We start from the raw sequence: 41,985 nt of genomic DNA, 5'->3' as shown, positions 1-41,985 counted from the left end.
CCCAATTAGTAAGACCCCTTGAAGACGACGAGGTAGATAGGTTGGGGGTGGAAGTGCAGTAATGCATGGAGCTGACCAATACTAATCGGTCGAGGGCTTATCCTAAAGATAAGGCGCAAGGAAGTTTCGGATCCAGTTTTCAGGGTGTAACACCTTGGAATTACGCTTGATATTCAAATTCACTTTGCTGATAATCTGAATATCTTGTAAAATTTCACTAAGCAAGTCCATTCATATGGAGAGATACCCAAGTGGCTATAAGGGGACCCTCTGCTAAGGGGTTAGACTGCGAAAGTGGTGCGAGGGTTCGAATCCCTCTCTCTCCGCCATTTAGGACAAGCTAGTGAATTATGTTATGGCGGTGTAGCTCAGCTGGCTAGAGCGTACGGTTCATACCCGTGAGGTCGGGGGTTCGATCCCCTCCGCCGCTACCATACATACCCAGGAGGCTTAGCTCAGCTGGGAGAGCATCTGCCTTACAAGCAGAGGGTCGGGGGTTCGATCCCCTCAGCCTCCACCATTGTGCCGGTGTAGCTCAACTGGTAGAGCAACTGACTTGTAATCAGTAGGTTGGGGGTTCAAGTCCTCTCGCCGGCACCATTTTTTTTGAAAAATATAGGGAACTGTGGTGTAGAGGCCTAACATGCCTGCCTGTCACGCAGGAGATCGCGGGTTCGAATCCCGTCAGTTCCGCCATTTTTCAGTTTAATATTTTCAGCGTACTAAAGTGGGAAGGGGTATCCCTCCGCACTTTATTTTTTTGCAATGGATATGGCTCGGTAGCTCAGTCGGTAGAGCAGAGGACTGAAAATCCTCGTGTCGGCGGTTCGATTCCGTCCCGAGCCACCTTTATATGGAGGATTAGCGAAGTGGCCAAACGCATCAGACTGTAAATCTGCTCCCTTACGGGTTCGGTGGTTCGAATCCATCATCCTCCACCAGTTTTATGAGCCATTAGCTCAGTTGGTAGAGCACCTGACTTTTAATCAGGGTGTCGAAGGTTCGAGTCCTTCATGGCTCATCAGAAGTCATCAACTATAAGTTGATGGCTTTTTTTGTATTGTTTTAAATTATGTTTTTATATAGCTTTTTGTTTTAAGGTATCGACAGGTTATAATAAGTTCATTATGTTCGCTTAGTGTTTATCTATATTCTAAAAAAAGTGAAGTGGTGATCGCGTGACTTTGAATACAGAGTGGATTCAGCAACAGCTTCAGAATATAATTCAAGCGCCTTTTACCATAGTGCCTTGGTGCCCAGAAATGATGGCAGAAGGAGAAACAACGGATTCAGTCATACCGGATAGATCATTTGTTAGTGAGAATAAATTATATTTTCCGTTTCGTGCATCGGCAGGTGAACTGGCTGCTTTTGCAGTAGAGGCCAGATACTTGTCGGATCGAGAACGGAAGTTGATAGAAGCGCTACTGGGGAACATGGAACAAGTTTGGCACAATGGTCCAAGCTTGTCGGTCAACCGGGCTTATAGCGAGGAAGAGCGGATGAGTCGTTTTGGACAATGGCTCATACAGCAGGCAGCCAACCTAAACAGTAAAGAAGAGGTTCCTGCTGAATTAGAACTTCGTGATCCGCTATCAGCGTGTATGGTGCCGTTTTTGCTAAATGGTGAGGGAACACAGGATGGAGCTATTACCTATACGCAGCTTCATCGATTGTTAGCGAGCTATTTTGGAGGGGATGTGCTGCTTACTCCATTAGACGAACAATCTTGGCTGATTCTCGCTAAAAAGGAGCTTTTATTAGGAGCCGACGATGAACGGGATAAAGATACTGAGACCAGAGAGGCAGATTTTGCGGAACCGCTGGAGGAGGTACTTACGGCTTTTAGCTTGGGGTTATATGAACTTATCGCGAATGAATGGGTCGGTGTATTCCATTTGGCGATTTCCAAGCCCTCGATCCCTTTGCAAAGTCTTCCCCACGAGCTGAATTTATTATGGGAGACGATCCATCTTGGCAAGCTTTTTCATGTAACAGAGCACATCCACCTTTCATGGGAGCTTCATTTGGAGAGACTGTTAAATCGCATTCCCAAGGAACAACGTGTGCTATTTTTGGAGCAAGTAATGAAGTCATCTGTCATACTGGAAGACTCAGAAACGATGGCTACATTAGATATCTTTTTTCAACTGGATTGTAATGTGAGTGAGACAGCCAAGCGTCTGTATGTTCACCGAAACACGTTGATTTACCGTTTGGACAAGATTAAACAGGAGACCGGATTGGACGTGAGGACGTTTAATGATGCGGTTTTGGTCAAACTATATCTACTATTGTACAAAGTGACAAAAAGGAAATAGCATTTTTGTGCAGTTTGCGAATAGTCATACTTTGGGTACTAGGGTAAGATACAAGTAGAAAATGTATTCGATTTCAAAACTTGACCTTGGGGAGGCAAAAGCTATGGCTGGCGTACGTTTAGAGCATATTTTTAAGAAATATCCAGGTGCAGAAAAAGCTACGGTTGTTGATGTCAATTTGGACATTCAAGATAAAGAATTTCTCGTATTGGTTGGTCCTTCCGGTTGTGGGAAGTCTACTACACTTCGTATGATTGCTGGTTTGGAGGAAATTTCAGACGGTAAATTGTACATTGGTGATCGTGTTGTGAACGATGTGGCTCCAAAAGACCGCGATATCGCGATGGTATTCCAATCCTATGCCTTGTATCCGCATATGAACGTATACCAAAATATGGCCTTTGGTCTGAAGCTCCGCAAGGTTAAAAAGGAAGAAATTGATAAACGTGTACGTGAAGCGGCTAAAATCCTTGATATTGAGCATCTGCTGGATCGCAAGCCGAAAGCGTTATCAGGCGGTCAGCGTCAGCGTGTTGCCTTGGGTCGTGCGATTGTACGTGATCCACAAGTCTTCTTGATGGATGAGCCACTGTCCAACTTGGATGCTAAGCTGCGTGGTCAGATGCGTGCGGAAATCACGAAGTTGGCTAAGCGTCTGGAAACGACCGTTATCTATGTAACACATGATCAGGTTGAAGCCATGACGATGGGTGATCGGATTGTAGTTATGAAGGATGGTATCATTCAACAAGCTGCATCCCCGGATGAACTGTACAACCGTCCAGTGAATTTGTTCGTTGCTGGTTTTATCGGCTCTCCTACGATGAACTTTATCTCGGGTAAGCTGGTTGAGAAAGAAGGTGCGTTGCATTTCGCAGCACCAGGTCTGGATCTGTTTGTACCTGAAGGTAAGGGACAGATTTTGAAAGCGAAAGGCTACATTGGCAAAGAAGTGATCTTGGGCATTCGTCCTGAGGATATTCATGAAGAGCCTGTATTCTTAGAGGCTTCTCCGAATACGATCTTTACATCCACTGTGGATGTAACGGAAAACCTCGGTCATGAAATGCTGTTGTACCTGAGCGGTGCCGGAAACGACACGATTATTGCCCGTGTAGACGGACGTTCCAATACTCGTGATGGTGTCAAGGCGAAGTTGGCTGTTGATATGAACAAAGTTCATATTTTTGATAAGGAATCGGAATTGAGCATTCTGGTTGGCGAATAAGATCAGCCTCTGGAAGAGAGTCGCAGTTTTCCCCAAGCGGAGAACTGCGACTCTTTTGTATATGATATCCGCTACTAGCTTTGGCATTGCATTCAATGGAAAATTCCGATACGATGGGTGTACAATGGTGCAGGTTTAGATTCAGACAAGGTTCGTTGGCATAAGTCCTAGATTGGGGCTTGGAGATCCAACTGTCGGGATAGGGATAGCCTGGAATCCTATTGTTAAATCAAGTGAAGTGTGGACTCATTCAGGATAGGCTGCGTGGGTTTGTATGGTTAATAGAATAATGCTACATAAATCAAATGGCGTATAGAATCCGGTTTTTGCAGATGAAGGAGAGAATACAATGGCTAAACAGGTAAAGGTATCCGAGCTTGTACAGCAGTTTCAAATGGAGGTTATTTCCGGTGAAAAAGGTCTGCGCAGACTGATCACCGTGGACGATTTGAATCGCCCAGGCCTGGAGATGGCCGGGTATTTTGAATATCATACACAGGAGCGGGTACAGCTTTTGGGAAGGTCTGAGCTGGCTTTTCTGGGTATGCTGCCTCCTGAGGAGCGACGGGATCGGATGGAGCGTTTGTGTACAGAGCTGACTCCATGTATTATCATCACACGTGGCCTGGAGGTACCGGCCGAGTTAGTGGAGGCAAGCGCAGAGCGAGATATTCCTGTACTGCGAACCAATATGGCGACGACGATTTTATCAAGCCGGATCACAGGTTTTCTGGAAAGAAAGCTGGCACCTACGGCGACTATTCATGGTGTACTGTGTGACGTGTATGGCGTGGGAATGCTTATCACTGGCAGTAGTGGAATTGGTAAGAGTGAAACAGCACTGGAACTTGTTAAACGTGGGCATCGCTTGGTAGCAGATGATGCGGTAGAAATCCGGCAAACGTCCGACTTTCAGTTGCATGGAACAGCACCTGAACTAATTCGTCACCTGCTTGAAATTCGTGGCGTGGGCATTATTAATGTGATGACACTGTTTGGTGCTGGTGCAGTTCGTAATAATAAGCGGATTACATTGGTTGTCCGTCTGGAGGCATGGCAACAGGACAAGCAGTATGACCGTCTCGGTCTCGATGAAGAAACCACACGCATTATTGATACAGATGTTCCACTCGTTACGATTCCAGTACGTCCGGGCCGAAATCTGGCTGTTATTATCGAGGTAGCGGCCATGAACTATCGGTTGAAACAAATGGGCGTTAATGCAGCTCTGCAATTTACAAACAAGCTGACTGCGACGATTTCTGAAGATATGGAAGAGATGGATTAAGGTTCGTTCGGTTGCAAGGAAGAACAAGGAGTGAGAGAAACATATGTCAACGGCAACATTACTGCTGAATCCGATTGCTTTTTCAATCGGGGCAATCAAGGTCCATTGGTATGGGCTTATTTTGGGGCTGGCGGCACTTGTGGGTTTATATCTCGCCATCCGTGAGGGAAAAAGATTCGGTATTCCGCAGGAATTCTTTATGGATATGCTGCTTCTGGGTGTTCCATCGGCCATTATTGGAGCGCGTATTTATTATGTAGCCTTCAAATGGGAAGACTACCGAGATAATCTATGGGATGTCTTTAAAATTTGGAACGGCGGTATCGCGATATATGGTGCCTTGATTGGTGCCATTATATGTGCGGTTATTTATTTCCGCTATAAAGGGTATAACTTCTGGCGTATCGCTGATATTTGTGCGCCGGGTCTATTAATCGGTCAAGCGATTGGACGCTGGGGTAATTTTGTCAATCAAGAGGCTTACGGTGGACCAACGGAAGAGACTTTTTTGCGCAATCAGCTACATCTACCGGACTTCATTGTGAATCAGATGAACGTTAACGGGGTGTTTCATCACCCTACGTTCCTGTACGAATCGCTGTGGAGTATTGTAGGCGTGATTTTGCTGCTTGTGATTCGCCGGATGAAATTTGTACGTGCGGGTGAAATGTTTGCATTTTACTTCATTTGGTACTCTATTGGTCGCTTTTTCATCGAGCGGGTGCGGACGGACAGCTTGGCCTTTCAGGGACCGGACTGGCTGGCTTCCTTTGTGAATGCTCTGTGGTCCCCTATGGTATGGCTAGGGTTTGAACCGGGGTACTTGGATCCGAATTACGGTAACGTACGGATCTCACAGTTGCTTGCTATTTTCATCATTGTAGCTGCTGTGATTTTCATCTTGGTTCGTCGTCGGAAGGGCTCAGCCGTTGCGAGATATAGCGACCCGATTGTCTCCAGCAAGACAGGGATTGATCAGGTACCTGATGTGACGCCAGAACAGGTGTCCCGTCCTGGACAGGATGCGGTTTCTCCAACTGCCACGGTGGATAAGCTATCTAAGGAAGACACGGATGAGGACAAGAAGGAGCATCTATGATAAATACGATTTTGTTTGATTTAGACGGTACCATTATGGATACGAATGAGTTGATTATCAGCACATTTTTACACATTTTGAACCATCCAGATGCTGATCCGCTAACGCGGGAGCATATTATTCCTCATATGGGGGGAACACTGGACGATCAACTCCGTACTTTTACGGGATTAACGGATGTATCTGGGCTAATTAAAGACTACCGTGCTTATAATCAAATTCATCATGATCAAATGGTGAAGCCATTTCCACATGTTATTGAGGTTATTCAGGAGCTGCGCGCACGAGGAATTAAGCTAGGGGTTGTGACAACCAAGATACGACCATCCACGATGCGTGTACTTAACCTGTTTGATCTGACTTCGTCTATGGATTACATTGTGACGGTTGACGATGTGGAACATCCGAAGCCTCACGCGGAGCCAGTGCTCAAGGCTTTGGCAGGTTTAAATGCTAAAGCGGAACATACGTTGATGGTTGGTGACAGTTCCTTTGATATTTTGTCAGCTCAGGCGGCAGGTGTGAAATCTGCTGGGGTGGCCTGGTCGCTCAAGGGTGAGGAAACTTTGCGCGGATATGGACCAGACTACATGCTATATGATATGAGGGATCTGCTGAAGCTGGAGCTTCAAGGTGTCAATGTATCGTGAGAAAGGTGAACCGCTATCCTGTAGAAGGTCCCAATGCGTTGTGGCAAATTTATCGGACGGTGAGCCCTTGGAAAGGCATTAAGAACTTCATTTTTATACAGATTGCCCGGTATTGTCCTGTGCTTTCTCTGAAAAATGCTATTTACCGCAGAATACTGGGGATGAAGGTGGGGGAACATGCTGCTTTTGGCCTGATGGTGATGGTGGATGTTTTTTTCCCAGAGCATATTACGATCGGGAACAATTCGGTCATTGGATATAACACGACCATACTGGCTCATGAATACCTTATACAGGAGTATCGCATCGGTAAAGTGGTGATCGGGGATCGTGTGCTGATCGGCGCGAATACAACCATATTGCCGGGTGTTACCATCGGTGACGGAGCTGTTGTAGCGGCCGGAGCGGTTGTGCATAAAGATGTACCGGCAGGTGCATTTGTAGGCGGTAATCCGTTGCGTGATTTAAGACGCTCTGGTGTGGATGAAAAGTAAATAGCACGATAAGAAAGGCCCCTTATGTGTTAAGGGGTCTTTCTTGTGCTGTTTTTCTGTATAATAAGTGGGGTAATGCATATTGGTTATGTTTAAAAATTGATAATAAATATTTTTGCAAGGCGATATGGGAGCGTGTTGATTTGGTCAAAAAAGAACGTATACCAGAGCTTGATATTTACCGGGGAATATTAATTGCGGCCGTCATTACCATTCATGCGACTTCAATGGCATTGATTGATGCGCGTCATTCTCTATTGTTTTATCCCTTTTTATTTTTAAATATGTTTAGCAGCTTTGCAGTGCCTGTATTTATTTTTGTGAGCGGTTTTGTTTTATTTTACAATTATGTCGATCGGCCACTTCGTGGAAAGAGTATGCTTTTGTTTTTTCGAAAAAGACTGATGTTTATTGTGTTACCCTACGTTTTATTTTCTCTTATGTACTATTTGACCTTGGTGACACGTGGGTTGATGCCGCTTAGTGATCTTCCGCTCGTGCTGCTAACGGGAAAGGCGTATACGCATTTGTATTATGTTATTATTATCATCCAATTTTATTTGGTCTTTCCGCTACTGTTGTGGGGAGTGCAGCGTTTACGTCATTGGATATCGAGTCCACGGAGAGCAGCTTTTGTCATTTTGGCAGTAGGGTTGGTCATTCAATGGGGGTTTGTACTGCTGAACAAATATGTTTGGCAAGAGGAGAGAGGAAGCCTTGCAATTACGTATATCAGTTACTTTGCCTTGGGTGCCGCTGTAGCGATTGGATATGAAGGGTTTAAAAAGTGGCTTTTTCCAGTCCCAGGTACGGTAATGGGTCGCGGCCAGTTGATCAGCTGGTGGGCCCTGTGGGCGGCTTGGTTATTACTCGGGATCGTTTATGTACAAATATGGTTTATAGCCTACCGCAAAGCCATTTATGCGGACTCGCTGGTCTATGAACTGCTACATAATGCATATGCTCTCGTATCTGCATTGGTGCTGTTTCAGTTATCGGTTTTATTATATCGTCATACTAGTGATAGACTGCGAATGTTCATCAGTTGGCTGGGAGCATGTTCTTTCGGTATATATTTACTTCATCCGGCGTTATTACGAGTGTATCGCAAACTGGATTTGCATGGTACACCGATAGAATATGTCTTCTCTGTTGCTGGCGGATGGGTGTTGGCGCTGTTTGGATCATGGCTGATTGTGACGTTGTTTTTTCGATATGTACCATTTTCATGGATCGGTTTGGGCACAGTTCCGAAGTTTCCATCCCAGAGTAAAGATGAACAGGCAAACTGCTAAATATTTTGACTTAGACTGTTGGCTTAAGGCTGACAGTCTTTTTTTAGGATTCATGCATTTTGTATTGGATAAAATATGGAGAGGGGCAGCGATTGTCTAAGCTGTAAAAATGGGCTGCTTCGTTTGGTTGACGTTCATAAGTAGGGCATGATAATATATCGAATATACTTTAGTTTGTTAGCACTTTACCATGATAAAGATATTGAAATCATGAGGTGATAGAGATGTCTAAGCCAAAAGGATTCGAGATTCCTATAGGGGTTCGGGATTACCTTCCACGTGCAGTGTCGAAGCTGCGGGCCATTGAACTGAATGTACTCGCTTGTATGGAACGTTGGGGTTACCGTCAGATTATGACGCCTACGATGGAATACTACGATACGGTAGGAGTAGCTAGCTCTACTTCTGATCGGAAGCTGTTTAAATTGCTCAACAACCGAGGGACTACGTTGGTACTTCGTTCTGATATGACTGCTCCAATTGCACGGGTGGTATCTTCGTTGCTAAAGGAAGAGGAAGTACCGCTTCGCCTTTCCTATCACGCCAATGTATTTCGAGCGATTGAGGAAGAGGCAGGAAGAGAGGCAGAGTTTTTCCAAACAGGCGTGGAACTGGTAGGGGATGACTCACCTGAGGCTGATGCAGAAGTTGTAGCATTGGCCATTGCATCATTGCAGGCAGCGGGTGTTACCTCTTTTAAAATCGCCATGGGACATGTGGGATTCCTGAACGGGTTGTTTGAGGAAATTATTCCAGGTCGACAGGCTGAACAGCAAGCACTAAAAGAACTGTTGCTCAATCGTGATGTAGTGGGCTACCGAACGGCGATTGAAGCTTTAGGTTTGGCGCCCGAGCATCGCGATAAGCTGGAGGCCATTCTTCGGCTGCGTGGCGGGAAGGAAATTTGCGAGCAGGCTACCCGCCTTAGTGTGGAGCAACAGACGATTCAATCCATTGCACATTTATGCGAGGTGTGGGAAGTGCTGGAGGCATACGGCGTATCTGAGCATGTGTTAATTGACCTTACCATGATCGGTGATTTTTCATATTATACAGGAATGACTTTTGAGGGCTATGCAGCGGAAATCGGGTTCCCGGTATGCAACGGAGGTCGTTATGACAATCTGCTTCAGCAGTTTGGGCGATCTGTACCAGCAACGGGATTCGCATTGAAGACGAACCGAATCGTCGATGGTGTGGATGGTATTGCAATTGAGACGAAGCGTCCTGTACTTATTCGTTATGACGAGCAGGAACGTCGAGAGGCGTTATCTGCAGCGGCACAGCTACGTGCAGAGGGGCTTACTGTGGTGACAGGACTCACGGGGGGACCGGAAGATCGACGTCGTGAGCAGCAGGATCTGTACGCAGAGGTATACAGCTACACAGCTGAAGGAAGACAGCCCGTACAAAGGAGGGAATTGCCATGACGGAAACATTGAAGGTAGCCATGCCGAAGGGACGGATTTATAAGCAGGCTTCCAAGTTGTTTCGCCAGGCAGGGGTTCCAATTCCACTGGATGTGGACGAAACCCGCAAGCTGGTCATTCCATTGCCTGAGCTGGGGATGGAATTTATTATGGCGAAGCCCGTGGATGTTCCTACGTATGTGGAGTACGGTGCAGCTGACATCGGCATTGTAGGTAAGGATGTTTTGCTGGAAGAAAACAAGGATGTATATGAGCTGCTGGATCTGGGGATTGCCCGTTGCCGGATGTCGGTGATTGCTTTACCCGATTGGCAACCAGGTATTCGTCAGCGGGTCGCAACCAAATATCCAAATGTGGCTTCCCAGTATTTTCGGGAGCAAGGTCAGCAGGTGGAGGTCATTAAGCTGAATGGCTCCATCGAGCTAGCGCCGTTAATTGGTCTGGCAGATCGCATTGTAGATATGGTGGAGACGGGGCAGACCTTGCGGGAGAACGGATTGGTTGAGCAGATTAACATACTAGATATTACCAGTCGTTTGATTGCCAACCGGGTCAGTTACCGGATGAAAAATGGTCCGATTCAGGCATTGTGTGATCGATTGCATCAGGTGATTCCAACTGAAGTAGTACCGAAGGATTAAAGGCATTAAAGGCATTAAGGGGATTAAGGAACGGAGCAACGGTTCAGGAGCATTCTGCAAGCAAGCAGCAGGTAGGGGGAATGAGCAAATGAAGATCGTAGCAGCCCGTGATTTCAGCCTCCAACGAGAGGTAGATTACGGAACACCTGAGCAAAACGAGGCTGTGCGTACGATTATTCAATCGGTACGCCAAGAGGGAGATGAGGCTGTCCTGCGGTATACAGAAATGTTTGACGGTGTATCGCTGACAGCGGAGCAGCTTCGTGTGACAGATGGAGAATTAAAGTTGGCCTATGATAAGGTAGAGCCTTCATTTATACAGGCGATTCGAGAAGCGGCCGCTCATATTCGCGCTTTTCATACCAAGCAAAAGCGTAACTCATGGATAGATTTACAATCAGATGGTAGCTTGCTCGGTCAAATCATCCGACCATTGAAACGTGTAGGCGTGTATGTTCCAGGTGGTAAAGCTGCCTATCCCTCCTCGGTATTGATGAATGTTATTCCAGCTCAAGTGGCTGGAGTACCGGAGATCGTCATGGTGACACCCCCGGCGACAGGCGGCAAGGCAGGGATCGACCCCTATACACTGGTAGCTGCGGCAGAGGCTGGTGTAACGGAAATATACAGGGTTGGCGGAGCGCAGGCTATTGCCTCGCTTGCATACGGGACACATAGTATTGAACCGGTTGATAAAATTTGCGGTCCCGGCAACATTTATGTAGCGCTGGCGAAGCGAGAGGTATACGGTGCAGTGGATATCGACAGTATTGCGGGACCAAGTGAAATTGTCGTATTGGCAGACGACACGGCGAATCCCTCTTATGTAGCGGCCGACCTACTTTCACAGGCGGAACATGACGAAATGGCCTCAGCCATTCTGGTTACGCCTTCGCAACGCTTGGCCGAAGAAGTATTAGCCGAGGTACAGCGCCAATTGGCGGAGTTGCCGCGCAGAGATATCGCTGCTGCATCGGTGGAGGCATACGGAGCCATCATTGTCGTTGACAATTTGGAAGAGGGCATCCGTATTGTCAACCGGCTTGCGCCCGAGCATTTGGAGATCATGACAGAGCAGCCGATGGAGCATATGGGGCTGATTGAAAATGCGGGAGCTATTTTTCTGGGAGCGTACAGCTCAGAGCCGGTAGGCGATTATTTTGCCGGACCAAATCACATCATTCCGACGAATGGAACAGCACGCTTTTCTTCGCCAGTGGATATTGATGATTTTATCAAGAAGTCGAGTATGATCTATTACAGCAAGGAAGCACTGCTGCGCAATGGAGAGACCATTATGCAGCTTGCCCGGCATGAAGGGCTGGAAGGCCACGCACGGGCGATACAAGTTCGATTGGACAATGAGAAGAAGGCGGTGGATGGCGATGGGGAACGAAAATAGCAAAGCAGAGCGTACAGGCAGTGTCAGCCGGAAAACGAACGAAACAGACATTCAGCTGTCATTTGCAGTAGACGGGACAGGGCAGGCCGAGATTGAAACGGATGTTCCTTTTCTGAATCACATGCTGGATTTGTTCACCAAGCACGGACAATTTGATCTAAATGTACAGGCCAGAGGGGATGTGGACATTGACGATCATCATACCGTCGAGGACATTGGGATCTGTCTGGGGCAAACCTTGCTGGAAGCATTGGGTGATAAAAAGGGTATCAAGCGCTATGCCAGCGTCTTTGTACCGATGGATGAGGCACTCGCGCAGGTTGTTATTGATCTGAGCAATCGACCTCATTTTGAGTATCGTGCAGAGTACCCGTCTCAGCAGGTAGGCAGCTTCTCGACAGAGCTGGTGCATGAATTTCTATGGAAATTTGCATTGGAGGCTCGCATGACGCTGCACGTCATTGTTCACTACGGGCAAAATACCCACCATATGATTGAGGCGGTGTTCAAAGCACTGGGGCGTGCTTTGGATGAGGCGACCTCCATTGATCCACGAGTGACAGGAGTGCCTTCAACGAAGGGAGTGCTGTAGTCCATGTCCATTGCCATTGTGGATTACGGCAGAGGGAATCTGCATAGTGTGAGCAGGGCGGTTGAGCGCCTTGGCTATGAGGCTGTAGTGACAGGAGATGCTCAAGTGATTCGTGCCTGTAGCGGTGTAATTTTGCCGGGTGTAGGGGCTTTCGGGGATGCGATGGAACATCTGCGTTCCAGCAGATTGGATCGGGTTATTCAGGAGGTTGCAAGTGCTGGACAACCGCTGCTCGGTGTTTGTTTGGGAATGCAGCTATTATTCACTCGTGGTGAAGAATACGGCAGTCACGAAGGACTTAATATATTACCAGGCGAGGTCGTTCGGTTTGCTCCTGATCTGGGCGTTAAAGTGCCACATATGGGCTGGAATCGTCTGCATATCACCCAGCCAGAGCACCCGTTATTGCAGGGCTTGGAGGAAGGGCATGTATATTTTGTGCATTCCTATCATGCAAAGCCGGAGATCGAAAGTGACCTGCTGGCAGTAACCGACTATGGTGGAGCTGTAACGGCTATTGTTGGCAGAGGCCATGTATACGGTATGCAGTTCCATCCGGAGAAAAGCGGAGAAATGGGGATGCGTCTGCTTCGTCAGTTTTTGGAATTGGCGGAAGCGGAAAAGCGAGCATAACTACTTGAGCGTTTGTGTTAGTAGGCTCAAATTTGGGCGTTGATGGGTGTGAAGGTATATAGCTGTTGATTAGTTCATAAGGGGGTCATACTTTGTTCACGATATACCCGGCGATTGATATTCGCGATGGCAAATGTGTACGACTGGTACAAGGTGATTATAACCAGGAGACAATATACAACGAAAATCCGGTGGAAGTAGCACGAGAATGGGAGCGCTTGGGCGGCTCCTACATTCATTTGGTTGATTTGGACGGTGCCAAAGCAGGTCAACCGGTGAATGATGCGCTCATTGGACGGATTGCTTCTGCGGTGCAAGTGCCTGTACAAGTGGGCGGCGGCTTACGTACGCGCGAGCATGTGGAGCGGCTGTTGTCGCTGGGCGTGAGCCGGGTGATTTTGGGCACGGCAGCTATTGAGGATCGTGCTTTTACGGAAGCGGTATTGGGTACCTACGGTGATCGGATCGCCATCGGTCTAGATGCGCGAAATGGCTATGTGGCTACGCGTGGATGGCTCGAAACCTCGGAGGTTCGAGCAGATGAATTGGCTGCTGAACTGGCCTCCAAGGGAGCTGAAACATTTATTTTCACAGACATTTCTCGTGACGGCATGATGCAGGGCCCGAATGTGGAGGCAATCGCAGCGCTTGCCAAAAGCAGTGGACGAACCGTGATTGCATCCGGCGGTGTCAGCAAGATGAATGATCTAATCACACTGAGCACCTATGCGAAAGAAGGCGTAGGTGGTGCAATTGTGGGTAAAGCATTGTATACAGGGAGCATTGATTTACAGGTTGCCGTACAAGCTGTAGCAAAGGCATAGGGGGAGTAGGCATGCTGGCTAAACGTATTATTCCCTGTCTGGATGTAAAGGATGGCAGGGTGGTTAAGGGCGTTAATTTTGTGAACTTGCGCGATGCAGGTGACCCAGTGGAGCTGGCTGCGCTTTATGACCGGGAAGGGGCGGACGAAATCGTATTTCTGGATATATCCGCTTCGGTTGAAGGTCGTGCCACGATGGAAGAAGTAGTTCGACAGACAGCCGGAGAAATTGCTATTCCTTTCACCGTAGGTGGCGGGATATCTCATGTCGATGATATGAAACGCATTTTGCGTGCCGGTGCTGATAAAATCGGCGTAAATACGGCGGCTGTCCGCAACCCTCAGCTGATCGCGGAAGGTGCGCGCAGCTTTGGTTCACAATGTATCGTTGTTGCCATCGATGCCAAGTACAATGAGGCGTGGGGCGAATGGGAAGTATACACGCACGGAGGCCGCACGCCATCGGGTATTCGCGCCTTGGCCTGGGCCAAGGAAGCAGAGCATCTGGGGGCCGGTGAGATTCTGCTGACCAGCATGAATGCAGACGGAACTAAGGATGGCTTTGACCTGCCGCTGACTTCCGCGGTTTCGGATACCGTAGGGATTCCAGTGATTGCTTCCGGCGGAGCAGGCAAACAGGAACATTTCTATGACGTGTTTACGTCAGGTAAAGCGGATGCTGGATTAGCAGCAACGATTTTTCACTATAAAGAAATCGGAATCCCTGAGCTGAAACGGGATTTGAAGCGCAGAGGAGTGGAGATACGATGAGCAACGAATTGAACCAACAGCTATCTCTGGAGCAGATACTGGATAATGTCCGCTGGAACGAGGCGGGGCTTGTCTCGGCGATTGTGCAGGATGATGCTACACTTCAGGTGTTGACGCTGGCCTATATGAACCGCGAGTCGCTGAAACGGTCTTTGGAGTCAGGAGAGACCTGGTTCTGGTCACGTTCCAGACAGGAGCTGTGGCACAAAGGAGCAACTTCTGGGAATACGCAAAAGATCTCCTCCATCCAGCTGGATTGTGACGGCGATGCTCTATTGGTGCGTGTCATTCCGAGCGGTCCGGCCTGTCATACAGGCACAACGAGTTGCTTTTCTCGTGATATTTCCGTGCCAGGAACAGCTGTAACACCTGTGGCAGGAAAAGCAGGAGCTCAAGTGTCGGTAACTCGTACCGATGCTATTCCCATTTCTTCAGAAGGCCGCTTTGAGGTGCTTGCCCAATTGGAAGCAATTATTAAGGAACGCGAGGAGACGCGTCCTGAAGGAGCCTACACGACCTATCTTTTTGATAAAGGTGTAGACAAAATCCTGAAAAAGGTTGGCGAAGAAGCATCCGAGACCATCATTGCAGCCAAAAATAAAGATAATGAGGAGTTGCGTCTGGAGGTCAGCGACCTGATTTATCACCTGCTGGTGCTGTTGCAGGAGCGCAAGCTACCACTCGATGACGTGCTGGCTGAGCTGAATCGCCGTCATGAACGTCCTCGTCGTGATTAGAACGGCTGTTGCAGGGTTTGAAAGGGGGAAGTCGCATGAAAATTGACTATCATACGCATCATTCCCGCTGCGGGCATGCGATAGGAAGTCTGGAGGAGTATGTGCAGCAGGGGATCCGGCTGGGGCTGGATCAGCTCGGCTTATCCGATCATATGCCGCTGCTTCATGTAGAACCGGCCAACTATTATCCAGAAATGGCGATGCCTATGGATGAGCTGCCCCGATACGTGGAAGAATGCTTGGATCTGAAGGAGCGTTATAAAGGGCAAATTGATATTCGTGTTGGTTTGGAAGGCGACTATATCGAGGGCTGGGAACGCGAAATCGAAGATATCGTCCATGCATACCCATGGGATTATGTGATTGGTTCCGTCCACTTTCTCGGTGAGTGGGATGTCACCGACTTCCGTCAGGTACACCATTGGGAAGGTAAAAATGTGCTAGAGGTGTACCGCACATATTATGATGCGGTTTCTAAGGCGGCCGCTACGGGGTTGTATGACATCATGGGTCATTTGGATGTCATTAAGCGCTTCGGCTATCATCCGAAACCAGAGGAAGAGGAGGAGCTGCGTGAATTGGAGCGCTCCGCACTCTCAGCCGTAGCCCGCAGCGGTCGGGCAATGGAGCTGAATGCATCAGGACTATCCAAACCCTGTGCCGAAATGTTTCCGAGCCGCCGCATGCTGGAGCAAGCTTTCACGCTAGGTATCCCGTTGACCATCGGCTCGGATGCCCATGATCCAGCGAAGCTGTCTGAGCACTTGGAGAAGGCGCGATCACTTTTATATGAAGTCGGCTATCGCGAGCTTGCCGTATTTCAGCATCGTGAACGTTCACGGGTTCCGTTAACGCTATAATACTTATTTATTGGGTCAAAATGTTATATTTAGTTGCTAGCCGAACGCACCTTTCATACAGGGAAAATGCGCTCGGCTATTTTGCGTATTTTTGCATATGTATCTATCGGGGTATGAGTACGGAACCGATTTTTGGAATGAGGTAGGATCGACTGTCAAGTCGTTTTGAAGTTGTGGTATACTGAAGGGTATGAACATGCCAGTTACTTTTAAAGGAGGTGCCTTGGTTATTTATGAAAGGGAAACATCTGCGAGTTTCGGAACCTAGCCCTAAGATTATTGCTTTGCGTTTCGACGCATCTTTCTTTTTTGAGAAAGCTGTGCGCTCGCTTGATCGCAATCATTATGACAAGGCATTGAAATATTTTCGCAAAGCCGTTGAATATGAACCGGATAATCCGGTGAATCATTGCAATATGGCGGGTATATTATCAGAGATGGGGGATTATGCAGGTTCGAATGAGATCCTGTCCTCTGTTCTGAGTGACGTAGACTCGTCGATGACAGAATGTTATTTCTATATGGCGAATAATTACGCTAATATGGAGCAGTTTGAAGAAGCGGAAAAAGCATTGGTCACGTACCTGGAGGAGGACGAAGAAGGCCAGTTTCTTGATGAAGCCGAGGAAATGATGGAGCTGCTCTATTATGAGCTGGACCGTCCGACGAAGCTGAACCGCATTAAGGCCCGGCAGGGAGTGGTTGAGCATGATCAGGCCCGTGTTCTGCTGGAGGAAGGGAAATTTGCTCAGGCAGCCCAACTGCTCAAGCAAATTTCTGAGGAGCAACCAGACATGTTCGCTGCGCGGAATAATCTGGCGCTAGCGTATTACTACATGGGATTGTTCCAAAATGCTAAGGCTACCATTATTCAAGTGTTGGAGGATGAGCCAGGTAATTTACACGCATTGTGCAACTTGGCGATTTTTTATCAGCACGAAGGCGGCGGTCCGGAATTGGATCGTCTGGTTCAAACCTTGGCGGTCACTATACCGTTTCAGGAGGAGCAGGTATTCAAGCTGGCGACCACTATGGGGATTCTCGGACGTCATGAGGAGGCCTACAGACATTTTCGTAGGTTGCTTCATGGCAATGGAGAGAACAATGCGGACGCTTCTTTGTACCATTACACAGCGGTAGCTGCCAGCAATACAGGAAGATATGCGGAAGCTCGGCGGTTATGGAGTCATTTGCAAAAGCAGGATGCTTCCTCGGAGGTTCCAAGATTTTTCCTGTCCAGATTGGAAGAGCTTCAGCAGGAAGGTACACCGCTGCAAGTGCTCAGCTATCACTATCATCTCCCGTTTGAAGAGCAATTCCGCATGTGGGAGAAGTTTGGTGCTGAGCAGGTGCCTGACAGTATGAAGAAGGACCCGCTAATCCGGTCATCTTTCTTTTGGGCCTTGCGCCACGGAGACCGGGCGACTCAGCTTCAGGTCATTCAGGCGTTAAGCCTGATCGGTGACGATGAGGTGCGTCAGGCGCTGGAGTCCTTCGTAGAAGACCCGGATCAGGAGAGTGAACTCAAACGCCGTGCTCTGCAAGTATTGCAAGAGCTGGCAGAGCAGGAAGTACAGAATACACACGCGGTTACGGAGCATCCTGAGCGGTTGGAGGCTGAGAAAGATCCGCATACAACCGAAGGTGATATCTCTGCTTCGCCAGTTGATCCACAATGGCAGGCCGTGCTGGACAAGGTACTGACCGTCATGAGCAAATCATCCGATCCGGCCATGCAGCATGATTTGAGATCACTTTGGCAGGAGTATCTGGATCGGCTTGCTCCAGAAGTCCCGATGGTTCAGCATACTGAGGGATGGGCAGCTGCGCTGGAATATTTGACAGCCAAAATGCATCATCATTCAGTCACCTATCAGGAAGTAGCCGACCGCTATGGTATTTCCGTATCGACCGTAAGCCGCTACGCACGTCAAATTGACAGCGTGTGTGGTATCAAACAGAAGCTGAAGCAGCCGCTCTCCACGTTTAAAAAGCAGGTCTGAGACCTGCTCCAAACATCACTTAAAGGAGGCAACAAACGTATGTATAAATCCATAATTATTGGTACAGGTCCTGCAGGCTACACAGCCGCTATCTATTTGGCACGCGCCAACATGAATCCGCTGATCATTGAAGGAATGCAGCCCGGTGGGCAGCTTACCACAACGACTGAAATTGAAAATTTCCCGGGTTTTGAGCAAGGTATCCTCGGACCTGAGCTGATGGATAACATGCGCAAGCAGGCCGAACGTTTTGGCGCTGAGTTTACTTCCGGTTGGGTAGAGGAAGTCGATTTCAGCAAGCGCCCTTTTAAAGTGAAGGTAGAGGGTAAAGGCATCATTGAGGCGGAGTCGGTTATTATTGCTACAGGTGCGTCCGCCAAATACCTCGGCATTCCAGGTGAGCAGGACAATGTAGGTCGCGGAGTTAGCACATGCGCAACTTGCGACGGCTTCTTTTTCCGTGGGAAAAAGATTATCGTGGTCGGCGGTGGCGATTCAGCCATGGAGGAAGCGAGCTTCTTGACCCGTTTTGCTTCCAGTGTAACCTTGGTCCATCGTCGTGACGAGTTGCGGGCATCTAAAATTATGCAAGACCGCGCACGCGAGAATGAAAAAGTACATTGGGCATTAAACCGGACTCCTCTGGAAGTTGTGACGGGAGAAACTGGCTTAAAGGGCTTGAAAGTACACAATAATGAGACCAACCAGGATGAGCTAATAGAGGCAGATGGCGTGTTCGTGGCGATTGGGCATACACCGAATACAGGCTTTCTGAACGGACAGATCCATACCGATGAGCACGGCTATATTGAAGTGAAGCCAGGCACGACGGAAACGAATATCCCGGGTGTTTTTGCCTGTGGGGACGTTCAGGATAACCGTTATCGACAAGCCATTACGGCTGCGGGAACGGGCTGTATGGCGGCTATGGATTGCGAGAAGTATCTTGAAGGCAGCGCCGTCCACGACTGGAGCGAAACACTGGATCAATAAAGGGTGTCTATAATACACAAAGTGGCTAATGTGAGGGGCTAAGGGCCCTCTGTTAAGCCCCGTTGTTTGTTCAGGAAGAGAAAGCCTGGTGCATTTGCACAGGCTTTCTCCTTTTTATGATTATAGAATTTATAAATGTTCAGCGGAGCTGAACAATTCTTTAATCGCAAGAAAAATTTCCGTTAAGCGTGGTCTGGCTTCCTTGAAAGTACGTCAACAGACGTTTTTCTTATGGAGGCATGAGGTTAAAAGTTCAGCTAATCGTACATTTTTCAACAGGCAAGTGTCCTTGACCGTAACGGGGGCTTCAATTATAGTTGGAACGTAGGATTACTATTATGAGGCAGGAATTTTAAGCTATATTTCATACCAGATTTTTAAGTAAACATAAAAGGTGGCTTGGAACATGTCTGAAAGTATCTATGTAGGTGTCGATTTGGGTGGTACCGCGATTAAAGTCGGCATTTGTAATGAAAACGGACAGCTTTTGCACACATATGAGGGACCAACCGAAACCGATAAAGGTGTAGACGTTGTCATTGGTAATATCGAAAAATATGTGCGGCACATTGTTGAGGAATCTCCTTATGAGTGGGATCAACTAAAGGGTGTCGGTGCAGGCGTTGCAGGTTTTACGAATGTTCGTGATGGTATTATTGTCCTCGCTCCTAATATTGGCTTTCGTGACGTACCGATCCGTGCGCTCCTAGAGAACCGGATTGGCAAGCCTGTGAAAATAGACAATGATGCGAATGTTGCTGCGCTGGGTGAGGCTTGGGCTGGTGCAGGCAAAGGCATTGAAAACTGCGTATGCTATACCCTGGGAACAGGCGTAGGTGGCGGTATTATTATAAACGGTAAAATATATCAAGGTTCTTCGGGCATGGCTGGGGAAATTGGCCATATCAGCGTTGTGCCTGATCTGGAGGCTATTCAGTGTGGATGCGGCAAAATGGGTTGCTTGGAAACTGTATCTTCCGCAACAGGCATCATTCGTATGGCCAAGGATGCTGTGGAACGTGGCGACCGGACCTCTCTGGCTCTGGAAGATCACATTGCTGCTAAGGAAGTATTCGATGCTGCTAAAGCCGGGGATGAAGTCGCGCTGCGTATCGTGAACCGGGCTGCCTTTTATTTGGGGAAATCGATGGCAGCTGTTGCTGCTGTGCTCAATCCAGAATTGTTTATTATAGGCGGCGGTGTTTCTAAAGCAGGCGACTTTTTGTTTGAAGAGATGCGTCGCGTATACGCCAAGCTGGCTCCTGAACCGCTTCAAAAAGGTGTATATATCGTACCAGCAGTGTTAGGCAATGACGCGGGTATCGTAGGGGCTGCAGGGTTGCTGCTACGCTCCTAATCCACAGGTTGATGATAGGGGTACTGGCATAGAGCGAAGAAGCAAAAGGAGAGGGAAGTCCATATGACAGACAATCTAAAAAATGCTGCACCGTGGGCAACGCTCATTATTATTACGGGGATGTCAGGCGCAGGGAAGACCATTGCGGTGCAGAGCCTTGAAGACTTGGGCTTCTTCTGCGTTGATAATCTGCCCCCTGTGCTGATTCCCAAATTTGCCGAGTTGATTGAGCAGTCTAACGGTAAAATAGGCAAAGTGGCTCTTGTCATTGATTTACGCGGACGAGAATTTTTCACCGCCTTGTCGGAATCGCTTAATTATATTAAAGATCATTTTACGATTCATTGTGAAATTTTATTCTTGAATGCGAATGACGGTGTTCTCGTACAGCGGTACAAAGAAAGCCGTCGACGGCATCCGCTTGCTCCAGATGGTATGCCTTTGGATGGGATTCGTTTGGAGCGTAAGATGTTGGAGGAACTCAAAAGCTCCGCTACACAGGTTATTGATACAAGTACGATGAAGCCCGCAACCTTAAAGGCGAGGATTATTTCGAGATTTTCTCATCTGGAGAGCAGTATGCTGTCCGTGAATATTACTTCTTTTGGCTTCAAATATGGTATTCCCATTGATGCCGATCTTGTATTCGATGTGCGCTTCCTGCCTAATCCCCACTATGTGGACCAGCTACGTCCACACACGGGACAGGATAGCGATGTATATGATTATGTCATGAAGTGGCCGGAGACTCAGGCGTTCCTGACCAAGTTGCTGGATATGTTGCACTTTTTGATTCCGCAGTATCGCAAAGAAGGTAAAAGCCAGGTCATTATCGGTATTGGCTGTACTGGAGGTAAGCATCGTTCAGTTGCAATATCGGAGTATTTAGGAAAAATGCTGGGTGCCAGCGAGACAGAATCCGTTTCTGTTTCGCATCGGGATGCTGATCGGGACCGGCATTAATGAGGTGAAATCATGAAAGAGACCGGATCACAACGGGAGCGCCCACGTATTGTTGTTATGGGCGGCGGAACCGGCTTGTCCGTCATGCTGCGAGGCTTGAAGCAAAAGCCGCTGGATATTACGGCTATTGTTACAGTCGCTGACGATGGCGGAAGCTCCGGGATATTGCGCAGTGAGCTGCAGATGCCCCCTCCAGGGGATATCCGCAATGTGCTGACTGCCTTGGCTGACGTGGAACCAGTAATGTCAGATATGCTAAAATACCGTTTCGGTGCTGGATCAGGATTGTCAGGCCATAGTCTGGGGAATTTGATCTTAGCAGCGATGACTGATATATCGGGGGATTTTGTAACGGCAGTGCGTGAGCTTAGCCGTGTATTTGCTGTCCGAGGGCGTGTACTACCGGCGGCTGAGGAAGGCGTTGTGCTCAGCGCCGAGATGGAGGATGGCACGGTGATCACCGGGGAGTCCAAAATCCCAGAAGCGGGCGGACGAATCAAACGTGTTTTTCTTGAACCGACTCACGTGGAGCCGTTGCCTGAGGCTGTGGAAGCCATTAATGAAGCCGATGCGATTCTAATTGGTCCCGGCAGTCTATATACCAGCATTTTACCGAATTTGCTTGTACCGAAACTTGCTGAGGCTGTGGTGAAATCAGATGCTATCAAAATATTTGTCTGTAACGTGATGACCCAGCCGGGGGAAACCGATGGCTATACAGTGGGAGATCACCTGCAAGCGATCTATGAGCATGTAGGGCATCATCTGTTCGACTATGTCATTGTAAATAACGGAGAAATTCCACCCCAAGTACAGGAAATGTATGCCGAGCAGGGAGCTAAGCCTGTTCAAGTAGACATGGGCGAGCTGGCTGATCGAGGATATAAAGTAGTGGCAGATACGTTAGTTCTGTTCCGCACGTATTTACGGCATGACGCCGACAAACTGAGCCAGCATATTTACCAATTGGTACAAAACTGGATGTTAAGAAGGAGGTGAGTCCCTTGTCCTTTGCGGCACAAACGAAAAAAGAGCTTACGATGATTGAAAGCCAGCCCTGCTGTGAAAAAGCGGAACTGTCTGCGCTCATACGTATGCTCGGATCCGTACAACTGTCGAATAAAAGGGTGATATTGGACGTGTCCACAGAAAATGCCGCGATTGCAAGGCGGATTTACTCCTTGATCAAAAAGCATTTTCAACTTCACATCGAACTGCTTGTACGGAAAAAAATGCGCTTGAAAAAAAATAATGTGTATATTGTCCGTATTCCTAATGGTGTACAAGAGCTGCTAAAGGAGCTTTATATTGTCTCAGAAGGCTTCTTGTTCACTGACGGGATTAATCGGGATATCATTCGGAAAAACTGTTGTAAGCGGGCTTATCTGCGAGGTGCCTTTATGGCAGGTGGCTCTGTGAATAATCCAGAGGGATCGTCTTACCACCTTGAAATTTCTTCGATGTATGAGGAGCATTGTCAGGCGCTAGTTGATCTCGCTAATGAGTTTCATCTCAATGCCCGCTGTATTGAGCGAAAAAAAGGCTTTATCCTTTACATCAAGGAAGGCGAGAAGATCATTGAGCTGCTCAGTATCATTGGGGCGCACCAAGCCTTGTTCAAATTTGAAGATGTACGTATCATGCGCGATATGCGCAATTCCGTAAACCGTATTGTTAATTGCGAAACAGCTAATTTGAACAAGACGATCGGAGCTGCTGTCCGGCAAATTGAGAATATTAAGTTGCTGGAGAGGGAAGTTGGTTTGGAGACCTTGCCAGATAAACTGCGTGAAGTGGCAGAAATTCGGCTCGCTCATCCCGATTTGAATTTAAAAGAAGTCGGGGAAATGCTCAAAGGGGTCGTGAGTAAATCGGGTGTAAATCATCGACTTCGCAAAATTGATGAGATGGCTGACAAAATCAGGGGGGAAAACGGCCTGATTCCGTAAAAGAGGGTCTGTGGGGCTTTTAGAACCGGTTTTTTTAGTTTTTTTTCTAGTGTCTGTCCCGGGTTAATGTTATAATGTGATAAATAAAATGGAGTAAATAGCGTCCAGATTTATTTGATGAGGGGGTAAGCTGACATGTCAAAACATCCAGTAGTTGTACGCTTGAAAACAGGACTGCACGCCAGACCTGCTGCGTTGTTCGTACAGGAAGCGAATAAATATTCATCTGAAATTTTTGTGGAAAAAGAAGACAAAAAGGTTAATGCCAAGAGCATCATGGGTATTATGAGCCTCGCCATCAGTACAGGTACTGAAATCAATATTAGTGCTGAAGGTGCGGATGCCGAACAGGCTGTAAACGCTTTAGTAAGTCTGGTTAGTAAGGTAGAGCTGGAAAATCAATAAACGAACATTTGCTTTGTGATATGATGTATGCTCTTAGTGAAAGCCCCCCTCGGGGGCTTTTTTTTGTATCCAGAAAAAAGCATTCAACCAGCCCCGCCATTAAGCTATTTATGTATAATTATTTGAATATAGCGACCGCGTTAAGTCCAAGCTACAAATAGTTAAAACCCCTGGGTAATGCTCTGTTTCGGAAATTTATACCGCTTGGCTGCAACCTTTTCCCGTTTTTTCCGTCTGGAAGGTACAAACATTTTCAAGAAAGAGGCTGACTACAATGAGAGTTTGGACAAAAACAGTAAGCACAGCAATTCTTGCAGGAGCATTATTAGCTGGGGGAATAGCAGGAGGGCTGTGGACGGGAGCTGATCGCGCTTATGCAGCAACGGCGACGACGGCGAATGGTGTAATTAACGTGAGTGGAAGTGGTGAAATAATGGCTAAGCCAGATATCGCTTATCTCTCTATTGGTGTGCAATCGGAAGGAAACACCGCTGCTGCTGCTCAAAAAGCCAATGCTGCGAAAATAAACAAGGTTACACAGCTGTTAAAAGAAAAATGGAGCATTAGTGCAGACGATATTCAGACAAGCCAGTTCTCTGTACAACCTAACTATACCTATAACGAGAAAGAAGGACAGAAGCTCAAAGGCTACATGGCCAACCATACACTTTCAGTGAAATACCGCAATTTGGACAAAATTGGTCAACTGTTGGATGAGGCTACAAACTCCGGTGCAAACAACGTAGATAATATACAGTTTTCCGTAGAGAATCCTTCCGCTTATGAGGAAGCAGCCATTGCAAAGGCGTTGGATAATGCTCAATCCAAAGCCAGTGCCGTAGCAAAATCAGCTAAACGCGGCTTAGGAGCTCTGGTGAATGTGACAGTAGATGGCGGGGAAGCTCAGGTTTTCACACAACGTGAGAATGCCATGTCCAAAGCGCTCATGGATATGAGTGGCGGAACAGAGATACAGTCGGGTCAAGTAACGGTGAAAGTCCAAGTGTCTGCCCAATATGAGATGAACTAGAATAGACCATTAAGCGGAGCCGCAAGCGCCTGCAACATTGCAGGATGACTTGTTGGCTTCTTTTGTCTATTGAAACCGTTTTGTAATGAGTCTGTCATAGCTAATGGCTGTTAGGTGTACAGATTGAAATCAGGGAGTGTACAGATTGTAAACTACATACAATAGGGTATAGATATAATAAGAAAAGTGATCAAAACACATAGATTATACAGATTTGCAATAGGAGGAATACTTACGATGAACAAACATACAAAAAAATGGGGCTCAGCATTGCTGGCAGCGGGAATTTTAGCAGGGGTTGTGGTTATTCCCGTTTCCTATATTGGGGCAGCATCGACCAAACAGCAGCAAGCGACAACACAGCAACCAGGGATCGCCATCCAATGGAATGGTAAAACGTTGGCGGCTAAAGGTATTCAAGTGAACGGGAACACCATGATTCCAGTGGCAGCACTGCGTGACAGCTTGGGAATTCCGGTGAGCTATGACACCAAAGAAGGGACATATACAGTGGGGAGTGGGTACAACAAACTCTATATCGTGGTCTCCTCCTCGGATGCCTATGTCAATGTGAACGGAATCAACACGCGCAGCATGGATGCCAAAATGATCGCCGGGAAGCTGTACATTCCTATAAGTCTGCTGAAAGACTATCTGGGTATCGATGCTCAGTGGAATGCAGTTCAGAAAACCGTAACATTAAGTAAAAGCCAGCTAAATCCAATCACAATTGCATCTCAGACGCTTCCAGCTTCGAGTAATGCAAAGGTGTCTTATAAGATTAAGTATCCACAAATCAGCGGCAGCCAGCTGAATCCTGAGGCTCAACAGGCCATTAATAATGTGCTAAAAAAGCATGCAGAGACAGTATTGGCAGCAGGCAAAAAGATGGTGGCAGAGGGAGAGGTTACAGCAGAAAGACCGTATGATTTCGAGAATGATTTTGCAATTGCCTATAACAAGGACGGTATTCTAAGTGTGATTATGCAGGACTACTCGTATACAGGTGGCGCACATGGTATGACGGCGCGTAAAGGATACACGTTCTCGCTCGCTGATGGCAAGCTGCTGCAATTGTCTGACGTATTGAAGGCAAATCCGAACTATAAAAAGTTTTTGAATGCTGATTTGAAGAAAAAAATTGATGCGCTCCAGGCTGGCGAAGGTTTTGAAAAATTTAAAGAGTTGGCCGCAGATCAGAATTTTTATGTGACCAATAGTGGAGTAACCATCGTGTTTGATTTGTATGATTATGCTCCATACGCGTATGGAATTCCGGAGTTTACTTACTCGTTCGCTCAACTGCTGCCTCAGGGCGGAAAGCCTTTTGCGGGACAAAATCAATAATTTGGATGACCTATATTTTTAAAAAATAGCAAATCAGAAAGGCTGCCTACTGGATACAAAAATCCGAGGCAGCCTTTCTATTTACCAGCTATTCAGAAGTAAACCACTTTTCTTATACACCTTCTGGAGAGGAGCTAGTTAACACTTTATCAATAATACCGTATTCTTTGGCATCATCAGCGGACATGAAATAGTCACGGTCTGTGTCTTTTTCGATGCGTTCCAGTGGTTGACCTGTGCGATCTGCGAGAATGCGGTTCAATTTGTCACGCATTTTCAGAATGCGACGGGCGCGAATTTCGATATCCGTTGCCTGTCCTTGTGCACCGCCCAGTGGCTGGTGAATCATAATTTCACTGTTTGGCAAGGCAAAACGTTTGCCTTTGGCACCTGCATTCAGCAAGAAAGCGCCCATAGAAGCAGCCATACCTACACAAATGGTAGATACGTCAGGTTTAATGTATTGCATCGTATCGAAAATGGCCATACCAGCTGTGATGGAACCGCCAGGACTGTTAATATACAAGTGAATGTCTTTTTCAGGATCTTCAGCAGCCAAAAACAGCATTTGTGCAATAATTGAGTTGGCTACAACGTCATTGACGTCCGAGCCTAACAAAATAATGCGATCCTTCAACAGTCTGGAATAAATGTCATAGGCGCGTTCGCCGCGGTTACTTTGTTCTACTACCATAGGAACATAGCTCACGTCAAAAAACCTCCCTTAAATATCGTTAGTGGATTTGGTGGATATGCCGATTACACATCCCTATTTATAAACTGTTACCGTATTAACCACATGATAAACAATTTCAAACAAAAAGTCAAAGAAAGTCAAACTATTGATTAAAAAAAGAGCGCTCAGCGCTCTTTTTGGTTAAAAACATTATATGGAACAATTAGCCAATCATATAAAACGACGCGCCCGCGAGGAATCGAACCTCGATCTCAGGCTCCGGAGGCCTACGTCATATCCGTTGGACCACGGGCGCACAGATGAACATTACAAGCAACTAACTAATTAATTGGAAACAAAGATGATTATATGATATACGGCATTGAATTGCAAGCTTTTATTACGTGCGCATATTCACATAAAAAGTTGAGAAATATAGGTTCAGATAGACTTGCATGTGAAGCAAATATTGGGTAAGATATACGTGGGACTTAAAAAGTTATCCCGGGACATTTTAAGACCAGTTAGAGATATAGCATAGAGACAGAACTTAGAAGTGTGCGGGAGTGGAAAGCATGCGAAAGATATTAGAAATACAGAAGCAGCTTCTGCCCGACCTCATGGATGTTTTGAAAAAAAGGTACACGATCCTGCATCAGATTATGTTGTCCGAAGTTATTGGACGCAGAACACTGGCAGCTTCACTGGATATGACCGAGCGCGTACTGCGCGCTGAGACTGATCTCCTTAAAGCGCAAGGGCTAATTGAGATTGAGAGTGTGGGCATGAAGGTGAGCAAAGCAGGACTGGATCTGCTGGAACAGCTGGAGCCGATTGCGAACAACTTGTTCGGCCTGTCCCAATTGGAGGATCAGATTCGTCAAGCCTACGGTTTGAGGAAGGTGGTTGTCGTTCCAGGGGATTCGGATGCTTCACCGTTAGCGAAGCAGGAACTGGGCCGTGCTGGCGCAAAGGCGCTGCTGAGTGTTATGGATGACGAGGACGTGGTCGCTGTAACAGGTGGCACGACGATTGCAGATGTGGCGGAACAACTGACATTACCTGCTAACGGCCCGCTTAAAGGCGGATGGTTTGTACCGGCACGCGGGGGTTTGGGAGAGAGCATGGAAATGCAGGCAAATACAATTGCTTCCACGATGGCTCGCAAGGTCGGCGCTCAATACCGTCTGCTCCATGTACCGGATTTGCTCAGCAATCATGCTTACAACTCCTTGCTTGAGGATACGAATATTCAGGATATATTGAGCCTGATTCGAGAGAGTCGTATTATCATTCACGGAATAGGCAACGCCATAGCAATGGCCCACAGACGCAAGCTTGACCCTGAAACCTTTGCCCAGATCAGCAATGAGGGCGCGGTTGCCGAATCGTTTGGCTATTATTTTAACGAAGACGGCGTCGTTGTTCACAGAATGCTGACGCTTGGACTCCGTTTGGAGGACATCAGGCGTACGGAGACGGTGCTGGGTGTGGCTGGAGGCAAGAGCAAGGCTGCTGCTATTCATGCAGTATTGCGTTTCGGACAGGAAGACATTCTTGTCACCGACGAAGGCGCTGCTGCCGAGATTGTAAGCCGTTATTTAAGAGATTGATAAGGTTTTTTAATTGTGTTGTCTTGACGGGCTTTCGGGTCTGTCTTGAATATATAAAACTAAACGAACTTTGGGAGGAACTCACTCATGACAGTTAAAGTTGGTATTAACGGTTTCGGACGTATTGGACGCCTTGCTTTCCGCCGTATTCAAGACGTAGAAGGTATTGAAGTAGTAGCAATTAACGACTTGACAGATTCCAAAATGCTGGCACATCTGTTGAAATATGATACAACACAAGGTACTTTCCAAGGGGAAGTAGAAGTACATGACGGTTTCTTCAAAGTAAACGGTAAAGAAGTTAAAGTTTTGGCTAACCGTAACCCTGAAGAATTGCCTTGGGGAGACCTGGGTGTAGACATCGTTCTGGAATGCACAGGTTTCTTCACAACTAAAGAAGCTGCTGAGAAACATTTGAAAGGCGGCGCTAAAAAAGTTGTTATCTCCGCTCCAGCTACTGGCGACATGAAAACTGTCGTTTACAACGTAAACCATGAAATTCTGGACGGATCTGAAACTGTAATTTCCGGTGCTTCTTGCACAACTAACTGCCTGGCTCCTATGGCTAAAACATTGCAAGACAAATTTGGTATCGTTGAAGGTTTGATGACTACAATTCACGCTTACACTGGCGACCAAAACACTTTGGATGCTCCACATGCTAAAGGTGACTTCCGTCGTGCTCGCGCAGCAGCTGAAAACATCATCCCTAACACTACTGGTGCTGCTAAAGCAATCGGTCTGGTTATCCCTGAGCTGAAAGGTAAATTGGATGGCGCAGCTCAACGTGTTCCAGTACCAACAGGTTCCCTGACTGAGCTGGTAACAGTTCTGGAGAAAAACGTAACTGCTGAAGAAATCAACGCAGCGATGAAAGAAGCTTCCGATCCTGAAACTTACGGATACACTGAAGATCAAATCGTTTCTTCTGACATCAAAGGTCTGACTTTCGGATCCCTGTTTGATGCAACTCAAACTAAAGTTCTGACTGTTGGCGACAAACAACTGGTTAAAACTGTAGCTTGGTACGACAACGAAATGTCCTACACTGCACAATTGATCCGTACTTTGGAATACTTCGCTAAATTGGCTAAATAAGAATTTCCTTATCGAGCAACATCATAGAGCGGAAACAGGTGTTATTGTTTCCGCTCTTTATATATCAAAATGTGCCTTAAATTCCTGTTTCGTAAAATTATAAGGGTGCGGAGGAATATGGAGATGAACAAAAAGAGCGTACGTGATATAGAACTGAATGGAAAACGGGTGTTTGTTCGTGTAGATTTTAACGTTCCGGTTGAAGATGGTAAAATTACAGATGACAAGCGTATTCGCGAAACCTTGCCAACCATTAACTACCTGATTGAAAAAGGTGCAAAAGTTATTTTGGCGAGTCACTTTGGACGTCCAAAGGGTCAAGTCGTTGAATCCATGCGTCTGACTGCTGCTGGTGTACGTTTGTCCGAACTGCTGAAAAAGCCAGTTGTTAAAGTGGACGAAGCAGTTGGTGAAGCTGTTAAAGCGAAAGTGGCTGAACTGCAAAACGGCGATGTGCTATTGCTTGAAAATGTACGCTTCTACCCAGGAGAAGAGAAAAATGATCCTGAACTGGCTAAGCAATTTGCTGAACTGGCTGACATTTTCGTGAATGATGCTTTTGGTGCAGCACACCGTGCTCATGCTTCTACAGAAGGTATCGCGCATTTCCTTCCGGCTGTTTCCGGCTTGCTGATGGAAAAAGAGTTGTCTGTTATTGGTAAAGCTTTGTCGAATCCAGATCGTCCTTTTACAGCCATTATTGGTGGTTCCAAAGTAAAAGACAAAATCGACGTAATCGACAACCTGCTGAACATTGCAGATAACGTAATTATTGGCGGCGGTTTGACTTATACATTCTTCAAAGCTCAAGGTCATGAAGTGGGTCAATCTTTGCTGGATGAATCCAAACTGGACGTAGCTCTTGGATTTATTGAAAAAGCGAAGAAGCTTGGCAAAAACTTCTACCTTCCTGTGGATATCGTTATTTCTGACGATTTCAGCGCTACAGCGAACACGAACATTGTGGACATCGACGGCATTCCTGCAGATTGGGAAGGCGTGGATATCGGACCGAAAACTCGTAAAATCTATGCAGATGTTATCAAAAACTCCAAATTGGTTGTTTGGAATGGACCAATGGGTGTATTTGAAATCGAGCCTTTCGCTGGCGGTACTCGTGAAGTAGCGGAAGCTTGTGCTACAACAGAAGCATACACCATCATTGGTGGCGGTGATTCTGCGGCTGCGGCTGAAAAATTCCACTTGGCTGACAAAATGGATCACATCTCCACTGGCGGCGGCGCATCCCTGGAATTCATGGAAGGCAAAGCACTTCCGGGTGTTGTTGCACTTAACGATAAATAATCAAACGCATTACGCGTAATAAAGGCTTTAGGGCACCTAATAGTTAGGAGTTGAAACCATTGAGAACACCGATTATCGCGGGTAACTGGAAGATGTTTAAAACCGTACCAGAAGCTAAAACCTTCATCGAAGAGATCAAAGGTAAAGCAGAGGTTGCAGGAGTGGAGAGCGTTATCTGTGCTCCATTTACAAATCTTCCTGCTCTGGTTGAAGCAGTAAAAGGTACATCTATTAAAATCGGCGCACAAAACCTGCACTTTGCAGAAGATGGCGCATTTACAGGTGAAATCAGCGGCGGAATGCTGAAAGATCTGGGCGTAGACTACGTTGTGATCGGACACTCCGAGCGTCGTGAGTATTTCAACGAAACAGACGAAACGGTGAACAAAAAGGTTCATGCAGCATTCCGTCATGGCCTGACACCAATCGTATGTGTAGGCGAAAAGCTGGAAGACCGTGAAGCAGATCAAACCAAAGAAGTTGTAAAAGTGCAAACTGTAGCAGCTTTTGCTGGTCTGGCTAAAGATCAAGCAGCACAAGTCGTAGTTGCTTATGAGCCAATCTGGGCCATCGGAACAGGCAAATCCTCCACTTCGCAGGATGCGAATGAAGTGATTTCCTACATCCGTAGTCTGATTAAAGAGCTGTATGATGAAAATACAGCAAATGCTGTACGTATTCAGTACGGTGGTAGTGTAAAACCTGAAAATGTTACTGAGTACCTGGGTCAAAGCGATATCGACGGCGCGCTCGTGGGCGGTGCCAGTCTTCAACCGGCGTCGTACATCGCGCTTGTTGAGGGGGCGAAGTAAGATGACAGCACCAAAACCGGTAGCTTTAATTATTATGGACGGATTCGGACTGCGTGACACTGTGGAAGGTAATGCGGTTGCACAGGCCAACAAACCGAATTACGACCGGTATTTAAAACAGTATCCACATACCACGTTGACGGCTTCTGGTGAAGCGGTGGGTCTGCCGGAAGGACAAATGGGTAACTCCGAAGTAGGTCACTTGAACATCGGCGCAGGTCGAATTGTATATCAAGATTTGACTCGTATTTCGAAGTCCATCCGTGAAGGCGAGTTCTTCGACAATGAAACATTGGTTAAAGCCGTGCAACATGCGAAGAAGAACAACACTAAACTTCACCTGTACGGACTTCTGTCCGACGGTGGTGTGCATAGCCATATCAGCCATCTGTTCGCTATGCTGGATCTGGCTAAAAAAGAAGGATTAACTGAAGTGTACATTCATGCTTTCATGGATGGACGTGACGTTATGCCTGATAGCGGCGTAGGCTTTATGCAACAACTGGTCGCTAAAATTCAGGAAGTGGGCATTGGCCAAATTGCAACCGTACAAGGGCGCTATTATGCAATGGACCGCGACAAACGTTGGGAACGTGTTGAGAAGTCTTACCGTGCAATCGTATACGGTGAAGGTCCTCAATACACCGATCCACTCGAAGCATTGAAGGAATCGTATGAAAAGTCAGTGTTCGATGAATTCGTGGAACCAACTGTTATTGTGAAGGCTGATGGAAGCCCTGTAGGGCTGGTCGAAAGCAATGACTCTGTCGTATTCCTGAATTTCCGTCCTGACCGTGCGATTCAATTGTCTCAAGTATTTACCAATGAAGATTTCCGTGGTTTTGACCGTGGGCCAAAATGGCCTAAGGATCTGCACTTTGTTTGCCTGACCTTGTTCAGTGAAACGGTTGGAGGCTTTGTTGCCTATGAACCGAAAAACCTGGACAACACGTTTGGCGAGGTGCTGGTACAAAACAACAAAAAGCAATTGCGTATTGCTGAGACAGAAAAGTATCCGCACGTTACTTTCTTTTTCAGTGGCGGACGCGATGTGGAGCTTCCTGGCGAAACTCGTATTTTGATCAATTCGCCTAAAGTGGCTACATATGATCTGCAGCCTGAAATGAGTGCGTATGAAGTAGCGGATGCTGCTGTTAAGGAAATCGAAGCTGACAAGCATGATGCGATTATCCTGAACTTTGCCAATCCGGATATGGTTGGACACTCCGGTATGCTGGAACCAACAATTAAGGCAGTAGAGACGACGGATGAATGTGTTGGACGTGTTGTAGATGCAGTTAAAGCCAAAGGTGGCGTGGTAATTATCATCGCTGACCATGGTAACGCGGATATGGAAATTGATGAGCAGGGACGTCCGTTCACAGCTCACACAACGAATCCGGTTCCGTTCATTTTGACTGACGAAAATATCGTTCTGCGTGAGCATGGAATTCTGGCTGACGTAGCTCCAACGCTTCTGGATTTGATGCAACTTCCGCAACCTGCGGAAATGACAGGAAAATCTATGATTGCATCCCGCAAGTAAGCTTGATTTAATAAGTATAGGCTTGACCAATAAATTATGAATTACAAAGGAGATTAAGTACAAATGACTATTATTTCTGACGTGTACGCTCGCGAAGTCCTCGACTCCCGTGGTAACCCTACGGTTGAAGTTGAAGTATATCTGGAATCCGGTGCGATTGGTCGCGCTATCGTTCCTTCTGGTGCATCCACAGGCGCTCACGAAGCTGTAGAGCTTCGCGATAACGACAAATCCCGCTACCTGGGTAAAGGCGTTCTGCAAGCTGTTAAAAACGTGAACGAAATTATTGCTCCTGAAGTAATCGGCTTGGATGCTGTGAACCAAGTAGAAATCGATACATTGATGATCAAATTGGACGGTACTCCAAACAAAGGTAAACTGGGTGCGAATGCAATTCTGGCTGTATCCATGGCTGTAGCTCGCGCTGCTGCTGAAGCTCTGGGCTTGCCACTGTACACTTACCTGGGCGGATTCAACGCTAAACAATTGCCAGTACCAATGATGAACATCGTTAACGGTGGTGCTCATGCCGACAACAACGTTGACGTACAAGAATTCATGGTTCTGCCTGTAGGCGCTCCTACATTCAAAGAAGCTCTGCGTGTTGGCGCAGAAATCTTCCACAACCTGAAATCCGTACTGAATTCCAAAGGCTTGAACACAGCTGTTGGTGATGAAGGTGGTTTTGCTCCTAACTTCAAATCCAACGAAGAAGCTCTGTCCACTATTATCGAAGCGATCGAAAAAGCTGGTTACAAACCAGGCGTTGACGTATTCCTCGGTATGGACGTTGCTTCCACTGAGTTCTTCAAAGATGGAAAATACACTTTGGAAGGCGAAGGTAAATCCTTCACTTCTGCTGAGTTCGTTGACCTGCTTGCTTCTTGGGTTGATAAATACCCAATCATCACTATTGAAGATGGTTGCTCCGAAGATGACTGGGAAGGTTGGAAATTGCTCACTGAAAAACTGGGCAACAAAATCCAATTGGTTGGTGACGACCTGTTCGTAACTAACACAGAGCGTCTGGCTAAAGGTATCGATGAAAACATCGGTAACTCTATCCTGATCAAAGTAAACCAAATCGGTACGCTGACTGAAACATTCGATGCTATCGAATTGGCTAAACGCGCAGGATACACAGCTGTAATCTCTCACCGTTCCGGTGAATCCGAAGACAGCACAATCGCTGATATCGCTGTTGCAACAAATGCAGGCCAAATCAAAACTGGTGCTCCTTCCCGTACTGACCGTATTGCGAAGTACAACCAATTGCTCCGCATTGAGGATCAACTGGGCGAACTGGCTCAATACCACGGCTTGAAATCTTTCTACAACCTGAAAAAATAATGTTGCGAAAAATGCTGACAGCGTCTTAGACCTATGGTTTATGATCACGAAGTCTGACGCCCGAAGCTTTTACGCATGAATAAAACAGACCTGCTCGCCATGTGCAAGCAGGTCTGTTTTTTATTATGAAAATGTATAATATATCTACAGAAGCTTAATGACTAAGTGTCTTGCCGTAGCTGTTGTTATCTACTGGAAGCTGTGGTAGAATGAAAATAGTGTTTTGCGTTAATTTCCGGCTATTTAAAGCATGATATGTGCATGTTTTCATAAAAGAGGCTGTGTTGTTTTGCAAAACAGATGTATAAGCTCAGGAGGTGGGATTTTTCATGGAAATCTTTTTGAAAGTGCTGCTCGTTGTGTTCTCGATTGCTGTTATTGCGGTTGTTTTATTGCAAAAGGGGAAAAGCGCAGGTTTGTCCGGTGCCATCTCTGGCGGTGCTGAGCATCTGTTCGGCAAGACCAAAGCTCGCGGTATGGATTTGATTTTACAACGCGTAACTGCTGTTTTGGGTGCGTGTTTTATGATCGTTTCCGTTTTGGTTGCATTTTTCGCAAAATAAGATAAATATACACCTTAAGCCTTCGTTTCACGGGAAACGGGGGCTTTTTTGGATTTTGGACAGGCAGGGATGCCGTCGATTAAATTCGTGTATACTAGGGTATGAGTATATAAAGAGCCTTGTATCAGGAACAAGGAACATGCGGATTTATTACTGAAAATTAAAGGTCACCCGAGGTGGACAAAATTATGATAACAGAGCAACAACTACTTGATTTCATGCGCGAGACCGCATACAAGCCTATGACATACCAGGAGCTGGAGCAACATTTTGACATTAAGGATGCAGAAGAGTTTCGGGAATTTCTTAAGCTCTTGAACGCATTGGAGGAAGACGGGAAAATTCTACTGACCCGCACGAACCGTTATGGTGTTCCAGAACGGATGGATTTGCAGCGCGGGCGTTTGCAGGCCCATGCCAAGGGCTTTGCTTTTTTGATTCCAGAGGACCGGGAGCACCCGGATGTATACATTCATGCTAACGACTTAAAGAGCGCGATGAATGGAGATACGGTACTGGTAAGAGTAACATCAAAGGGACCTGCGGGTGGCCGACTAGAAGGCGAAGTTGTGCGAATCGTGAAGCGCGCAGTGCTTCAGGTAGTCGGTGTGTTTCAGAGCCACGAAGCATACGGTTTTGTTTTGCCGGATGATAAACGTATTAACCGGGACATTTTCATTCCTAAGGACAGCTTTAACGGAGCTGTAAACGGACAAAAGGTCGTCGTGCGTATTGTGAGCTATCCGGAAGGACGTGCAGCGGCAGAAGGCGAAGTGCTGGAGGTGCTGGGTCATAAGGATGATCCGGGCGTTGACATCTTGTCCGTTATTCGCAAGCATCAGCTCCCAGAAGCTTTTCCGGATGAAGTGATGGCGGAAGCGGATCAGGCTCCTGATGCGATTACGGAAGAAGAGATTATACGTCAGGGACGGCGTGATTTGCGCGATAAGATCATAGTTACCATTGACGGGGAAGATGCCAAAGACCTCGATGATGCGGTTAATGTAGAGCGTTTGCCGAACGGAAACTACCGTCTGGGCGTTCATATTGCTGACGTAGGGTATTATGTGCGTGAGAACTCCAAGCTGGATCTGGAGGCATATAACCGCGGTTGTAGTGTGTATTTGGTTGACCGCGTCATTCCGATGCTTCCACATCGACTTTCAAACGGAATTTGTTCATTGAATCCTCAGGTGGATCGACTGACTTTATCCTGTGAGATGGAATTCAATGAGCATATGAAGGTTGTAAAGCATGATATTTTTACCAGCGTGATTAAAACGAAGGAACGGATGACCTATACTAACGTTCGCAAAATCCTCGAAGAGGAAGATGCAGAACTGATGGAACGTTACGAGGACCTGGTTGATGTATTCCGTACGATGAAGGATCTGGCATTGAAGCTGCGTGCGAATCGGATGCGCCGCGGTGCAGTTGATTTTGATTTTGATGAGGCCAAAGTGATTGTAGATGATGAAGGCAAAGCTGTCGATATTGTGAAGAGGGATCGTACGATAGCCGAACAAATTATTGAAGAGTTTATGCTGGCGGCCAATGAAACGGTAGCCGAACATTTTCACTGGCTCAAGGTACCGTTCTTGTACCGGATTCATGAGGACCCCGACCCAGAGAAGCTGCAAAACTTTATGGCTTTTGCAGCTAATTTTGGTCATCAGATCAAAGGTCGAGGAAATTCCATTCATCCGCGTGCACTCCAAACATTGTTAGAAGATATTCAGGGTACGAAGGAGCAAACGGTGCTTAGCACAATGATGCTGCGTTCGATGAAGCAGGCAAAATATGATGCGGAGTCTACAGGACATTTTGGACTGGCTGCGGAGTATTACTCTCATTTTACATCACCGATTCGTCGTTACCCTGACTTGGTAATTCACCGTGTCATTCGTGAGGTATTGGAGAATGGCGGGGCTTTGACAGATGAGCGTCAGGAATATTTGACTGCACGCATGCCAGATATTGCTCAGCAATCCTCCGAGCGTGAACGTGTGGCTGTGGATGCAGAGCGCGACACAGAACAGATGAAAAAGGCTGAATATATGCTGGATAAGGTCGGCGAGGAGTTCGAAGGGATCATCAGCAGTGTAACCAGCTTTGGGATGTTCATTGAGCTGGACAACACAGTCGAGGGCTTAACGCGTCTGAGTGCACTTACGGACGACTATTATCATTTTGACGAGCAGCATATGGCGTTAATCGGAGAACGCACCTCTAAGGTATTCCGCATTGGGGATGAGGTTAAGGTTCGCGTCGCACGTGTGAATATGGAAGATTACACAATTGACTTTGAACTCGTCGATATGAAGCAACGGCAACGTCGTGAACGGACGGGAGGCTCGGGCCAGGGTGGAGATTTTGCACGTGGCGAGGGCCGTGCTAAAGGCAGAGGCCGAGAAGGACGTGACCGTAAGGGCGGTAAGGACAAGGCTGGTAGAGAGCGTAAAGGCGGTCGTGAGGCGGCTGGAAAGCCTAAAGAGGGCGGCAACGGAGGAATTAGCACCGCAGGTCGCGCAGGTCGCGGTGGTGGAAACGGTGTCGGTACAGGCTCGCCAGGCAGCTTCGGCTTTGGTAGTGGCAAGGGCGGATACAATTCGCCAGCAACGGGTGCAAGCAAGCGACGGAAGAAGACGTCTGCCAGCGGGATCTTCATTGGTGATGCAGCTACCCCAGGTAATGATGCCAGATCAGGCGGTGAAGGCGCAGCACGTCGCAAGCGGAAAAAAAAGGGCGGTAACGGCGGAAATAGCACTGCTGGGTTTGTACGGAAAAAGAAAAAGTAGGTTGATAAAACTTACTTGTTAGGTAACTGGAGCTTCTCAAGAACAGTGGATGATGCTGATGGAAGCTTAGGTATATGAGCGGTTTCTATCTGCAGTAAGGATAGAAGCCGCTTGATTTTAGTGTGCTATTGGGGTAATTAGAAATGTAGCAGCCTTGACCTTTCTTGCTTTTACCATCTGAAATTTGTTACAATATATTTCTAGGGTAGCTCTTTGTAGCTGGATTTCTAGATTGAATTAAGTTATGTATAAGGAGTGGTATTCATGGGTAAGAAGGCAGACGGGAAAGTGCTCGCCCAGAACAAAAAAGCTTCCCATGACTATTTTATTGAGGACACCTACGAGGCGGGCATGGTGTTAACGGGAACGGAAATTAAGTCTCTGCGGAATGGTCGCTCTAATATAAGCGATGCTTTTGCTACGATCCGTAATGGTGAAATTCATATTCACAATATGCATATCAGCCCTTTTGAACAAGGTAATCGTAACAATCCGACCGATCCGACGCGTACGCGTAAGCTGCTGCTGCATAAAGAGCAGATTCGTAAGCTTATTGGTCTCTCGAAACAGGAAGGCTACACCATCGTGCCGCTCAAAATTTATGTTCGCAATGGTTATGCCAAACTGCTGCTTGGACTGGGTAGAGGTAAAAAGCAGTATGATAAGCGAGAAACGGCTGCCAAACGTGATGCGCAGCGTGATATCCAACGTGCTCTACGAGAGAAGCAAAAAATTGCAAGATAAGTTACTGCTGATTAGAATGGTACAAATTACGTGGATAAGTTACTTGTTCCTGTAATGGTGCTATTTTATCAAGCTATAATGGCTTCAATCCGTTTCGTTATGACATGTAATATGTTATACTAACGAAGTAGTAATTTTTCAATGCATCTTGATTTAACATGGTTCGAGTGTTGAATCTTAGGATTCAGCTTTTGATATTATGCACTTATGCTCCGGTATTTCCGGATTTATCCGTGGAGCCCTTTTATAATATGGGGGCGTTTATGGATTCGACGGGGATAGTTCGAGCATGGGTAGCGGGTAGTGGGGACGCGTCCACTTCATCAACGCTAAAGCCTATTAAACGGCAAACAACAAAACAACTACGCTTTCGCAGCTTAATAACCTGTGAGCGTGCTCCTCTCCTGCATCGCCCATGTGCCGGATGTAGGGGCTAACCTATAGTGGGATACGCTGTCACATCTCCGCCTGGGGTGTGCTGAAGAAGACAATCAGGCTGACCCAACGTATAGCCGGTTACGGGGCGATACTCGGGTGACATCAAAACTGTGACTACACCCGTAGAAGCTTATGTGTCGTTATCTTCGGACAGGGGTTCGACTCCCCTCGCCTCCATTCTAAAAACCCGCTCAGTGAGCGGGTTTTATTTATTAATAATGAGTGATGAAATGTAATTTGGATGTAGAAACAACAAGGAATCGTCAAGGACTTGTTCAAAGAAGAACTAGAGCTGAAAATGAACTATAACAGATTTTTACATAGTACAAGATGATTGATTATAATCAAAAGGCACTGGTCACACATTTAGTATAAAATAGACCGTAAGAGAAGGTGTCTGCAATAGGTACCTTAATATAATGGGGGTTACAATATGATTACAGGTGAGATCAAAAACAAGATCGATATTATGTGGACAACATTATGGACAGAGGGAAATACAAACCCTTTAACAAATATCGAGCAACTAACATACCTACTCTTCATTAAAGGCCTAGATGAAGGCGAACTTAAGAAAGAAAACGAAGCGAATTTTTTAGGGCTTGAATATAAAGGGATTTTTTCGGAAATGCCAGCAGACTTCAATGAAGTGCAAAAGAAACACTGGCCAATGATGCGTTGGACACAGTTTAAGAACTTACCAGCTCAAGAAATGTATGAAGTAATGGTGAGTACGATTTTCCCATTCATAAAAACGTTAGGTGGTAAAGAAGAATCTGCATTCTCAAAGTACATGAAAGATGCAATGTTCCAAATTAATAAGCCTGCTACATTACAAAAAGTAGTAACTGCACTTGATAGCATCCCAATGGAAGAGCGTGATACAAAAGGGGACATTTACGAGTACTTATTATCTAAGCTACAACAAGCGGGTACAAACGGTCAATTTCGTACACCACGCCATATTATTAATATGATGGTAGAACTGATGAAGCCGTCACCAGAAGACATAATTATCGATCCGGCAATGGGTTCAGCGGGTTTCCTTGTTTCAGCAAGTGAATATTTACGAAAGAACCATCAAGACTTGTTTTTAGTACAAGGGTTAAATGAGCATTTCCACAACCACATGTTCTATGGTAACGATATGGATACAACGATGTTACGTATTGGGGCTATGAACATGATGTTGCACGGGGTAGACGCTCCAAATATTGATTATCGTGATTCACTATCTGAGGAAAATAAAGATGAGGATAAATACACATTAGTGCTAGCGAATCCACCATTTAAAGGATCATTAGACTATGATGCTGTATCGAATGACTTGTTAAAAGTAGCGAAAACGAAGAAAACAGAGTTATTATTCGTGTCGCTTATTTTACGTACGTTAAAGGCTGGTGGACGTGCTGCTGTAATCGTACCGGATGGTGTATTGTTCGGTAGCTCAACTGCGCATAAAGCCATTCGTAAAGAAATTATTGATAACAATAAGTTAGAAGCGATCATTTCAATGCCTAGTGGCGTATTTAAGCCGTATGCAGGAGTTTCAACAGGTATTATGATTTTCACGAAAACAGGTGCAGGTGGAACGGATCACGTATGGTTCTATGATATGAAGGCTGATGGTTACTCATTAGACGATAAACGTACGCCAATTGAAGCGAATGATATAGAGGATATTATTGCCCGTTTCAGTAACTTACAAGGTGAAGCAGAGCGTAAACGTACAGAGCAATCATTCCTTGTGCCAGTTGATGAGATTCGTGAGCAAGGCTATGATTTGTCGATTAATAAGTATAAAGAGGTTGAGTATGAGGAAGTGGAGTATAAATCACCCGAAGAAATCATTAATGATATTCTATCTAAGGAAGAAGAAATTATTAATGAATTAAAGGTATTAGAAGCTTTATTGAAGGGGTGAGTAACGTGGAATATAAAATTGAAGATTTATTTGAGTTTATTAGAAATGGAGTGAATATAAAACAGGGATTATCAGGTGGATATCCAATAACTCGTATTGAAACGATTTCAACAGGTGAAATAAATCGTAATAAGATGGGATATGCAGGAATTACTGATATAGGAAAATTTGAAAATTATATATTAGAACACGAAGATATCTTAATGTCTCACATTAATAGTGAAAAACATTTGGGTAAATGTGCGTTATATGAAAAAAAAGAGAATGAACAAATTATTCATGGGATGAATTTACTAGGGTTAAGGGTGAAAAGGGGGATTTTATTACCTAAGTTCGCCATTTATTTATTCCAGACACAGCAATTTAGAAAATCTCTAAGTAAAATTGTTAAAAAGTCGGTTAATCAGGCAAGTTTTGCTGTGAATGATTTGAAGAAAATTAAATTGGATATTCCATATATTGAACAGCAAAAATATATTGTAGCAGTACTTGATAGCTGTAATAGGTTAATAGAAAAACGCCAATCCCAAATCACAGCATTAGACGAATTAACACAAAGTTTGTTTTTAGAGATGTTTGGAGATCCAATTCAAAACATAAAAAAATTCAAGCAGATGCCAATAAAAAATGTTATATCGGACATACAAACAGGGTGGAGCCCTGTTGCTAGTAAAGAACCAGCTACTAATAATGAACCAGGAGTTTTGAAACTAAGTGCTGTTACAGGAGGCAGGTATAACTTTAAAGAAAATAAAAAGTTACTTGATGGGACACCTTTTAAAAGTGAGTATGAAGTGAATGTCGGGG

General features: G+C 46.3%; 37 protein-coding genes, 9 tRNA genes, 1 rRNA gene and 1 other RNA gene (1 of these 48 running past the window's edge). 46 read left to right on the top strand and 2 right to left on the bottom strand.

Features of this window, described 5'->3' with window-relative positions; all coding sequences use genetic code 11:
- The 34 genes from OIU26_RS20100 to OIU26_RS19935 all read left to right on the top strand — a co-directional run.
- Nucleotides 1-105: ribosomal RNA gene (locus tag OIU26_RS20100) — 23S ribosomal RNA — on the top strand; the annotation flags it as partial.
- A gap of 132 nt (nt 106-237) precedes the next feature.
- Nucleotides 238-329, top strand: a tRNA-Ser gene (locus OIU26_RS20095).
- 28 nt (nt 330-357) lie between these two features.
- Nucleotides 358-434 (top strand) — tRNA-Met (locus tag OIU26_RS20090).
- A gap of 10 nt (nt 435-444) precedes the next feature.
- Nucleotides 445-520: transfer RNA gene (locus tag OIU26_RS20085), tRNA-Val, on the top strand.
- A 4-nt stretch (nt 521-524) separates the two neighbouring features.
- Nucleotides 525-600, top strand: a tRNA-Thr gene (locus tag OIU26_RS20080).
- Nucleotides 601-619: 19 nt separating this feature from the next.
- Nucleotides 620-696 (top strand) — tRNA-Asp (locus OIU26_RS20075).
- Nucleotides 697-773: 77 nt separating this feature from the next.
- A tRNA-Phe gene (locus OIU26_RS20070) sits at nt 774-846 on the top strand.
- Nucleotides 847-855: 9 nt separating this feature from the next.
- Nucleotides 856-941, top strand: a tRNA-Tyr gene (locus OIU26_RS20065).
- A 7-nt stretch (nt 942-948) separates the two neighbouring features.
- Nucleotides 949-1,021, top strand: a tRNA-Lys gene (locus OIU26_RS20060).
- A gap of 157 nt (nt 1,022-1,178) precedes the next feature.
- On the top strand, nt 1,179-2,321 hold the full coding sequence (locus tag OIU26_RS20055) for a helix-turn-helix domain-containing protein (protein WP_264217790.1): 1,143 nt from the start codon (nt 1,179-1,181) through the stop codon (nt 2,319-2,321).
- A gap of 103 nt (nt 2,322-2,424) precedes the next feature.
- Nucleotides 2,425-3,549: an ABC transporter ATP-binding protein gene (locus OIU26_RS20050; RefSeq protein ID WP_013368790.1), complete on the top strand. Its 1,125-nt coding sequence runs from the start codon at nt 2,425-2,427 to the stop codon at nt 3,547-3,549.
- 349 nt (nt 3,550-3,898) lie between these two features.
- On the top strand, nt 3,899-4,837 hold the full coding sequence (gene hprK, locus OIU26_RS20045) for an HPr(Ser) kinase/phosphatase (RefSeq protein WP_013308232.1): 939 nt from the start codon (nt 3,899-3,901) through the stop codon (nt 4,835-4,837).
- 43 nt (nt 4,838-4,880) lie between these two features.
- A complete protein-coding gene (lgt, locus tag OIU26_RS20040) occupies nt 4,881-5,936 on the top strand; it encodes a prolipoprotein diacylglyceryl transferase (protein WP_013368791.1) in 1,056 nt (351 codons plus the stop codon).
- Nucleotides 5,933-6,586 carry a pyrophosphatase PpaX gene (ppaX, locus tag OIU26_RS20035; protein ID WP_165084346.1) on the top strand — a complete coding sequence of 218 codons (654 nt, stop codon included), beginning with the start codon at nt 5,933-5,935 and terminating at the stop codon, nt 6,584-6,586. Before lgt ends, ppaX begins: the two co-directional genes overlap by 4 nt.
- On the top strand, nt 6,583-7,080 hold the full coding sequence (locus OIU26_RS20030; RefSeq protein WP_165084348.1) for an acyltransferase: 498 nt from the start codon (nt 6,583-6,585) through the stop codon (nt 7,078-7,080). The genes ppaX and OIU26_RS20030 overlap by 4 nt, the downstream gene beginning before the upstream one ends.
- Before the next feature lie 143 nt (nt 7,081-7,223).
- Nucleotides 7,224-8,375, top strand: coding sequence for an acyltransferase (locus tag OIU26_RS20025; RefSeq protein WP_013368794.1), 1,152 nt, complete (start codon nt 7,224-7,226; stop codon nt 8,373-8,375).
- Between the two features lie 224 nt (nt 8,376-8,599).
- Nucleotides 8,600-9,805, top strand: coding sequence for an ATP phosphoribosyltransferase regulatory subunit (locus OIU26_RS20020; RefSeq protein ID WP_264217789.1), 1,206 nt, complete (start codon nt 8,600-8,602; stop codon nt 9,803-9,805).
- Complete coding sequence (hisG, locus tag OIU26_RS20015) at nt 9,802-10,446, top strand: ATP phosphoribosyltransferase (RefSeq protein WP_264217788.1); 645 nt, start codon at nt 9,802-9,804, stop codon at nt 10,444-10,446. Before OIU26_RS20020 ends, hisG begins: the two co-directional genes overlap by 4 nt.
- Nucleotides 10,447-10,534: 88 nt before the next feature.
- Nucleotides 10,535-11,848: a histidinol dehydrogenase gene (hisD, locus tag OIU26_RS20010; RefSeq protein WP_264217787.1), complete on the top strand. Its 1,314-nt coding sequence runs from the start codon at nt 10,535-10,537 to the stop codon at nt 11,846-11,848.
- On the top strand, nt 11,832-12,440 hold the full coding sequence (gene hisB, locus OIU26_RS20005) for an imidazoleglycerol-phosphate dehydratase HisB (RefSeq protein ID WP_025675860.1): 609 nt from the start codon (nt 11,832-11,834) through the stop codon (nt 12,438-12,440). The genes hisD and hisB overlap by 17 nt, the downstream gene beginning before the upstream one ends.
- A gap of 3 nt (nt 12,441-12,443) precedes the next feature.
- Nucleotides 12,444-13,073: an imidazole glycerol phosphate synthase subunit HisH gene (hisH, locus tag OIU26_RS20000; RefSeq protein WP_264217786.1), complete on the top strand. Its 630-nt coding sequence runs from the start codon at nt 12,444-12,446 to the stop codon at nt 13,071-13,073.
- 92 nt (nt 13,074-13,165) lie between these two features.
- Nucleotides 13,166-13,897, top strand: coding sequence for a 1-(5-phosphoribosyl)-5-[(5-phosphoribosylamino)methylideneamino]imidazole-4-carboxamide isomerase (hisA, locus tag OIU26_RS19995; protein ID WP_264217785.1), 732 nt, complete (start codon nt 13,166-13,168; stop codon nt 13,895-13,897).
- Between the two features lie 11 nt (nt 13,898-13,908).
- On the top strand, nt 13,909-14,667 hold the full coding sequence (gene hisF, locus OIU26_RS19990; RefSeq protein WP_165084360.1) for an imidazole glycerol phosphate synthase subunit HisF: 759 nt from the start codon (nt 13,909-13,911) through the stop codon (nt 14,665-14,667).
- The gene (gene hisIE / locus OIU26_RS19985; RefSeq protein WP_264217784.1) at nt 14,664-15,404 is read left to right on the top strand and encodes a bifunctional phosphoribosyl-AMP cyclohydrolase/phosphoribosyl-ATP diphosphatase HisIE; all 741 of its coding nucleotides are present in this window, start codon (nt 14,664-14,666) and stop codon (nt 15,402-15,404) included. The genes hisF and hisIE overlap by 4 nt, the downstream gene beginning before the upstream one ends.
- A 35-nt stretch (nt 15,405-15,439) precedes the next feature.
- Nucleotides 15,440-16,264: a histidinol-phosphatase HisJ gene (gene hisJ, locus OIU26_RS19980; protein WP_025675864.1), complete on the top strand. Its 825-nt coding sequence runs from the start codon at nt 15,440-15,442 to the stop codon at nt 16,262-16,264.
- A 233-nt stretch (nt 16,265-16,497) separates the two neighbouring features.
- A complete protein-coding gene (locus OIU26_RS19975; RefSeq protein ID WP_165084364.1) occupies nt 16,498-18,267 on the top strand; it encodes a tetratricopeptide repeat protein in 1,770 nt (589 codons plus the stop codon).
- Nucleotides 18,268-18,306: 39 nt separating this feature from the next.
- Nucleotides 18,307-19,260, top strand: coding sequence for a thioredoxin-disulfide reductase (gene trxB, locus OIU26_RS19970; RefSeq protein ID WP_013368806.1), 954 nt, complete (start codon nt 18,307-18,309; stop codon nt 19,258-19,260).
- 406 nt (nt 19,261-19,666) lie between these two features.
- Entirely contained in the window at nt 19,667-20,617 is a 951-nt protein-coding gene (locus tag OIU26_RS19965; RefSeq protein ID WP_013368807.1) for an ROK family glucokinase, read from the top strand.
- 63 nt (nt 20,618-20,680) lie between these two features.
- Entirely contained in the window at nt 20,681-21,580 is a 900-nt protein-coding gene (gene rapZ / locus OIU26_RS19960; RefSeq protein WP_013368808.1) for an RNase adapter RapZ, read from the top strand.
- A gap of 12 nt (nt 21,581-21,592) precedes the next feature.
- Nucleotides 21,593-22,579, top strand: coding sequence for a gluconeogenesis factor YvcK family protein (locus OIU26_RS19955; RefSeq protein WP_013368809.1), 987 nt, complete (start codon nt 21,593-21,595; stop codon nt 22,577-22,579).
- Nucleotides 22,580-22,584: 5 nt separating this feature from the next.
- Nucleotides 22,585-23,529: a DNA-binding protein WhiA gene (whiA, locus tag OIU26_RS19950; RefSeq protein ID WP_013368810.1), complete on the top strand. Its 945-nt coding sequence runs from the start codon at nt 22,585-22,587 to the stop codon at nt 23,527-23,529.
- A 135-nt stretch (nt 23,530-23,664) separates the two neighbouring features.
- Nucleotides 23,665-23,934 carry an HPr family phosphocarrier protein gene (locus tag OIU26_RS19945; RefSeq protein WP_013368811.1) on the top strand — a complete coding sequence of 90 codons (270 nt, stop codon included), beginning with the start codon at nt 23,665-23,667 and terminating at the stop codon, nt 23,932-23,934.
- A 274-nt stretch (nt 23,935-24,208) separates the two neighbouring features.
- On the top strand, nt 24,209-24,964 hold the full coding sequence (locus tag OIU26_RS19940) for an SIMPL domain-containing protein (RefSeq protein ID WP_137077578.1): 756 nt from the start codon (nt 24,209-24,211) through the stop codon (nt 24,962-24,964).
- 237 nt (nt 24,965-25,201) lie between these two features.
- Nucleotides 25,202-26,311 (top strand): PdaC/SigV domain-containing protein, encoded by a 1,110-nt coding sequence (locus tag OIU26_RS19935; RefSeq protein ID WP_264217783.1) that lies wholly within the window; start codon nt 25,202-25,204, stop codon nt 26,309-26,311.
- A 112-nt stretch (nt 26,312-26,423) separates the two neighbouring features.
- Here the strand turns inward: OIU26_RS19935 and clpP are convergent, their stop codons facing one another.
- The gene (gene clpP, locus OIU26_RS19930; RefSeq protein WP_013368815.1) at nt 26,424-27,020 is read right to left on the bottom strand and encodes an ATP-dependent Clp endopeptidase proteolytic subunit ClpP; all 597 of its coding nucleotides are present in this window, start codon (nt 27,018-27,020) and stop codon (nt 26,424-26,426) included.
- A gap of 211 nt (nt 27,021-27,231) precedes the next feature.
- A tRNA-Arg gene (locus tag OIU26_RS19925) sits at nt 27,232-27,303 on the bottom strand.
- A 259-nt stretch (nt 27,304-27,562) separates the two neighbouring features.
- On the opposite strand from OIU26_RS19925, the gene OIU26_RS19920 reads away from it, so the two are divergent.
- From OIU26_RS19920 to OIU26_RS19865, 12 genes are all read left to right on the top strand, one after another.
- Nucleotides 27,563-28,600, top strand: a complete 1,038-nt coding sequence (locus tag OIU26_RS19920) for a sugar-binding transcriptional regulator (RefSeq protein ID WP_013368816.1) — start codon at nt 27,563-27,565, stop codon at nt 28,598-28,600.
- Nucleotides 28,601-28,687: 87 nt separating this feature from the next.
- The gene (gene gap / locus OIU26_RS19915; protein WP_013368817.1) at nt 28,688-29,698 is read left to right on the top strand and encodes a type I glyceraldehyde-3-phosphate dehydrogenase; all 1,011 of its coding nucleotides are present in this window, start codon (nt 28,688-28,690) and stop codon (nt 29,696-29,698) included.
- Between the two features lie 123 nt (nt 29,699-29,821).
- Nucleotides 29,822-31,003: a phosphoglycerate kinase gene (locus OIU26_RS19910; protein ID WP_044786793.1), complete on the top strand. Its 1,182-nt coding sequence runs from the start codon at nt 29,822-29,824 to the stop codon at nt 31,001-31,003.
- 59 nt (nt 31,004-31,062) lie between these two features.
- The gene (tpiA, locus tag OIU26_RS19905) at nt 31,063-31,815 is read left to right on the top strand and encodes a triose-phosphate isomerase (RefSeq protein WP_264217782.1); all 753 of its coding nucleotides are present in this window, start codon (nt 31,063-31,065) and stop codon (nt 31,813-31,815) included.
- A gap of 1 nt (nt 31,816) precedes the next feature.
- Nucleotides 31,817-33,361, top strand: coding sequence for a 2,3-bisphosphoglycerate-independent phosphoglycerate mutase (gene gpmI, locus OIU26_RS19900; RefSeq protein ID WP_013368820.1), 1,545 nt, complete (start codon nt 31,817-31,819; stop codon nt 33,359-33,361).
- A 63-nt stretch (nt 33,362-33,424) separates the two neighbouring features.
- On the top strand, nt 33,425-34,711 hold the full coding sequence (gene eno / locus OIU26_RS19895) for a phosphopyruvate hydratase (protein ID WP_013368821.1): 1,287 nt from the start codon (nt 33,425-33,427) through the stop codon (nt 34,709-34,711).
- Nucleotides 34,712-35,040: 329 nt separating this feature from the next.
- Nucleotides 35,041-35,274, top strand: coding sequence for a preprotein translocase subunit SecG (secG, locus tag OIU26_RS19890; RefSeq protein WP_013368823.1), 234 nt, complete (start codon nt 35,041-35,043; stop codon nt 35,272-35,274).
- Nucleotides 35,275-35,462: 188 nt separating this feature from the next.
- Entirely contained in the window at nt 35,463-38,072 is a 2,610-nt protein-coding gene (gene rnr, locus OIU26_RS19885; protein WP_264217781.1) for a ribonuclease R, read from the top strand.
- Nucleotides 38,073-38,336: 264 nt separating this feature from the next.
- Complete coding sequence (gene smpB / locus OIU26_RS19880; protein WP_007428162.1) at nt 38,337-38,816, top strand: SsrA-binding protein SmpB; 480 nt, start codon at nt 38,337-38,339, stop codon at nt 38,814-38,816.
- Between the two features lie 253 nt (nt 38,817-39,069).
- Nucleotides 39,070-39,434: a transfer-messenger RNA gene (ssrA, locus tag OIU26_RS19875) on the top strand.
- A gap of 253 nt (nt 39,435-39,687) precedes the next feature.
- Entirely contained in the window at nt 39,688-41,178 is a 1,491-nt protein-coding gene (locus tag OIU26_RS19870) for an HsdM family class I SAM-dependent methyltransferase (protein WP_264217780.1), read from the top strand.
- A gap of 5 nt (nt 41,179-41,183) precedes the next feature.
- Nucleotides 41,184-41,985: the 5' portion of a restriction endonuclease subunit S gene (locus OIU26_RS19865; RefSeq protein ID WP_264217779.1), read on the top strand. 413 nt of this gene lie beyond the right edge of the window; 802 of the gene's 1,215 nt are visible here — the first part of the coding sequence; the start codon lies at nt 41,184-41,186; its stop codon lies off the right edge, out of view.

Origin of the sequence: Paenibacillus sp. BT-177, assembly GCF_025846815.2 — a bacterium.
GTDB lineage: Bacteria > Bacillota > Bacilli > Paenibacillales > Paenibacillaceae > Paenibacillus > Paenibacillus polymyxa_C.
Note: the sequence above shows the minus strand (reverse complement) of the source record. Positions and strands in the feature narration are given on the sequence as shown.

What these genes read in the sequence shown, in the direction of transcription:
- OIU26_RS20050 (WP_013368790.1), top strand. Translation starts at nt 2,425, where the DNA reads ATGGCTGGCGTACGTTTAGAGCATATTTTTAAGAAATATCCAGGTGCA.
- hprK (WP_013308232.1), top strand. Translation starts at nt 3,899, where the DNA reads ATGGCTAAACAGGTAAAGGTATCCGAGCTTGTACAGCAGTTTCAAATG.
- lgt (WP_013368791.1), top strand. Translation starts at nt 4,881, where the DNA reads ATGTCAACGGCAACATTACTGCTGAATCCGATTGCTTTTTCAATCGGG.
- ppaX (WP_165084346.1), top strand. Translation starts at nt 5,933, where the DNA reads ATGATAAATACGATTTTGTTTGATTTAGACGGTACCATTATGGATACG.
- OIU26_RS20020 (WP_264217789.1), top strand. Translation starts at nt 8,600, where the DNA reads ATGTCTAAGCCAAAAGGATTCGAGATTCCTATAGGGGTTCGGGATTAC.
- hisG (WP_264217788.1), top strand. Translation starts at nt 9,802, where the DNA reads ATGACGGAAACATTGAAGGTAGCCATGCCGAAGGGACGGATTTATAAG.
- hisD (WP_264217787.1), top strand. Translation starts at nt 10,535, where the DNA reads ATGAAGATCGTAGCAGCCCGTGATTTCAGCCTCCAACGAGAGGTAGAT.
- hisB (WP_025675860.1), top strand. Translation starts at nt 11,832, where the DNA reads ATGGGGAACGAAAATAGCAAAGCAGAGCGTACAGGCAGTGTCAGCCGG.
- hisH (WP_264217786.1), top strand. Translation starts at nt 12,444, where the DNA reads ATGTCCATTGCCATTGTGGATTACGGCAGAGGGAATCTGCATAGTGTG.
- hisF (WP_165084360.1), top strand. Translation starts at nt 13,909, where the DNA reads ATGCTGGCTAAACGTATTATTCCCTGTCTGGATGTAAAGGATGGCAGG.
- hisIE (WP_264217784.1), top strand. Translation starts at nt 14,664, where the DNA reads ATGAGCAACGAATTGAACCAACAGCTATCTCTGGAGCAGATACTGGAT.
- hisJ (WP_025675864.1), top strand. Translation starts at nt 15,440, where the DNA reads ATGAAAATTGACTATCATACGCATCATTCCCGCTGCGGGCATGCGATA.
- OIU26_RS19975 (WP_165084364.1), top strand. Translation starts at nt 16,498, where the DNA reads ATGAAAGGGAAACATCTGCGAGTTTCGGAACCTAGCCCTAAGATTATT.
- trxB (WP_013368806.1), top strand. Translation starts at nt 18,307, where the DNA reads ATGTATAAATCCATAATTATTGGTACAGGTCCTGCAGGCTACACAGCC.
- OIU26_RS19965 (WP_013368807.1), top strand. Translation starts at nt 19,667, where the DNA reads ATGTCTGAAAGTATCTATGTAGGTGTCGATTTGGGTGGTACCGCGATT.
- rapZ (WP_013368808.1), top strand. Translation starts at nt 20,681, where the DNA reads ATGACAGACAATCTAAAAAATGCTGCACCGTGGGCAACGCTCATTATT.
- OIU26_RS19955 (WP_013368809.1), top strand. Translation starts at nt 21,593, where the DNA reads ATGAAAGAGACCGGATCACAACGGGAGCGCCCACGTATTGTTGTTATG.
- OIU26_RS19945 (WP_013368811.1), top strand. Translation starts at nt 23,665, where the DNA reads ATGTCAAAACATCCAGTAGTTGTACGCTTGAAAACAGGACTGCACGCC.
- OIU26_RS19940 (WP_137077578.1), top strand. Translation starts at nt 24,209, where the DNA reads ATGAGAGTTTGGACAAAAACAGTAAGCACAGCAATTCTTGCAGGAGCA.
- OIU26_RS19935 (WP_264217783.1), top strand. Translation starts at nt 25,202, where the DNA reads ATGAACAAACATACAAAAAAATGGGGCTCAGCATTGCTGGCAGCGGGA.
- OIU26_RS19920 (WP_013368816.1), top strand. Translation starts at nt 27,563, where the DNA reads ATGCGAAAGATATTAGAAATACAGAAGCAGCTTCTGCCCGACCTCATG.
- gap (WP_013368817.1), top strand. Translation starts at nt 28,688, where the DNA reads ATGACAGTTAAAGTTGGTATTAACGGTTTCGGACGTATTGGACGCCTT.
- OIU26_RS19910 (WP_044786793.1), top strand. Translation starts at nt 29,822, where the DNA reads ATGAACAAAAAGAGCGTACGTGATATAGAACTGAATGGAAAACGGGTG.
- gpmI (WP_013368820.1), top strand. Translation starts at nt 31,817, where the DNA reads ATGACAGCACCAAAACCGGTAGCTTTAATTATTATGGACGGATTCGGA.
- eno (WP_013368821.1), top strand. Translation starts at nt 33,425, where the DNA reads ATGACTATTATTTCTGACGTGTACGCTCGCGAAGTCCTCGACTCCCGT.
- secG (WP_013368823.1), top strand. Translation starts at nt 35,041, where the DNA reads ATGGAAATCTTTTTGAAAGTGCTGCTCGTTGTGTTCTCGATTGCTGTT.
- rnr (WP_264217781.1), top strand. Translation starts at nt 35,463, where the DNA reads ATGATAACAGAGCAACAACTACTTGATTTCATGCGCGAGACCGCATAC.
- smpB (WP_007428162.1), top strand. Translation starts at nt 38,337, where the DNA reads ATGGGTAAGAAGGCAGACGGGAAAGTGCTCGCCCAGAACAAAAAAGCT.
- OIU26_RS19870 (WP_264217780.1), top strand. Translation starts at nt 39,688, where the DNA reads ATGATTACAGGTGAGATCAAAAACAAGATCGATATTATGTGGACAACA.